Source organism: Sphingomonas citricola (genome assembly GCF_019429535.1).
GTDB classification, from domain to species: Bacteria; Pseudomonadota; Alphaproteobacteria; order Sphingomonadales; family Sphingomonadaceae; genus Sphingomonas; species Sphingomonas citricola.
Window position 1 is genome coordinate 285,878 of the sequence record NZ_JAHXZM010000002.1, and the last position, 53,324, is coordinate 339,201.

Genomic DNA, 53,324 nt, shown 5'->3' on the forward strand with positions numbered 1-53,324 from the left:
CGATCACCAGCCGGTCCATCGGTTTGCCCGACGCAAGATCGGCGCGCACAGCCTCGATCGCGCGCGCCTGGTCTGCGGTTTCGGTGAAGGGAAAACCCGCGGCAAAGCGTTCATAGGCGGCGCTGTCGGGGTCGAGCACCGGTGCGTCTCGCGCGCCGCGTTCTTTTGCCAGCTCGGTCAGCGCCGCCGCGTCCTTGGCGATCGTCTGTTCGATCTCGCCACGGCGTTTCTGCCAGCTCGACCCGTCGAGCTTGTCGAGCGTGACCGCATCGGCTTCCGCACCGTAGCGCCAAATGCGATCGGCCTCGGCGACCGGCACCAGCCGCGTCGCCTCCCCGGCATAGGTCAGCTTGATCGCGTCGCCCGCGACGCTTCCGGCGCCGCTGGCCTCGTCGCGGGTCATGCGCTCCAGCCCCGCGACGACACCGATGCCGTGTTCCTCGTGCACCACGACGTCGCCGACGCGGATCTCGCCGAAGTCGAACAGCGCATTGTCGGCCGGCCCGGTCGAGGTCGTGTCGCGCTCGGCGCGACTGCCAAGCAGGTCGGCGGCCGCGACCGCCAGCACGCCCGCGCGACGAAAGCCGCGATCGGTCGCCATCTCCAGCAGCACGAACGCGTCGTCCTTCGCCGCCGTCACCTCGGCCCAGGAGGCGACCTGTTCGGGTTCGCGCTTCACCGCCTTGGCGATGCGACGGCGAAGGAAGCGCAGGTCGCGCGTGCTGCCCATCAGAACGACGCGTGTGCCAGCATCCCATGCCGCGCGCGCGGCCTTGGCGAAGGCGCGCAGCGGCGCATTCTGCTCGACGAAGCGCGGCGGCAGGTCGCCCGCGCGCTCGATCGTCGCCTGATCGGCGGCGCCGCGTGCCTTTTCCCACGCCGCGGCGTCGATCACTTCCTTCAATGCGCGTCGGGGACGGCGTTTCTCCGCATCCGCCGACAGCGCGAGGAAGCGTTGCCGCCGCTCGTCGGCCGCCGCACCGATCACGACGCGCGCGCCGGGCAGGTGATCGAGCAGCGTGGTGCGCTCTTTCCCCAGCTTCGGCTCGGATACGCGGCCGAGTTCGCGACGCTCGATCTCGCCGACCGTCCGCTGGTCGGCGGGATCGTAGCAGCGCAGGCTGGCGATCTTGCCCTCGGCCACCTCGACCCGCAGCGGCAGGTCGGCGTCGGCGGGGAAGACGTCGAGCACCGCACCGCGCAGTGCGACCTCGCCGGGTTCGTCGACGCGTTCGTCGGCGAGATAGCCGAGTTCGAGCAGGCGTTCGGACAGTTCGCCCAGGTCGATCGTCGCACCCAAAGTGACGACCGGCGGCGCCGCCTCGAATTCGGCGGGTGGGGGATAGGCCCGCGCGAGCGCCTCACCGGTGGTGACGCACGCAATCCGGGCGCGCTTCTTCTTCGCGGTCATCAGCCGCAATTGCCGCAGCGCTGAGACGCGCTGCCCGACGTTGGCGGGCGAGGCGGGGGCATCGTCGCCCGGCAGGGCGTCGCTTCCGGGACAGAAGAGCACGCACGCATCGGGTGCGGCGGCGGCGAGCGCGTGCGCGATCGCGATCCCGCGCGCTTCGTCGACCGCGGCGATCAGCACGTCGCCGTCCGTCAGCAACTCCGCGGTTGCTGCCGCGATTTCGCCCGTCTCGAGCGTCGGCGCGGCCGGCGTGCTGCCGATCAAGGTGGCGGGAGCGGACGCGTCGTCGGACATAGGTTGTTGTATTCCCGCTCGAAGTGAGCCGCGCGAACGGTTGGGAAAGAAGCGCGGTTCCGTCGGTCGGTGGGGATGACGGGTGCAAAACTACCGGTGCTCGGATGCGATCACCCGCGCGGTTGCGGGCGGTCGATGCGGGTCGATCAGCCGATCCGATCGAGCAGCGCGATGCGCGCCCGGTCCTTCGCTCGACCGAACCGTACGAACATCGCGCGTAGTTCAGCACGCTCGGGGACGAAGATGGTAGCCGGGCCGATCGTCACCGCTTCGCGCGTCTGCGGCGCCACCGGACGCCAGATCCCGTCCCCCTCACGCAACCAAAAATCCGCCATGAATTCGACGACGAGCGGAGGGCGTGTCCAGCGGGCGAACATCGCCGAGCGGAAGCGCGGATGGTCGCCGGGTGGCAGCGGCGCAATGCCCAGGCGGGGAAACAGCCGCCGCGCGTCATCGGCGCTCAGGATCACGTTGACGTCGGCGACGGTGATCGGCCGCGCGCCATGGATGGCCGCGGCGGCACTGGCGATCACCCACCACCGATCGCGCGCGTCATGCAGAACCGAGGCAGTCGCGACGAGCGTTTCATGGAGCGGCTCGCCGAGCGACAAGCCGGATTGGACGGTGTTCACGACGACCGCGACATTCGAACGACCGGTGCCGCCGACGCTCGGCTAGGCGCTTCAGCGTTGCGGCTGGCCGGTCGTCGCGCCGCCCGACAGCGTCGGGCTCTCGCCGGTGCTGTCCTCGTCGAACGCCTCGCCCGCATTGCCGCCGCCCGCGCCGCTGCCGCTACCGTAGACCGCGCCGGTCGCCGGGTCGAACGACGCGCGCTGACCATTGTCGGGGGGGACGGGCGCGTCGTCGGGGACGCGCTCACCCGGGCGCGCGGCGACCGTACCCGACGGGCGTTCGGCACCCATCGCGCGCTCGTCCGCCGCGCTATAGCCCTCGCCGGTATAGCCAGAGGCGCGGTTGAACGGCTTGGGCGCGTGCGAGCGTTCGGGGTCGACCTCGGCATGGTCGAACGGGGCGTTCGCGTCGCGTCCGTCGGTGTTGCGCAGCTTGTCAGTCATGCCGGTTGAACGCGCCGCCCGCCCAGCCGATCCGTCAGACGATCTCGAACAGCCCCGCCGCACCCATGCCGCCCGCGGTGCACATCGAGACGACGACGTAGCGGACGCCGCGCTTGCGCCCCTCGATCAGCGCGTGGCCGACCAGCCGGCTGCCCGTCATCCCGAACGGATGCCCGACCGCGATCGCGCCGCCGTTGACGTTATACTTGTCGGGATCGATGCCCAGGTGATCGCGGCAGTAGAGGCATTGCGACGCGAATGCCTCGTTCAACTCCCACAACCCGATGTCACCGACCGACAGCCCGGCGCGCTCCAGTAGTTTCGGGATCGCGAAGACGGGGCCGATCCCCATCTCGTCGGGCTCGCACCCCGCGGCCTGGAAGCCGCGGTAGATGCCAAGAATGTCCTTGCCCTCGGCCTCGGCGGTCGCGCGGTCCATCACGATCTGCGCGGCGGCGCCGTCGGACAATTGGCTCGCATTGCCCGCGGTCACGTTGCCGCCGGGCCCGGTGAACTCGCCGCCCGCCCACACGGTCTTCAGCGCGCCGAGCGCCTCGACGGTCGTGCCGGCGCGAATACCCTCGTCCTGCCCGATGGTCACGGTTTCGCTACCGGTCCTGTTGCCCGCCTTGTCCAGAATCGCCTTCTCGACCGTGATCGGCACGATCTCCTCGGCGAACGCACCCGTTTCGAGCCCGCGCGCGGCGCGCTGCTGGCTCATCGCGGCATATTCGTCCTGCGCGGCGCGCGTGATGCCGTAGCGTTCGGCGACGATCTCGGCGGTCTCGATCATTGGGATATAGGCGGCGGGCACCTTTTCGGTGACGCTCTGGTTGACGAAGCGCGGCGCGTCTTTGTTGACGGTGTAGCTGATCGACTCCATCCCGCCCGCCAGCGCGACGTCGATGTCGCCTGCGATGATCGAGCGCGCGGCGAGTGCGACCGCGGTCAACCCCGAGCCGCACTTGCGGTCGAGCGTGAACCCCGGCACCGAATGCGGCAATGCGCCCGCGAAGATAGCCATCCGCCCGGCGTTCCCGCCCTGCGTGCCCCATTGATTGCCGATGCCCCAGAACACGTCGTCGATCCGCTCAGGGTCGATCCCCGCGCGCTCCACCGCGGCGTTCATCACGTGGCCGGCGAGTACCGGCGCCTCGGTCGCGTTGAACGCGCCGCGATACGCCTTGCCGATCGCGGTTCGGGCGGTGGATACGATAGCGGCTTCGCGCATGGGGGCTCTCCTCGGGGTTTGCCCCTGCCTAGATCGCGGACCCGCCGCCCGCAATCGGTCGCGCTATCGCGTGGCGGCGGCGCGCTCGCGTTCGGCGGCGAGTGCCATCGCCTGCGCGGAGCCGGTCGCGGGTTTGACCCGCACCGCAGGCTCGCGTTGCGCGAGTGTCAGGTAAAGCACGCCCGCGATCAGGATCGCGAGCACGGCGAGCACGGGCCAGCCGGAAAAGGTGCGGGTACGGGGTTCGCGTCGGTTCATGGTGGTGGCCTCGGACTGGATCAGCCACTCAATCGCCGCCGTCGTTGCAGCGTTCCGGCCGCAACGGTTACATATTCTTGCTGATCAGGCGGCCAGCCCGGGCGCGCCCGCGGCGAGCGCGTCCTCGGCCTGCGCGAGGGCGCGCGGATCGTCGACGTCGAGCCACCACGCGTCGCCCACGTCGACGATGCGCGCCGCGCCGTCTCGCGCCAGCGCCTCGACGCCCGCGGAGATCGAACCCGACCCGCCCGCATCGATCGAACGGCGCAGCGCGTCATGGAAACGCCCGTCGACCGCGAACACGCCGGTATCGTAGCAATCGTAGTCGGGCAGGTGCTTGCCGATCGCGACGATCCGCGTGCCGTGCTCGTCGCGCGCGGTGCGCACCCGCGTGACGTCGTCGAGATCGACCAGCGGGTTGTCCAGCCGGCGGTCGATCCCCAGCACCAGCGGCGCGGCGGGCGACGCGATCACCCGCGCGACGAGTGCGGGATCGAACAGGTGATCCGCCATCATCAGCAGGTGCCGCTGAGCCCCGACGCGCGCGGCACCGCTCAGCACCGAATGGCCGTTCGGGCGCGACCAGTCGTCGGTGCGCACGCAGTCGATCGACAGCCCGCCGGCGAGCGCGGTCCGCGCCAGATGCGCCTCCAGCGCGTCGCCCTCGTGACCCGTCACAACGGTGAACGCACGGGCGCCGCCCTCACGCGCCGCCAGGATGACGCGCTCGATCAGCGGGATGCCCGCGACCGGCGTCAGCGGCTTCGACGGGGAAACCGCGCGCAGCCGGCTGCCGAAGCCGGCGGCGACGATCACGGCGTGCACGGGCGCGATCCTGGCGTGAAGGTTCGAGCTTACTCGGCCGCGATGCGGGCTTCGTGACCGGCGATGAACTCGTCGGTCATCTGCGCCGCGACGTCGTCGGTCACCTGCTCGGGCGGGTGCTTGCAGAAGAACGCCGACGGGCCGGCGAGCGCGCCGCCGACCTTGCGGTCGAGGCCGAGCTTCACGCAGCGGATCGCGTCGACGACCACCGCCGCGCTGTTGGGCGAATCCTCGACCGACAGGCGCAGTTCGAGGTTCATCGGCACGCCGCCGAACAGATCGCCCTCGAGGCGGAGGAAGCACAGCTTGTTGTCGCCGAGCCACGGAATATAGTCCGACGGCCCGACGTGGATATTCTCGTCCGCCAGACGCTCGGCGATCACCGCCTGCACCGCCTCGGTCTTCGACTCCTTCTTGCTCGCCAGCCGGTTGCGGTCGAGCATGTTCATGAAGTCGGTGTTGCCACCAGTGTTGAGCTGGTACGTGTGATCGATCGTCACGCCGCGCTGGCCGAACAGGTTGGAGAGCACGCGGTGGACGATCGTCGCACCGACCTGCGCCTTCACGTCGTCACCGATGATCGGGAGACCCGCGTCGGCGAACTTCTTTTCCCATTCCGGACGCGAGGCGATGAACACCGGCATGCAGTTGACGACGCCCAGGCCAGCCTCGAGCGCGCATTCCATGTAGAATTCGGTCGCTTCCTGGCTGCCGACCGGCAGGAAGTTGACCAGGATCTCCGCGCCCGAACGCTTCAGCTCGGCGACGATCTCCGCCTTTTCGGCGTCGCGCGTGTCGTTGATCTCGAACCCGCGGTCGTTCGCGGCGGTCAGCATGTGCGGGGCAACGCCGTCGAGCTTCGCGCCCATCTTCACGATCGTGCCGGTCTTGGGCACGTCGGCGTGGAACACCTTGGTGCAGTTCGGCTTGGCGAAGATCGCCTCGCCCAGGTCGAGACCGACCTTGCGGCTGTCGACGTCGAACGCCGCGACGAACTCCATGTCGCCGACCTTGTAGCCGCCGATATCCTCGTGGATCAGGCCGCTGGCGGTGTTGCTGCCGGTATAATGGTACTTGCCCTGCACCAGACTGCTGGCGCAATTGCCGACACCGATAACCGCGACCTTGATGGTATTCATTGATCCCCACTTGCCGGGCATGTCCGGCACAAGACAGAAAATTTGCCGCTTCGTGACAGAACCGTTGCGGCTGTCAAGCAAAGGGTGATCGTACACCATCGCGGCCGCGCCTGCACGAGGGAAAGCGTGGACGAATTTCGACCCACTGTGGCGGGAAAGCCGCGGGAACTGCAAGGTTTTCTGAACGCGGCGATCTACCATCCGATCGCGGGGGCGCTCGCGCGCGCGCTGGTCCCGACGCCCGTCACGCCCAACATGGTGTCGGTGTTCGGCGCGGTGATGGTAGTCGCCGCGGGCGTCTTCTACACGCTGATCGGCGGCGCGTGGGGGATCGCGATCGGTTTCCTGCTGCACCTGTCGTGGCACGTCGTCGACGGCGCGGACGGAATGCTCGCGCGGTTGTCGGGGCGCGCATCGCCGCGCGGCGAGGTGGTCGACGGCATGTGCGACTATTTCGGGCACGGCATCCTCTACGCGCTGCTCGCTGCGCAGCTCGACGGGTCGATCGGCTGGGTCGCGTGGGCGATCGCGGTCGGGGCGGGGGTGTCGCGCGCGGTGCAGTCGGTCTATGCCGAGAGTGCGCGGCGCAGCTATCAATGGTGGGTCTACGACGTGCCGTGGCTGCAGAACCAGCGCACGCCGCAGCCGGGGCTCGGCGGGGCGCTGTCGCGCGCGTATCTGTGGGCGTGGAACCGCATGTCGGGTGCGACCAGCCGCGTCGACGCACTGGTCGTCGGCGCCGCGCACGACGCGCCCGAGCGTCGTCGGATCGCCGACCTCGCCCGCGCCGCGGGGACGCGCACGCTGCCGGTGCTCGCAATTATCGGTGCCAATCCGCGCACGATCCTGCTCGGGCTGAGCATGATCGCGGGGTCGCCCTTGTGGTTCTTCTTGACCGAGCTGGTCTTGCTCAACCTCGTCCTCGCGTTAGCGATCGCGCAGGGCGCCGCCAGCGCGCGCCGGATCGTCGCGCTGGTCGCGCGGGGACGCTGAATCGACGCGTGAGAGCGCGTGTGGGAACGCCGGGGCCGGCGACCCGTTTCGCTCGCGATCCGGTTTCAACGCGATTCCGTTACAACAGGGAGAAGATGATGCGGCTGGCATTGATGATCGCGGCGGGCACGACGCTCGCGCTCGGCGCGTGCGCGCGCGAGGAGATGGCGACGGGCACGCCGATGGCGGGCGGCGCGAAGGCGGTGGCGAGCCTGCGCACCGCCGACGGCACCGACGTGGGTCGCGCGACCGCGACCGAGGTCGCGGGCGGGCTGCGCTTCACGGTCGACGGCATGTCGATGCCGGTCGGGACGCACGGCGTTCACGTCCACGCGGTCGGCCGTTGCGACGCGCCCGCCTTCACCACCGCGGGCGGTCACTGGAACCCGACGGGGCGCAAGCATGGCTCGATGAACCCGCAGGGCCCACATGAGGGCGACCTGCCCAATCTCGTGGTCGACTCGGGCGGGCGCGGCACGATCGGCGCGACGATCCCCGGCGCGACGATGGCGAGCCTGCTCGACGCCGATGGTGCGGCGTTCATCGTCCATGCCAAGGCGGACGACCTGATGACCGATCCGTCGGGCAATTCGGGCGATCGTATCGCCTGCGGCGTGTTCCAGCCCGCCTGAGGCGGCGCGTCGGTCGCGGGGGGACGGGGCGGCAGTGGCCCGTCCCCTGCCACATCCTGCGACTAGACGATTTCCCCCGCCGCGCGTGCGCGCTCCTCGCGGGTCCGCTCGGCGGCGGGGACCAGGCGATAGGCGGCGATCGCGGCGGTGAGCGTGATCGGCACCGTCAACAACAGCGACAGCATGCCGGTCGAGAGGCTCCCCGTCAGCGTCGACACCCGCCCGGCGAGATACGGCCCGAGCGCGAGGCCAAGGAGCGTCGTGCCGATGAAGAAGGTCGCGGTCGCCGCTCCGCGCATCCGCGGCAGCACGAGATCCTGCGTCGTCGCCGCCGCCGATCCGAGCGCGAGGCTGGCAAAGAACTGCGCCGCGAACAGGCAGGGGTAAAGGACCGCGGGCGAGCCGGTGGTGAAGCCGAGCGCCAGGAACGGCACCGGCAGCGCCGCGCCCGCGATCACCATCACCAGCCGCCCCGCGGGATTGCGCTGCCGCAACCGGTCGCCCACCACGCCACCGACGGTCACGCCCAGGAACCCCGACAAGGCGCCGACGCCGCCGAGGATCAGCCCCGCCACCGCCGGCTCGACCCCCAGCACGCGCATCGCATAGGGCGCGGCCCAGAAACTCGCGGCGTAGCTGAGGAATGCGTTCAGGCCGTAGGCGACGACGGTGCAGACGAACGCGGGCGTGCCGACGATCAGCGCGAAGGTCGCCGGATCGCGCCGCTTGAGCGCGCAGGCCCACGAAAAGACGGCATAGCATCCGGTCCCGACCGCGATCCACTGCGGCGCGGGCTCGCCCGCCGCGAGCAGGACGGTGACGGCTACCACGACGACGCCGAGCCCGAGCAAATTGACCAGCAGCGCGCGCGGCCCCCCGCGCAGCGCGCCGATCAGCGTCAGCGGCGGCAGGATCGTCACCAGTTCGTCAAAAAAGGCGCGGAAGGGCGCGGGATGTGCCTCGGGCTCGGGCAATCCTTCCACCGCGCCACGGATCGGCTCGCGCAGCGTCGCGATCCAGATCGCGAGCACCAGCCCCGGCAGACCGACCGCGAGGAACGCCGCCTGCCACCCGACGAGCCCGAGCGGCCCGCCCGCGGGATAGGCCGCATTCCAGCGCTGCACGATCGCGCCGCCGATGAACAGCGAGCAGCCCCCGCCGACGTAGATTCCCGCCGAGTAGATTGACAGCGCGGTCGCGCGCAGTTTCTTGGGAAAATAATCCGAGATCAGCGAATAGGCCGAGGGGGAGGCGGTCGCCTCGCCGACACCGACGCCGATCCGTGCCGCGGTCAGTTGCGCGCCCGACGCGGAGAAACCCGACAGCGCGGTCATCGTCGACCACAGCCCGAGCCCGATCGTCATCAACCGCACACGCGACCAGCTGTCGGCCAATCGCCCGAGCGGGATACCGAACAGCGAATAGAACACGCCGAACGCGGTGCCGTAGAGGAAGCCCAGATCCTCGTCCTGCAGGTGAAGGTCGCGCTTGATGTCCTCCGCCAGGATCGAAATCACCTGCCGGTCGACGAAATTCAGGATGTAGACGACGAACAGCAGCGCGAGCACGTACCAGGCGTAGCCGGTCGCACGCGCGTCGCTCGGGCGCAGATCGTCCGCGACCGCCGGCCCGCCTGCCGTCTGCGTGGCTCGTGTCGCTGCCATCCCCGTCCCCTTCACCTATCCCTGGACGGCGAGCCTAGCGGGCGTCGTCGCCAGGCGCCAGCGGCCAGCGCACGACCGGTTCGTAGCGCGCGCCATCGTGACCGAGGTGGCTTTCGTACAGGATCAGGTGCGGCAGCGTGAACGTCGCCGTCTTCAGCGCAGCGTGGTCGGCGACCCAGCGCGCGATCGCGCCCGCGTCGCTGCTCGATCGTCCAAAGCGTGCCAGCGTCAGATGCGGCAGGTAGCGCCGCTCGTCGCGCGCCACCCCGGCGCGCGCCAGCGCCTGATCGACCTTGCGGTGGAGCGCCGCGAGCGGCTCGGCGGGCACGATCCGCGCCCAAAGCGTGTCGACGCGCCCGCGGCGATCGAACGTGCCGACCCCGTCGACGCGTGCCTCGATCACCGGGGCTGATACCGCCGCCAGCGCGGCGGCGATGTCCTCCGCCTGCGGCCGCTCGACCTCGCCGATGAAGCGCAGCGTGACGTGCAACTGCTCCTCGTCCTGCCACCGCGCGCCGGGCAGTTCGTCCATCACGTCGACGAGCGCGTCGCGGATGTCGGGGGGCGGGCGCAGCGCGACGAACAGGCGGTGCATCGACCCTCCCAGAATTCCATGACCGCCGACCGCGACCCGATGCCGCGACGAACACGTGTAACGAACAATTGCTCCGCCGCGCGCTAACCATCCGGCTCGCTTGAAAAGGGATCGCCCGCGCGCAATATCGGTTGGTGATCCGGCGCTTCATGCCGGACGAAGGAGCGAATTGACAATGGCAAACTGGTCGGACCCCCGGTCCTCTACCGCCCGCTTCGGGGCGGGGCAGGCCGGTACGCGGGATGCCGCCCACGACGCGGGTCTCCGGTCGTACATGCTGTCTGTTTACAACTACATGACCTCGGGCGTGCTGCTGACGGGTATCGTCGCGCTGGCGTTCGCGCTGTCGGGCTACGCCGCCGCGGTGTTTCAGACGCCGCTCAAGTGGGTGATCGTGCTCGCGCCGCTCGCCTTCGTATTCGCGATGAGCTTCGGGCAAAACCGCTTCAGCTCGGGCCAGCTGCGCGCGATGTTCTGGGGTTTCGCAGTCGCGATGGGGCTGTCGCTGTCGACGATCTTCCTCGTCTACTCGCCGGTCGCGATCGCGCAGGCGTTCTTCGCGACCGCCGCGGGCTTCGCGGCGCTCAGCCTCTACGGCTACACCACCAAGCGTGACTTGTCAGCGTTCGGCACGTTCCTGATCATCGGTCTGGTCGGCCTGATCGTCGCCAGCCTGATCAACATGTTCGTGAACTCTGGCCCGCTCGGCCTGGTCATCTCGCTGGTCGGCGTGCTGCTCTTCGCCGGGCTCACCGCCTATGACACGCAGCGGACGAAGAGCATGTATTTCCAGGTCGCCGGTCACGGTGAACTGGTGTCGAAGGCAGTGGTGCTCGCCGCGCTGACGCTGTATCTCGACTTCATCAACATGTTCCTGTTTATCCTGCGTCTGTTCGGCTCCGGCCGCGACTGATCGCGATCGAGCGACGGAACAAGCGACACGGGCTCGGCGGTTTCGCCGGGCCCGTTTCCGTTCAGCGAAAGACCCTCCGCGCGTGCGCCTCTCGATCGACGCCTTTCTCGATTACGGCTTTCCCGAGCGCGCCGACGTGCTGCTCCAGATCGAGGCGGCGGCGCTGCCCGACCAGCGGCTCGAAGAACAATCGCTTATCATCGAGAGCGACAATCCGATCCGCGCGGTGGCGGGCGAGGAGGGGATCGGCCAGCGCACCTGGGCGACCGCCGAGCACCGCCTGGTCGCGCATTATCGCGCGGTGGTGCGGATCGACCGCGCCACGCCGTCGCTCGCCGCGATGCCGCACACCCCCGCGGCGCTGCTGCCGCCGCAGACGATCCCCTATCTGCTGCCGAGCCGTTACTGCGAGTCGCACCGTTTCGACCATTTCCTGCGCCGCACGTTCGCGGGGCTGCGCGGCGGCGATCTGGCGGTCGCGCTGACCGAGTGGGTGCGCACCAACCTCGACTATGACGGCGCGGGCAGCGACGGGCGTACCGGCGCGCTCGATACCTTCGCCGAGCGGCGCGGTGTCTGCCGTGATTTCGCGCACCTGCTCGTCGCGCTCGCGCGCGCGGGCGAGATCCCGGCGCGCTGCGTCGCGGCCTATGCGCCGGGCGTCGAGCCGCCCGATTTCCATGCGGTGGTCGAATTGTGGCTGGGCGGCGCGTGGCGGCTGGTTGACCCGACCGGCATGGCGCATCCCGACGAGATCGCGCGCGTCTGCGTCGGGCGCGACGCGACCGACATTGCGTTCATGACAATCTTCGGCAGCGCCTGGCTCCAGCAGCAGCGCGTGACGGTGACCCGCCTCTGAGCGCGTGGCGCAGGAACAGGCACGCCCGCTCGTCGTTGATGTGCCGAAACAGTCAATGGAGGTTCAGGTGTCCGATAACCCGATCGACGATCGCGCGCTCGACAGCATGTCGGTGGCCCCCGACGAGGGCACGCAGGCGGGCAATGCCGGCGGCAGCAAGGACGCGCGCCAGGATGCCGGCCAGGACAAGATGATCACCAAGCGGCTGCAGAAGGACCCGTCGAACGAGGACGCCAAGCTCGACGAGGGGCTGGACGAATCGATGGACGCGTCGGACCCAATTTCCTCGACGATCCCCGGCCGCAAGGACGAGCCGCCGGCGTCGTCGGGCTTCGACGCGGCGGAAGAGGCCGAGCGTCAGCGCGACGCCTGATCATCTCCGTACGATGCGAAGAAGAGGGGGCCGGCGCTACGTCGGCCCTTTCTCGTTGGGGCGTGCGACCATAGACACGCTGTTGCCGGCAAGACGCACCTATCGTAACAAAAGATAAGTTGTGCCTCGTCCTGCCGCATTCATGTTGCGCTGCGGCATCGTCCGTGATGAATTTATGACGCGGCGCACCCACCGTTAAGGCTGGCGTTAACCATCCTAGCGCATGATGCTCCGCATGGCATGGTGATCGGGCGGGGTTGGGCGATGAGCGCGAGGATGAAGCCGGCGGAAGGTGCGATGACGCTGGCGGAGATGAAGGAGTTCGCGAGCTTTCCGGCGGCGACGCAGCGCTACATCCGCCGCAGCCTCGATGTCGGGCTCGAGCGGCAGGACGCGATGCTGCGCTGGTCGCGCGACGTGGTCGAGGCGGCATCGATCCGTACGCAGGCGCGCCATTATCGCCGGCTCGCCGACTTGCGCGCAGCCGTGCCCGACGACAGCGGGCTCGACGCGGTGGAGCCGTTCCTCGGTCCGCTCGTCGTCACCTCGGCGTTCGATCTGGGGCAGGGGCGGTTGCTCAGCTTCTCGGCCTATCGCTTCCTCTACGAGCGGCTGATCGGCGCGCGCGTGCGGCCGTGGCTGCCCGCGGCGTTCTGCTCGGCAGCCGCCCTGCCGCACCTCCACCCCGAACTGCGCCGCAAGCTGTTGCAGTCGATCAGCGAGGCGGCGGCGACCGCGTCGGGCTGGTCGTCGCGTCAGCCCGCTTTCTACCCGCACTGGGTCGAGAAGGTCGACGCGGGCGTGCCGCTCCACTGATTGCTCACGCGATCACCAGTCGCGCGTCGATGCCGTATTGCGCGCGCGCGTCGTCGAAGACGGTGACGAGCCGCGGCAGATAGGCGCGCACCGCCTCGCTCGCCGATGCGGTGTCGCGGATCGTCACGACGAGCGGCAGCGCGACGCGGTAATGCCCCGCGACCAGGGCATCGTAGACCGCGTCGAGGTTCGGCCCGTGCCAGTCGGGGGCGCCGAGCGCGGGCAGCAGCGCGGCGTAGATGTCGCGAAACTCCCGCCAGCCGCGCGCGTCGAGCGTGATCGCGTTCACCGGCACGCGCGCCATCCCGCCGCGCCGCGGTTCGCCTGGTCGAGGTGGAAGTGATCGCGGTGCGCGGCGTTATAGTCGGGCGACAGCACCGTCGCGAACAACCGGCACGCGCCGTCGCGCACCTCGCGCAGGAACGCCGCATCCTGCCGCGCTGCCTCGCTGTCCCCACCGGTCCAGTCGCGCACCACCGTCACGCGTCGCCCGTCCGCCATGCGGAACCCCGCGATGTCGACGGCGTCGGCGGTCGAATGATCGCTCCAATTGCCCGCGTCGCGCCCGTAGATGCGTCGGCACGAATAGCTGCCGAAATGGTCGATCGACGCGACGCGTGTCCCGAAATGTCGCTCTGCGGCGGGTTGCACCACGTCCCATTCCCATTTGGCGAGCGCCGCCGCGACCGGGCAGGCGATGCCGAGCCCCGCCGGCGCGTAGGCGATGTCACGCGCGCCGCCGCGCGTGAAGCGGACCGCGTCGTCGTATCCGCAGCGCGCGCCATCGTCGCGCGGCGGCAGCGCGGTGTAACGGACCCCGGCGCGATCGAGCAGCGCGCGGCAGGCGCCGGAATCCGTTGTGAGCGCGGTCAGCTTTCGCCCGGTGAACGCGCCGATCGGTTGCGACAGGTCGAGCGGCGTCCACGGCAGATCCTGCGGCCGCCCGCGCAGCACGCCCCAGGCGATCAGTGCGAGCAGCGCGATCACGCCAACGATCACCAAGGCACGCAGCGCGTGGCGCGCGCGGCGGATCGCGCGCACACCCGCACCCGCGCTCACCCCCGCAGCGCCTGGTCGATCGCCTCCGACGTCACCGGATAGCCGAGGTCCTCGGGTATGCAGAGCCGTTCCTCTCCCTCGCGCTGCTCGGCCCAGGGCGTCACGACGCGCACGGGCGTCGCGCGGGCGTGCGCGACCGCCTCGTCGAAGGATGCAAACTGCGCCAGCCGCTCGAGGTTGCGGCGGGTCGGAAAGATGATCGACAGCCGGCCCGCATCGGCCTGCGCCAGCACCTCGTCGGCGCTCGCCCACGCCAGCCGGACGTTCTCGGTCCGGTCGACGCTCGCGCCCGGCGCGTCGGCGGGCAATCGCGCGAGATAGAAGCGCGTGTCGAAGATCCGCATGTGGCGGTGCGCCGGGCGCCAGCGCGCGAACGGCACCAATTGGTCGAGGTCGAGCGCGACGCCGGCGTCGCGCAGCACCTCGGCGAACGACGCGCCGGCGTGGAGCGCGCGCCGCATCCCGTCTAGTGCCGCCGCCGACGGCATCGGCGAGAGCCCGATCGGCAGCCCCGCCTCCTCGATCGTCTCGCGCACCGCTGCGATCCGCGCGGCGACCTCGCCGTCGTCACCGGGCGCGAGCGTTTGCGCGAGCGTTTCGTCGCCCGGATCGACGCGGCCGCCGGGAAACACCATCGCGCCGGCGGCGAACGCCATCTTCTGCGCGCGTTCGACCATCAGCAGGTCTGGCGCGCCGCTCTCGCGCTCGCGAAAGATCACCAGCGTCGCCGCCGGGATCGCGGGCGGCAGATCGGCATCCTCGACTGCCGCGCGGGTAGGATGATCGCTCATGCGCACACCCGATCATGACTGTCGGGCCCCCGATCAATGCTGCCTGTCGGTGCCGGCGCGTTTGCGACCATCATGCGCTCTCCTCTTGATTACGTTCATCGGGTGATGCCTGCCCGCGCGCAAGTGGGCGACGCCGTTCGACCTGCCGTCAGACCGGCACGCGCGGATATCTTGATGTGGATCAAGCGAGCTTCGGTTGCGACGAGCGCCCGTTACGTGGCCGAAACGGCAGGAACGAAGGATCGGCCCGGGGCTTTTTCCCTCCCGCACGACGCAGACAATCGGCGCGTTGCTGTCCAGCAAGGAGGACCTAATGGGCTACGAACGTTACCCGCGCGGCACCAATCCGCAGGGCGATTATTACAATCGCGAAGAGACGCAGGACTATGGCCGCGACTACGGCTCGGGTCGTCAATACAGCTATTCGAGCGCGCGCGACTATCAGTCGGCGGGCATGATGGGCCGCGACGACGACCGCGACGATCGCGGTGGACGCGACCGCGACGGATCGGGCTCCTACGGGCAGCGTGAGTATGGCAACGCCGGCTACGCGCGCGACTACAACCGCGATCGCGACGACCGCGGCTACAGTCGCTCGGACGACGGCCGGTCGAGCTACGGCTCGAACTACGGCGGGTCGGATTATGGCCGCTCGAACTACGGCCAATCCAACTATGGGCAGTCCAACGATGGCCGCTCTAGCTACGGTCAGTCCGACTACGGGCAGTCGCGCCAATATGGTCAGTCGGGCCAGTACGGCGCGTCGGGCAGCAACGAGTATCACGGCAGCTACGGCTCGGACGGGCGTCGCTTCGTCGACGTCGGCAACCGCAAGCATTGGGACGACGACAACGATCGCAACCGCAGCTACGGCCGCGGCGAGCAGACCCGCTACGGCGGCAACGACCGTGGCGATTCGCAGCGCGGCGGCAATTACGGACGCGCGCCGCAGGGCTACGACTATCAGGACCGCGGTTTCTTCGCGCGCGCGGGCGACGAGGTCCGTTCATGGTTCGGTGACGAGGATGCCGAGCGTCGCCGCGAGATGGACAACCGCTACGACGAGCGCGAGTATAACCAGCGCGACCGTCACGATCGCGACTCCGATTACCACCACTGGCGCTCGGGCCAGATCGCGGCGCTCGACCGCGACTATGACGAATATCGTAGCGAGAACCGCACCAAGTTCCAGAACGAGTTCAGCTCGTGGCGCACCAACCGCCAGACGCAGCGCGACGCGCTCGACAAGGTGAAGGAGCATGCCGAGGTCGTCGGATCGGACGGCAGCCACGTCGGCACCGTCGACAAGGTGCGCGGCGACCGCATCCTGCTGACCAAGAACGACGTCGACGCGGGCGGCCAGCACCACTCGATCCCGTCGAGCTGGATCCAGTCGGTCGAGGACAAGAAGGTGACGCTGTCGAAGACCGCCGACGAGGCGAAGAAGCAGTGGCGCGACGAGGAAAACAAGCAGGCGATGTTCGGTTACGGTGATCGCACCAGCGAGAACACGGCCGGCCAGCGCTCGCAGTCGACCGCGACCGGCTACGGCAGCGGTGAGAGCACGTCGGGTATGTCGACCGGCACCACAGGTGCGAGCAGCTCGGCGACGGGCACGGGCAGCACAGATACCAACCTCAACAGCAGCTTTTCCGGTACCTACCAGAACAAGTAAGCGTTGAACGACAGGTAAGCGAAGGGCCCGGGCGGAAACGTCCGGGCCTTTCTGCGTCTGCGCCGTCCCGCCGGCCCTCAACGAGCCCGCGCATGTTCCGATCACGTGGGCCGCACGCGTCCAGTCGTTAACCCTCGCCGCCTATACCCCCGCCGCATGCGCGTGCTCACGCTCTCCACGCTGTTTCCCGACGCGACCCGGCCCAATTTCGGCATCTTCGTCGAGCGGCAGACGCTTGGGCTCGCCGCGCACCCGGACGTCGACCTGCGCGTCGTCGCCCCGGTCGGCCTGCCGCCGTGGCCGCTCGCGCGACACCCGCACTACCGCGCGCTCGGCCGACTGCCGCTGCGCGAGACATGGCACGGCCTCGACGTGCGACGTCCGCGCTTCACCGCGCTGCCCGGGACTGCCGGGCGTTTCCATGCCGCGGCGCTCGCGCGCGCGCTGCGCCCCGTGCTCGACCGGGTGCGAGACGATTTCGCCTTCGACGTGATCGACGCAAGCTTCTTCTTCCCCGACGGGCCGGCCGCGGTGGCGCTCGGCGCGCGTTACGGCGTGCCCGTCTCGATCAAAGCGCGCGGCGCGGACATCCACCATTGGGGCCGCGCCCGCGCGACCGCATGCCAGGTCGCGGCAGCGGGGCAGCGTGCCGACGGGCTGCTCGCGGTCAGCGCCGCGATGCGCGACGACATGCTCGCGCTCGGGCTGCCCGCCGCGCGCATCCGCGTCCATCATACCGGCGTCGATCTCGATCGCTTCGCCCCCGCCGCGCGCTCTCGTGCGAAGCGTGAGCTCGGCGTCACCGGACCGCTCATCGTCTCGGTCGGCGCGCTGATCCCGCGCAAGGGCCACGACATCGTGATCGCGGCGGTCGCCGACCTTCCGGGCGTGACACTCGCGATCGCGGGGGAGGGGCCGGAGCGAGCGCGGTTGACACAATTGATCGCCGCACGCGGGCTCGCCGATCGTGTCCGCCTGCTCGGCAGCGTCGCGCACGCCGATCTGCCGCGCTGGCTCGCCGCGGCTGACGCGACCGCGCTCGCGTCGTCATCGGAAGGGCTCGCCAATGCCTGGATCGAATCGCTCGCGTGCGGGACGCCGATCGTTATCGCGCACGCGGGCGGCGCGCGCGAGGTGGTGACCGATCCTGCCGCGGGTCGCGTCGTCGCGCGCACGCCGACCGCCTTCGCCGCGGCGCTTCAATCATTGCTCGCCGATCCACCCGCGCGCGGCGACACGCGCCGCCATGCCGAGCGGTTCACCTGGGCGGCGAATACCGCCGCCTTGTACGATCACCTGTCTGGCTTGATCGCGCGGCGCTGACGTGGCGCGCAGTCGATCGCGCCGGAGCTATGCGTCGATCGGGTAGAGCGCCGCCACCACCTGACGGTCCTCGGCGCGCAGTACGCCCCAGGCGCGCGCGGCGGCGCGGCTGTCCATCGCCTCGATCCCGATCCCGCGCGCCTCCAGCGCCGCAATCAGCGCGCGCGGCGGCCGCGCGAGGTTCGCGCCCGTCCCCAGCAGCACGAACTCCGGACTATCGGTCAGGATCGCCGCCAGCGCCGCCTCGTCCAGCTCGGCGAGCGGCGGGGGTGACCAGCCGTCAGCGCGCGTCGGCGTCAGCGTGAGCGCGGTGTAGACGTTCTCGTCGACGCGAAACCCGCTCGGCCCCATTGCGCGGATCAGCGGACCCGCGGCGCCCGCACGGTCCATCCGCATCGATCCGCCGCCCCGCGTTACCATCCGCGCGTCACCATCATCGTCAGTTCCGCGGTCCGACGCGCTCGGCATTCTCGATGCCGCCGCGTCCCGGCCGCGCCGCGCCGCCCTCGGGCTCGGCGCGCAGGCCGAGCGAGATCAGCAGCGACGACGACACGTAGATCGACGAATAGGTGCCGACGAAGATGCCCAGGATCATCGCCGCGGTGAACCCGCGCAGCACGTGCCCGCCGAGGAACAGCAGGGCGCCGAGCGCGAGCAGGATCGTCACCGAGGTCATGACGGTACGCGGCAGCGTCTCGTTGACCGACAGGTTGATGATCTCGCGCATCTCCATCTTGCGGTACCGCCGCATGTTCTCGCGGATGCGGTCGTCGATCACGATCTTGTCGTTGATCGAGTAACCGATGATCGTCAGCACCGCGGCGACGATGTTCAGGTCGAACTCGAACTGCGTCAGCGCGAAGAAGCCGAGCGTCATCAGCAGGTCGTGGACGATCGCGACGATCGTCGATACGCCGAACTGCCATTCGAAGCGGAAGATAGCGAACAGGCCGATGCCGAGGATCGCGAGCACGATCGCGATCGCGCCGTTGCGCACCAGCTCGCCCGATACCTTGCCCGACACGGTCGAGTAACGCAGGAACGTCGCACCGGGGAATTTGGCGGCGAGCGCTGCCTCGACCTTCTTCACCGCAGCATTGGTCGCGCCCTCATCGCCGCCCGACTGAACGGGCAGCCGGATCGACAGCGTGGTGCCGTCGCCGATCGGCTGGATGTTGGCGTCGCCGACGTTCTGCTGCTCGATCACGGTGCGGACCTGGTCGATCGGCGGCTGCGCGGCGAACCGCTCCTCGATCATCAGGCCGCCTTCGAAATCGACGCCGAAGTTCAGGCCCTTGTACACGGTCAACCCGACCGCGATCACGCTGAGCAGCAAGGTCAGCCCGAACGCGATGCCGCGCAGCCGCACGAAATCGATGTTGGTGTTGTCGGGGACGAGCTTGAGGAGTTTCATGAGTGCGCCCGGCTCAGATGTTGATCGTCTTGGGCTTGGTGCGGCGCACCCAACCGGCGACAAGCATGCGGGTAAAGGTGACGGCGGTGAAGACGCTGGTCGCGATGCCGATCAGCAGCACCACCGCGAACCCCTTCACCGGGCCCGAGCCCAGCAGGAACATGATGATGCCCGAGATCGCGTGCGTCACGTTCGCCTCGAAGATCGTCCGGCTCGCTTCCTTGTAGCCGAGCTCGATCGACTGCACGACGCTGCGCCCGCGATGGAATTCCTCGCGGATACGCTCGTTGATCAGCACGTTCGCGTCGACCGCGGTGCCGATCGTCAGCACAAAGCCCGCGATGCCCGGCAGCGTCAGCGTACCCCCGATCAGCGCCAGCACGCCCAGGATGACGAACACGTTGATGACGACCGCGAGGTTCGCGTACGCGCCGAAGCGGCCGTAGGTCACCAGCATGAACGCGACCACCAGCGCGACCGCGACCGCGGAGGCGATGATGCCCGCGCGGATCGAATCCTTGCCCAGATCGGGGCCGACGGTCGATTCCTCGACCACCTTCAGCGCCACTGGCAGCTTGCCCGAGCGAAGCGCGATCGCGAGCGCGTTGGCGCTTTCCGTGGTGAACCCGCCGTTGATCGCGGCGCGCCCGCCCAGGATCGGCTCGTTGATGTTGGGCGCGGAGATCACCGAATTGTCGAGGATGATCGCGAACGGCTTGTTGACGTTTTCCTGCGTCACGCGCGCGAAGCGGCGCCCGCCCTGCGCGTCGAAGGTGATCGACACCTGCGGCGCGTTGGTCTGCGGTTCGAACTCCTGCCGCGCGTCCGACAGCATGTCGCCGGTGATGATCGCGGAACGCTTCACCGCGATGAAGCCGAACTGGCTGCCGGGATACGGCAGCACTTGGCTGCCCGCGGGTGCCTGCCCCTTGGCGAGCTGCGCGGGATCGGCGTTCTGGTCGACCAGCTTGAACTCGAGCTTGGCGGTCTTGCCCAGCAGATCCTTCAACGCCTGCGGGTTGCCCAGGCCCGGGACCTGCACGACGATGCGGTTCGACCCCTGCCGGATGATCGTCGGCTCGCGCGTGCCCAGTTCGTCGATGCGGCGGCGCACGACCTCGGTCGCGTCCTGCATCGCGCGGTCAACCGCCTGCGCGAGACCCGCCTGCGTCGGCGTCAGCACGAAGCGGCTGGTGTCGACGACCTGGATGTCCCATTCGCGCTGCCCGGTCATGCCCGCGCCGCCGCCGGTGATCGCGAGCAACCGTTCGCGCGCGGCATCGACTTGGCTCGGATCGCGCAGCAGGAACGACAATTGCCCGCCGCGGCTGGAGATGTCGCCGATCTCGATCCGCGGGTTCTGGCGCCGCATCTCGGTCTGGACCTGCTCGCGCATCGCCTCGACCCGCGTCGCCGCGACGTCGTTGGTGTCGGCCTCGAGCAGCAGGTAGCTGCCGCCCGCCAGATCGAGCCCCAGGTTGATCGTCGGTATCTTGACCGGCAGTCGCGCGTTCAACCCCGGCACCACGCTCGGGATCGCGAGCGCGACCAGCACGGCCAGGAACGCCCAGATCGAAACGACCTTCCAGCGCGGGAAATCAAGCATCGTGGCGATCCGGCTCAGTCGTTGGCGGGCTTGGAGCCGAGCGGCGTGATCTCCGCCAGCGTCGCCTTCACCACGCGGACGCGGGTGTTGGGTGCGATCTCGACCTCGACGAAGGCGTCCTCGACGCGCGTGATCTTGCCGACCAGCCCGCCCGCGGTGACAACCGAATCGCCCTTCTTCGCCGCCGCGACCGCGTCCTGCAGCTTGCGCACGCGCGCCTGCTGCGGGCGGATCATCAGGAAATAGAAGACGATGAAGATGAGGAACAGCGGCGCGAGGCCGAGAAAGCCGCCGAGTGCGCCGTTCGCGGATGCGGCGCCGCCGGCTGCCTGCGCATAAGCTGGGGAGATGAGCATCGTTTCCATGCAAAACCGGGGGTGCGCGTGAGGGATGCCCACGCGCAGGAAGTCTCGGCCGCTACCATCAGGCGGGGGTTGGCGCAACCGGCGCGCACCGATATGCCCTTGGGCGATGCGCGGCGGACACGCGCGGGAGCGAGAGGACAAGCCGATGACGATCCTGGTGATGGGCACGATCAAGCTGGGCGAGGGCGAAGGCGCGAAGGCGGCAAAGATGCTCGCCGATCACGTCGCGACCGTGCTGACCGAGGAGGGATGCGAGGAATACAGCTTCGCCTTCGACGCGGCCGACCCCGATCTCGTCCGCGTCGCCGAACGCTGGTCGTCGCCCGAGGCGCTCGCCGCGCACGGGCAGGCCGACCACCAGAAAGCCTTCGGTCGCGCGCTGCGCGCACACGCACCTGCGTCGATGAAGATCGATGCCTGGGACGGCCAGCATTCGCGCAACCTGATCGGGGGCTGACTGCAGGGGGCGTGCGGCGGGCGTGAGCAGCGGTGCGTGCTGCTGCCATCGTCCGTTCGGGCACCCGCCACACATTCGCTTGCATCCGCGCGCCGCGGCGCGTAATGGCCGCCGCTCGGTCGGGGCGTAGCGCAGCCTGGTAGCGCATCACACTGGGGGTGTGGGGGTCGCAGGTTCGAATCCTGTCGCCCCGACCAATTCAATCATTGTCGGTCACGGAACGGCGCTCGGGCGATTTGCCGTCGCGCGCTGTCCTACACGCGTGTGTTCACGCAATGTTCTTCCCTTCATCACGGGGAAGCATTCACATGATCGACCAATTGATCGACGCCGTCATCGACCGCGAAGGCGGCTATTCGCATCATCCCGCCGACCGCGGCGGCGCGACCCGCTTCGGTATCACCGAGGCGGTTGCGCGGGCGAACGGTTTCGCCGGCGAGATGCGACATTTCTCGCGCGCCGCGGCGGTCGCAATCTATCGCCGCGTCTATTGGGTACGCCCGCAGTTCGACCGTGTCGCGACGCGCGCGCCCGCGCTCGCCGCTGAATTGTTCGACACCGGGGTCAACATGGGGCCAGCGGTCGCGACGAGCTTTCTCCAGCGCGCGCTGAACGCGCTCAACCGCGGCGCGAGCGATTACCCGGACGTGACGCTCGACGGTCGCATCGGCGAGCAGACGCTCGCCGCGCTCGACCGGTATCTCGCCACGCGCCGCGCGAGCGGGGAGGTGGTGCTCGTCAAGGCGGTCGAGGCGTTGCAGGGCGAACGCTACCTGGCGCTGGCCGAACAACGTCCCGCGAATGAGGCGTTCCTCTACGGCTGGCTCGCCAACCGGCTCGGCTGACCGCAGCGGGGCCTGGAACGTGCCATTGCCCGCGGTGTCGTCACCGTCGCGCGCCCTCCCGCACCCCCACGCGCACGCGCACGCACGCATAGGGGTGCGACTTTTGTGACCTTCCGGCCGCCCGCCGGCCGCGTCATCGACCCATTCAGGAGCCTCATCATGGCCATTCCCGCCACCGACGTCGTCGCCCCCATCGCGGGCGTGCTCGACCGGATCATCCCCGACCAGCAGGCGCGCGACGCCGCCAAGCTCGAACTGCTTCGGCTTGATCGCCATGAACTGACCAATCTGTACGCGGCGATGACCGGCGCACGTACGCCCACCCCCGCAGCCGATCGCTGGTCGACCCGCGCGCGGCCGTCGTTCCTCTACGTCATGTACGCGTTACTGCTTTGGAGCGTGCCGCTGGGGTTGATCGCCGCGGTCCGCCCCTCAGCGGCGCAGGCGATCGCACGCGGGATGACCGCATATCTGAACGCGCTGCCCGAACCGCTCTACGCGCTCTTCGCGACGGGCTACCTCGGCTACACCGTCGCGCGCGAGTGGGGGAAGCGCCCGCGCTGACGCGTCACGCGCCCGCGGCACCCCCGCTCGCCGCGCCGTCCCCCGCACCATCGTCGTCGGAATAGGCGCGTTCGAGGTAGAGTTCGGCCATCTGATAATGCGCGCGACACGCCGCGGGATTCTCCGTCGCGCTGGCGGCCTCGATCTCGGCCTCCGCGCGGCGGTTGTAATATTCGCGATCGTCGTCGTCGTCGGTACGCACGCACCATCTCCTTGGAGGGAAAGATCGCATGCGCGTGTTTCCCTTGTTTTGCTACAACATAGGAAATGGTGCGCCGGTTTTCTGCATCATCGCACGCACTAGTTTCGTGCCCGTCGGCGGGGGGCGGCGCGGGGCGGCGGGGTTGGCACAATCCCGCGCCGCTACCTACATGGCGCGCCATGAGCGGGAACGATCCACATTCCATGCCGGTCTGGCACGGCACCACCATTCTCTCGGTCCGGCGCGGCGGCAAGGTCGTCGTCGCGGGCGACGGCCAGGTCTCGATGGGACAGACCGTGATGAAGCCCAATGCGCGCAAGGTCCGCACATTGGGTAAGGAAGGAAAGGTCATCGGCGGCTTCGCCGGCGCGACCGCCGACGCCTTCACGCTGTTCGAGCGGCTGGAGGCGAAGCTGGAGCGCCACAACGGCCAGTTGATGCGCGCCGCGGTCGAGCTCGCCAAGGACTGGCGCACCGACAAGTATCTGCGCAATCTGGAGGCGATGATGATCGTCGCCGACCGCGACGTGACGCTGATCCTGACCGGCAACGGCGACGTGCTGGAGCCGGAGGCCGGGATCGCCGCAATCGGATCGGGCGGCAATTTCGCGCTCGCCGCCGCGCGTGCGCTGGTCGACTATGAACAGGATGCCGAGACGATCGCGCGCCGCGCGATGAAGATCGCCGCCGACGTCTGCGTCTACACCAACGACCGCCTCGTCGTCGAAACCCTCGACTCGGTCAATTGAGTTTTCCCATGCAAGACAATCTGACGCCCAAGGCGATCGTCGCCGCGCTCGACGCGCACATCATCGGACAGCGCGACGCGAAACGCGCGGTCGCGGTCGCGCTGCGCAACCGCTGGCGCCGCCAGCGGCTCGGCGCCGATCTGCGCGACGAGGTGACGCCCAAGAACATCCTGATGATCGGGCCTACGGGGTGCGGCAAGACTGAGATCAGCCGCCGTCTGGCGAAGCTCGCCGACGCGCCCTTCGTGAAGGTCGAGGCGACCAAGTTCACCGAGGTCGGCTACGTCGGCCGCGACGTCGAGCAGATCGCGCGCGATCTCGTCGAGGAAGCGGTGCGACTGGAAAAGGAACGCCGGCGTCTCGCGGTCAAGGACAAGGCCGAGGAGGCGGCGATGAACCGCCTGCTTGACGCACTCGTCGGCAAGGATTCGAGCCAGGCGACGCGCGAGAGCTTCCGCCAGCGTTTCCGCGACGGTCACCTCGACCAGACCGAGATCGAGCTCGAACTCAGCCAGACTCCGCAGATGCCGTTCGACATTCCCGGTGGCGGCTCGGTCGGGATGATCAATCTCGGCGAGATGATGGGCAAGGCGTTCGGCAACAACGCGCCCAAGCAGCGCCGCAAGCTGCTCGTCCCCGCCGCGTGGGAGAAGCTGGTCGAGGAGGAAGCCGACAAGCGGCTCGACCAGGACGAGGTCAGCCGCGTCGCGCTCGCCGACGCGGAAGCGAACGGCATCGTCTTCCTCGACGAGATCGACAAGATCGCGGTGTCTGACGTGCGCGGTGGCTCGGTCAGCCGCGAGGGCGTCCAGCGTGACCTGCTGCCGTTGATCGAGGGGACGACCGTCTCGACCAAATACGGGCCGATGAAGACCGATCACATCCTCTTCATCGCGAGCGGAGCCTTCCACGTTGCGAAGCCGAGCGACCTCTTGCCCGAACTCCAGGGCCGCCTGCCGATCCGCGTCGAATTGAAGGGGCTGAGCGAGGACGATTTCGTCGCGATCCTGTCCGACACCAAGGCGTCGCTGCCCGCGCAATACAAGGCGCTGATCGCCACCGAAGGGGTCGAGGTCAGCTTCACCGACGACGGCATCCGCGCGGTCGCGCGCATCGCGGCGGAAGTGAACGGCGAGATCGAGAACATCGGCGCGCGCCGGTTGCAGACGGTGATGGAAAAGCTGCTCGAGGAAGTCAGCTTCGACGCCGAGGATCGCCGCGGCGAGAGCCTCGTCGTCGACGCGGCTTACGTCGAGCAGCAGCTCGCCAGCGTGGCGCGCAACGCCGACCTCAGCCGCTTTGTCTTGTAAGGCTGCTCGCCGGGCTGGCCTATCGTCAGCCCGGCAGGCCGATGATTGCGATCTGCCGCCCGTAATCGGGCTCGCCGCGGTGCGTCGCGCGGCGATAGCTGAAGAAACGCTGTTCGTCGGTGTAGGTGTCGAGCCCCAGCGCCTCGATCCGCCGTACTCCCGCGGCGGCCAGACGGTGCGCGACATAACCTTCGAGATCGAATTGCGCGTGGTCCGCCCGGCCGTCGGCGAAGAAGCGCTCGTTCGCCGCGTCCGCTTCCTCGAAACGACGCCGGAAGCCCGCGTCGACCTCGTAGCTGCTGCGCGCAATGCACGGTCCGATCGCGGCGACGATCCGCGCCCGCTCCGCGCCGAGCGCTTCCATCGCATCGATCGTCGAATCGGTCACGCCGCCCAACGCCCCCTTCCACCCGGCATGTGCCGCGCCGACCACCCCGGCCGCCGTGTCCGCCAGCAGCACCGGCGCGCAATCCGCGGTGACGATACCAAGCGCGAGCGCGGGGTTGTCGCTGACCAGCGCGTCGGCGTGCGGTCGAACACCGTTCGAAAATGACGCGCGCACCGTGACGCAATCGGCGGAATGGATCTGGTACGGCGTCAGCAGCGTCGCGCCCGGCCTGACTGCTTCCAGCGCCCAGGCGCGGTTGGCGGCGACCACGCCGCCGTCGTCGCTCGACCCTGCCCCCACGTTCAGCCCGGCAAAGACGCCCTCCGACGCGCCGCCGCGCCGCCCGAGAAAGCCGTGCGGCACGCCAGCGAGCACGCCCGCACGGATCACCTCGACGTCACTCACAACGCCAGCCGCATGATCAGGTCGCGATCGATCTGCGTCCCCGTCTGGAACGCGTAGTCACCGACGTGGACGAAGCCGTGCTTCTCGTAAAAGCGCCGAGCGCGGGCATTCTCCTCCCACACCGTCAACAGCAGGTTCGACGCGCCGCGCGACTGCGCGATCCGGCGCGACCAGTCGAGCAACGCCTGTGCGACGCCGTGGCCGTGGAAGTCCGCGTCGACGTAGAGCTGGCGCAACTGATGTGCGCCGCGCGCATCCACCTCGTCGGTGAAGATCGGCGCGCTCATCTTGGCATAACCGATCACGCGGCCATCGCTCATCGCCACGCGGTAGTCGAACGCGGGGTCGGGCAGGTCGCGGATCAGCGCGCCGTCCTCACCGAACGCCTCGGCCAGATAACGCTCGATGTCCGCCGGTGGCGCGGAATGGCCGAACGTGGTGAGCCAGACGCGTCGCGCCATCGCGTCGATCGCGGGGCCATCGTCGGGCAGGGCGTCGCGGTAGACGATCATCGGAAACCCGCCGGCTCGGGCCAGTCGCGGTGCGTCACCGCCATCACGCGGAACGACTCACCCATCTCCTCGACCAGCCGGCGGCGATCCTCCGCCACGCGCGGCCCGAGCGCCGCGGCGCGTGCGTCGATGCCGAGCGCGGACAGGAATGCGCCTTGCCCGACCGGGCCCGAGCGGGCGCAGCCGGATGCCTCCGCCGCGAGCCCCAGCGTCGCGAAATCAACGTGCGCGGTCAGGTCCTGCTCGCCCGGCGCCTCGAACGGATGGGCGTAGGCGTGGCCGCGCACCGCCTGCAACGTGTCGCCGACCGCTGGCCCTTCGTAGCCGTAATCGATCACCAGCATCGCGCCGCCCCGCGCCTCGATCAGCGCCGCGAGCCCCGCCATGATCGCGACGCTGGCGGGCGAGGTCTCGACCACCGATCCGGGTGCGGCACCGTCGAGCGCGTCGGGCATGATCCCCGGCGGCATCGCGGCTCCCGCGATCGGCAGGAACAACGTGTCCTGACAAGCGACCAGCCGCTCGCGCCAGCCATCGGGGCCGCGCACCAGCTGCCGGATCGGCAGCGCGTCGAAGAATTCGTTCGCGACGACGATGAGTGCGCGATCGACCGGCAGCGTGGACACGTCATCGTGCCACGTCGCGTCGGGCACGGCGCGCGCCTGGATGTCGCGCAACGCCGGGCTGTTCTCGACGAAATGAACGGGCGGCGTCAGCCCCGCCGCGCGCATCGCTCGCAGCGCATCGGCGGTCAGCGTACCGCGTCCGGGTCCGAGCTCGACCCAGGCGACCTCGGGGCGTCCGGCGCGATCCCACAGGTCGGCCGCCCACAGCCCGATCAATTCACCGAACATCTGGCTGATCTCGGGCGCGGTGGTGAAATCGCCCGCGGCGCCGAGCGGATCGCGTGTCGCGTAATAATGCGCGTTGGTGGCCGCCATGAACTGGCTGACCGGGATCGGCCCGCCCAGCGTGATCGCGCGCGCCAACCGCTCGGCGAGAAGCGGTTCGCCCGTTGGCGCGCCCGGCGGCGGGACGAGGGGATGATTGCTCAGGCGACGCTCTCCAATCCACCGGTCGGCTCGATCCGCTGCCGCCGGCCGGGCGCGGTCGCGATCAGGAACGCGCCGCCCAGGATCATCGGGATGCAGAGGACCTGACCCATGTGGATCGTGTTGGCGAAGAATGTGCCCGCGAATTGCGCGTCGGGTTCGCGGAAGAACTCGACGATGAAGCGCGCCACGCCGTAGCCGAGCAGGAACAGCCCGACGAGCTTGCCCGGCTGGTAGCGCGCCTTGGTGCGCCAGAATGCGTAGGCGAGCAACAGAAACAGGCAGATGCCCTCCAGCCCGGCCTCGTACAATTGGCTCGGGTGGCGGGCGGGTTCGAGGAAGCCGGTCGGCACCGTACGTTCGAACACGATCGCCCACGGCACGTCGGCGGGCTTGCCCCACAATTCGCCGTTCACGAAGTTCGCCAGCCGGCCGAAGAACAGACCGAACGGTACCACGCAGGCGACGTAATCGTGGATGCGCAGCCAGTTGAGCCCGTGCTTGCGCGCGAACCAGATGATGCCGAGCGAGGTGCCGATCACACCGCCGTGGAACGACATGCCGCCGTCCCACAACCTCAGGATACGCAGCGGCGACGACAGCATCTCGGGCGCGTAGAACAGGACGTAACCGATCCGTCCGCCGAGGATGATGCCGAGCGTCGCGTAGAAGACGAGGTCGTCGGCATGGCGCCGCGCCATCGGTGCGCCGGGCTGCGCCAAGAGCTTGAGCAGATACCACCAGCCGACGACGATGCCCGCGATATAGGCGAGGCTGTACCAGCGCAGCGTGAAGAAGCCGAGCGTGAACACGTCGGGGTGCAGGCCCAGATCGGCGAAGCGGATATGGCCGGTGCCCGAGTAGGCGGCGTCGGCGAGCATGGACAGGATCAAGGCTTTCCCCTCAGCATTCCCGCCTCCATAAGGAGCCGCAAGCACAAGACCAAGCCCAAGGCCTGGATCAAAGCGGAGAGAAAAATGCGGACCGAGCTCGACCAGCGGATGGATGCGGTGATGGGTGCGATGACCGGCGAGGGCGGGCAGCTGCCGCTCGGGCAGGTCGAGCGCTTCGGCCGATCGCTGCCGTTCATCGCCGCCGCGCCGCCGACGCTCACCGCCTATTTCGCGCATTTCTGCACCCAGCATGCCGACGCCGAATTCTTGATCGCGGGCGACGAACGGCTGACCTTCGGGCAGGTCCATGCCGCCGCGCGGCAGGTCGCCGACGCGCTGGTCGGGCATTACGGCGTCGCGAAGGGCGACCGTATCGGTATCGCCGCGCGCAATTCGCCGTCGTGGATCGTGCTCTACATGGGCATCCTGATGGCGGGCGGCACCGCGACGCTGCTCAACGGCTGGTGGCAGGCGGAGGAGTTCGAGGCCGCGATCAACGACGTCGGCGTCAGCCTGATCTTCGCCGACCTGCCGCGGGCGAAGAGGCTCGCCGCGATCGACGGCGTCGCGGCGCGGGTCGAGACGTTTGATGACCTGCGCCCCCTGGGCGAGGCGATCGGTGACATCGTCGCGCACGCGACCGGCGCGACCTTGCCGACGCTCACCGGCGATGATCGCGCGACGATCCTGTTCACGTCGGGGTCGACGGGCAAGTCGAAGGGCGCGTTGTCGACCCATTTCCAGGTGACGCAGGGCATTTTCAATTATCTTGCCTCCGCGCTGATGATGCTGGGGCTGGCGACGCAGGACGGCACCGCCAGCACGTTGCAACCCGCGACCTTGCTCAACGTGCCGCTGTTTCACGTTACCGCCGAAGTGCCGGTGTTCCTGCAAAGCATGGCGATCGGGCGCAAGCTGGTGCTGATGCCCAAATGGGACGCCGAGGAAGCGATGCGGCTGATCGCGCAGGAGAAAGTGACCTATTTCGTCGGCGTGCCATTGATGAGCTTCGAGATGCTGACGCATCCCAACCGCGGCAAATACGACCTGTCGACGCTCGCCGATATCGCCGCGGGCGGGGCACCGCGCCCGGTGGAGCATGTCCGCCGCATCGATGCCGAGATGGAGGGCGCGCCGTTGATCGGTTACGGGCTGACGGAGACCAACGGCGTCGGCACCGGCAACTGGCGCGGCAATTATCTCGCCAAGCCCAATTCCGCCGGTCGCGCCTCGATGCCGCTGGTCGACCTCGCGATCCTCGACGATGCGGGAGCGCCGGTCGCGCAGGGGCAGCGCGGCGAGGTGTGCATCCGCTCGGTCGCGTGTTTCGAGGAATATTGGGGCAATCCACAGGCAACCGCCGACGCCTTCACCGCCGACGGTTATTTTCGCACCGGCGACATCGGCTACCTCGACGAGGACGGTTATCTGTTCATCGTCGACCGCAAGAAGGACATCATCATCCGTGGCGGCGAGAACATCAGTTGCCAGGAGGTCGAGGCGGCGCTCTACGAGCACGCGGAGGTGGCCGAGGCCGCCGTCTTCGGCCTCGCCGATGAACGCTACGGCGAGGTGCCGGGCGCGGTGGTCCATCTGGCGCATCCGGGCGTGGTTGAATCGGAGGATCTGGTCGCGTTCCTGACGCAGCATATCGCCGCATTCAAGGTGCCGCAGAAGATCTGGATCGCGGACGATCCGCTGCCGCGGTTGGGCACCGAGAAGATCGACAAGGTATCGCTGCGGGCGAAATATCGCGCGCTCGCGCTGACGGAGAGCGTCTAGCATCGCGCGCCGCACATCAGCTTGCCCCACCGCGTCCGGTGGGTAAGGAGCGCGCCATGCCAACGCTGTCGCGCCGCAATCTCCTCGTCGCCGGTGGTGCCGGTGTCGGACTGTTGGTCGCGTGGAGCGCGTGGCCACGGCGATACGCGCCCAATCTGCCGGTCGCGACGGACGAGACGCTGTTCGGCGGGTATCTGAAGATCGCGCGCGACGGCCGCGTGATCGTCGCAGTGCCGCAGGTCGAGCACGGGCAGGGGGTGTTCACCACGCTGCCGCAGATCGTCGCCGACGAATTGGGCGCGGACTGGCGTACCGTCGCGGTCGAGCCCGCGCCAATCAATCCGCTCTACGCCAACCCGCTCGCCGCCGAGGCGCTGTTCGCCGGCGGGTTCGAGCATGTCCCGCCAGGGTTACGCGACGAACATTGGACGCGCGACGCGGTCATGCTGACCGGCGGGTCGACCTCGCTGCGGCGGTTCGAGCAGGTCCTGCGCGAGGCGGGCGCGGCGGCGCGCGTGCTGCTGTGCAAGGCCGCGGCGGCACGCTGGGACGCCGACTGGCAGGCGTGCGACACCGCCGACGGTTTCGTCGTGCTCGAAGGACGCAAGCTGCGCTTCGGCGAGCTGGCGGAGGCGGCGGCCACGTACAGCGTTCCCGACGAACTGCCGCTGCGCTTCGGCGACGACGGGCGATTGAGCGGGCAATCTCTGCCGCGGCTCGATGCGCCGGCGAAGGTCGACGGATCTGCCAATTACGCGGGTGACGTGCGGTTGCCCGACATGGTGTTCGCCAGCCTCCGCCAGGGGCCGATCGGCGACACGCGACTGCGCTCCTTCAATCGCGCCGCGGCGGAAGCGGTGCAGGGTGTGGCGGGCATCGTCGCGCGCGACACGTGGGTGGCGGTGGCGGCGAACAATTGGTGGGCGGCCAACCGCGCGCTCGACGCGCTCGCGCCGCGGTTCGAGACGCGAGGCCCGGTGATCGACGACGCGTCGATCGATCGCGCGCTCGATGCGGCGCTGGCGGATGATGGCCACCGCGTCGCCGCGGCGGGGGACATATCCGCGGTCCTCAGCGGTGCGCAGCTCCATACCGCGGATTATCACGCCGGCCTCGCGCTGCATCCCGCGCTGGAGACGCCGGGCGCGACCGCACACTGGCGCGACGGCACGCTCGAACTATGGATCGCGACCCAGGCGCCGACCAGTGCGCGCGATGCGGCCGCCGCCGCGCTCGGCATCGCGGCGGCCAAGGTGACGGTGCACGCGATGCTGGTCGGCGGATCGTTCGGTCAGGCGCTCGAAACCGAGGTCGCGCAGCAGGCGGCGATCCTCGCACGCGAACTGAAACGGCCGGTCCAGCTCACCTGGTCGCGCGGCGAGAGCGCGCTGCGCGACCGGTTTCGCGCGCCGGCGCGCGCGCGGATGAGCGCGCGGATCGGGGCGGGCGGCGCGATCCTGGGATGGCAGGCGAAGATCGCGGCACCCGCGACCGGGGCCGAACTAGCCGCGCGATTGCTGCCGAACGATCCGCTTCGTCGTGCCGCGGCGGTGCTTCGCGGGGGCGTGGACGGATATGCGATGTCGGGCGCGGTGCCGCCCTACGCGATCCCGGCGATCGCGATCGACCATCATCCTGCCGCGATCGGCGTGCCCGTCGGGCATCTGCGTGGGCTGGCCGACGGATATAATGCGTTCTTCACCGAATGCTTTATCGACGAACTCGCGCAAGCGAGCGGCAACGAGCCGATGAGCTACCGGATCGGCATGCTGGGCGGCAATGCCCGGCTCGCGCGCTGTCTGACCACCGCGTCGGCGCTCGGCGGGTGGCAGGGCGGGGTTGTGGGAAGCGGACAGGGGATCGCCTGCCACGCGGTCGCGGGCAGCTTCATCGCGGTGATGGCGGAGGCGCGGATCGACGACGCCGGGCGCGTCCGTGTCGAGCGGCTGGTGGCGGCGGTCGATTGCGGGCGCACGGTCAATCCCGACGTGGTGCGCCAGCAGATCGAGGGCGGTCTGATCCTGGGGGTCGCGCTCGCGACCGGTTGCTCGACTGGCATCGGGCGCAATCTCGCCGACACGCGGATGTTCGGCGATTTCGGGCTGCCGACGCTCGCCACCGCGCCCGAGGTCACGGTCGAGTTGATCCAGAGCACGGCCGATCCGGGTGGCGTGTCCGACCTGGGGATACCGGCGGTGGCGCCGGCCGTTGCCAATGCACTGCGTACCGCGTCCGGTTCGCGGTACCGATCGCTTCCCCTGCAACCCCGCGTCTGAGACCCCGCTCATGATCCCTGCCGGCCATCCCTCGATCCCGCGCCCACGCGTCGGCGTGCTGCTTATCAACCTGGGGACGCCCGACGCCGCCGAGCCGAAGGCGGTGAAACGCTATCTCGCCGAATTTCTGTCCGATCGCCGCGTCGTAGAGCTGCCGCAGATCGCGTGGCAGCCGATCCTGCGCGGCATCATCTTGACGACGCGACCGAAGAAATCGGCGCACGCCTACAGCCAGGTGTGGCGCGAGGACGGCTCGCCGCTGGCCGCGATCACGCGTGCGCAGGCGCTCGCGCTCGAGGGCGCGTTCGGCGACGGCGTGATGGTCGACTGGGCGATGCGTTACGGTCGGCCGGCAATCGCCGATCGGTTGCAGGCGATGAAGGACGCGGGGTGTGAGCGTATCCTGCTTAGCCCGCTCTATCCGCAATATTGCGCCGCGACGACCGCGACCGCCAACGACAAGGCATTCGCGAAGCTCGCGACGATGCGCTGGCAGCCGGCAATCCGCACGCTGCCGCCTTATTACGACGACCCCGATTATATCGACGCGCTTGCGCAAAGTGTGCGCGAGGGGCTCGCCGCGCTCGATTTCACCCCCGACGCGGTGATGGCGAGCTTTCACGGGATGCCGCAGCGCACGTTGGAACGGGGCGACCCTTATCACTGCCACTGCCAGAAGACCGGGCGGCTGCTGGGCGAGGCGCTGGGCATGAAGCTCACCATCACGTTCCAATCCCGCTTCGGCCGCGCGAAATGGCTCGAACCCGCGACCGATACCGTGCTTGCCGCAATGCCGGGCAACGGCGTGAAAAAGGTCGCGATCGTCGCGCCCGGCTTCTCGGCCGACTGCGTCGAGACGCTGGAGGAACTGTCGATCCGCGGGCGCGAAACGTTCGAGGAGGCGGGCGGTACGCACTTCGCCTACCTGCCGTGCCTCAACGACAGCGTGCGCGGCATCGAAATGTTACGCGCGGTGATCGCGCGCGAGCTTGAAGGCTGGGCGCCGCGTCCGTAGCCTGCGCGGCGGACAAGGAGAGGACGTCTGATGGCACGCGTAGCAATCGTGACAGGGGGAACACGCGGCATCGGCGAGGCGATCAGCGTCGCGCTCCGCGACATGGGGCTGACGGTCGCGGCCAATTACGCCGGCAACGACGAGCGCGCGCGCGATTTCACCGAGCGTACCGGGATCGCCGCGTTCAGATGGGACGTGGCGGAGTACGACGCATGCCAGTCCGGGGTGGCGCGCGTCACGGACGAGATCGGCCCCGTCGACGTGCTGGTCAACAATGCCGGCATCACGCGCGACGGCACGATCATGAAGCTCAGCTACGAAATGTGGCGCGAGGTGATCGATACCAACCTCGGCGGCTGCTTCAACATGGCGAAAGCGGTGTTCCCGGGCATGCGCGACCGCAAATGGGGGCGGATCGTCAATATCGGCTCGATCAACGGCCAGGCCGGGCAATATGGCCAGGTCAACTACGCTGCGGCGAAAAGCGGTATCCACGGTTTCACGAAGGCATTGTCGCAGGAAGGCGCGCGCGCCGGCATCACGGTGAACGCGATCGCTCCCGGCTACATCGATACCGACATGGTGGCCGCGGTGCCGGGCGAGGTGTTGGAGAAGATCGTTGCCAAGATCCCGGTCGGACGCCTCGGTCAGGCACAGGAAATCGCGCGGGGCGTCGCATTCCTATGTTCGGACGATGCGGGGTTCGTGACGGGATCGACGCTGAGCATCAACGGCGGGCAGCACATGTACTGACGGGCCGCGCGCCGCACCTCGCGGTGCGGTGCGCCCGCGGCGCGCAGCCCGGCACGGCCGGCGGGTCGCATCAGCGAACCCGTCCGACGTCACGGGGGCGGCTTTGCCGTCGCCGCGACTGGATCATACGAGAGTCGGCGGGGCCACAAGGCCCCAAGCTGACAGAGCACGGCTATGGGCTCGGTTTCGCACGTTCTTTTGTCGAACCGCGGCGACGGCGGAGCCGCCGCCGTGACGTCGGACGGGCACATCTCTCGCAGGCCCGCCGGCCGGTTCGCGCGCTGCGCGCGTCAGTCCGCGGGGCGGACCTGCGCGCGAAGAACAACGGGCCGGCCGCCTTTCGGCCACCGGCCCGCGCCCCCGGTACGCTACACGGGGGAACTCGATACGCTACGCGAGTAGAGGAGGGCGGTGCGGGAGGGCATCGGGCCCGTCACCGCACCGGCCAAGGAGGTTAGCGGCAGTAACGCGGATTGTTCGACTTCTCGATCGCGTTGCCCGCCACCGCGCCGCCGACGCCGCCGAGCACCGTGCCGAGTGTGCGGTCACCGCGGGTGTCGATCGTACGACCCAACAGGCCACCCGCGATCGCGCCGACGATCGTGCCGGTCGTGCCACCCGAACAGCGGCGGTTGTAGTTGTACCGGCGGCTGTCGTAACGGCGATCATAGTTGCGGTAGCCGTCACGATAGTTGCGCTCGTAGCGGTGACCGTAGCGCTGCGCCTCGGCAGCCATCGGGGTCAGCGCGGCGCTGCCCATCGCGAGGGCGGAGACGGCGAGGGTCAGGTTCTTGAACATGGTACGAACTCCCGTTTTTCTTCAAACTTGCCGGCGGGATCACCCCGTCGTTGGGATGCTTATGGGTGATTCGCATTGAGCCGAGCCTGAATGCGCTCGTTATCGTTCGTTCATGCTTCGGGTTACGCGCGGGTAGGCGGGGCGAGCATCCGCGCCTAAGGGCGGGCGTGTGAAATGGCCGCTGTCGATCGCGCTGGTGCTGGCATTCGTTCCGGGATGGACGGGGCTCGATCGATTGCCGCTGATCGCGCCGGGCGCGGTGGTTCACGCCGCAGCCTATGTGCCCGAGGAAGGGTGGCCGCGCCGGATCGGGGAATTGACGCCGGTCGGCGCGCTGCGCCTGTGGTCGCGAGACCCCGCGTTCGGCGGCTTCTCCGCGCTGTCGATCGACGACGGCGAGATCACGATGCTGAGCGACGGCGGCAATTACGTCCGCTTCGCGATTACAGGCAGGCGGCTCGCCACGCGCGCGGCGGGGTCATTGCCCGCGGGGCCGGATACCGGCTGGGCGAAGGAAAGCCGGGACACCGAATCGCTGGCGGTCGATCGTCGGGCAGGACGGGTGTGGATCGGATATGAGCGCGCGAACGCGATCTGGCGCTATTCCGCCGACCTGCGCCGCGTCCAGGCGCATGTCGCGCCGCCGCCGATGCGCGGATGGGCGATCAATGGTGGCGCCGAATCGATGGTCCGCCTGCGTGACGGGCGGTTCGTCGTCATCAGCGAACAGGCTCGTGCGGACGGACGGCGGGGCGTGCGTGAGGCGCTGATCTTCGACGGTGATCCGACCCGTCCCGAAGCCAAGATCCAGCGGTTCCGCTACCGGCCGCCGTCCGGCTTCAACCCCAGCGACGCGGCGGTGCTACCCGGGGGCGATGTGGTGGTGCTCAATCGACGGTTCAGCCGGCTGCGCTTCGACGCGGTGCTGGTCCGGGTGCCACTCACCGCGATCAGGAAGGGCGCGACGGTCGCGGGGCGCGAGATCGCGCGTTGGGGGCCGCCCCTGCTGGGAGAGAATCCCGAGGGATTGGCGGTGACGCAGGAGCACGGCCAGACGATGCTATGGGTCGTGACCGACAACGACCTCGCCTGGTATCGCCCGACGCTGCTGCTCAAATTCCGTTTGGATTAACGTGCGAACGCGAAGCGGCCCGCCATTCGATGAATGGCAGGCCGTTCGGACCCCGTAAAAACGGAGGCGTTACGCGGCGACGGGTTCCGCCGCGCGCTTCTTGACGATCTCGCGCTTCAGGCGACGCGCCTTGAGCGACAGCTTCTCGTCGTTGGTCTTGACCAGCCAATTGTCGAGACCGCCGTTGTGCTCGACCGAGCGCAGGCCGTTGGTCGACACGCGCAGGCGTACCGAGCGATCGAGCGAATCGGAGATCAGCGTGACGTTCTGCAGGTTCGGCAGGAACGTGCGCTTGGTCTTGTTGTTGGCGTGGGAAACGTTGTTACCCACCTGCCGGCCCTTGCCGGTCAGCTCGCAGATGCGCGACATGGTTGAAATCCTGAAATACGGTTGCCCGGAAAGCCGGTCCCGATAGTGATGAAGTCGCGTGCGGTCAAGTCGTCACCGGTCCCAGCGGCGCGGCGCGGCACGATCTGCAACCCGCACGCACCTGTCGCGTTGTTGCGGCAGCGAATCGATGGGGAGAATGGATCATGCGCTCGTTTCTGGTGATGTTGGGTATCGTTGCGCTCCTGGTCCTTGCCGCGATGCTGACCGGCTTTCTTCGCTTCGATCAGACACAGCCGGCACAATTGCCGCGGCTCGAAGGTGGTCAGGCGCCGAAGTTCAACGCCGATGTCGGGCGCATCTCGATCGGTACGGAAAACAAGACGGTCGCCGTGCCCGACGTGAAGGTACAGAAGCCCGCCGAAGCGGCACCGCAGCAGTAAGCGCGGCCTTCCCCCGCACCGACGATTGAGGCACGGCGGTGCCGATGTTCCCGCTGCCCTCTGCGATGCGCGCAGCGCTCGACGCCGCGGCGGATGCCGCCCGCGCGGGCGAAGTTCCGGTCGGCGCAGCCGTCGTCCATGCCGGCGCGGTAGTCGCTATCGCGGCCAATGCGCCGCGCGCGCTGCTCGACCCGACCGCGCACGCCGAAATGCTGGCGATTCGCCGCGCCGCGCAGGTGCTAGGGCGCGACCGGCTGGGTGACTGCGACCTCTGGGTGACGCTGGAGCCATGCACGATGTGCGCGGGCGCGATCTCGCACGCGCGGATCGCCCGGCTGTTCTACGGCGCGGATGACGAGAAGGGCGGCGCGGTCGCGCACGGCGCACGCTTTTTCGCACAGACGACGTGCCATCATCGCCCCGAGGTATTCGCGGGGATCGGCGAACGGGAGGCGTCGACGCTGCTGCGCGACTTCTTCGCCGCGCGGCGATGAGTCTGTTGGGGACAGCGTGATCCCCCTTACCACGTCCGATTGTGACGTTCGCAGCAGCAACCGCGTGAACGCAGACGCCCCTGTACCTTAATGGCTTACTGGAAAAGAAGAAGAGCGGCGTAGCACCTGCGCCACGCCGCCCTCCTACGTCGTCAGATCATGCGGCGGCGCGTCAGCGCGGCGGCAGATCGTTCTCCGAAATCGGCACCACCTTGATCTCGACGCGGCGGTTGGCGGCGCGGCCCTGCTCGGTCTCGTTCGATTCGATCGGCTGCGTCTCGCCGTAGCCCTTGGTCGCGATGCGCGCCGACTGGACGCCGTGGCTCGACAGATAGTCCGCGACCGAAATCGCGCGGCGCTCCGACAGATCCTGGTTGTACGCGTCGCTGCCGGTCGAGTCGGTGTGGCCGTACACGTCGATATAGGTGTTGGGATAATCGGCGAGCACCGACGACACCTTGTCGAGCGTCGAGCGGAACTGCGGTTGCACATTCGCGGAATTGTAGGCGAAGTTGATGCCCGACGGGATGTTGAGCAGCAGGTCGTCACCCTGGCGCACGACCTCGACGTCGGTCCCCGCGGTGCGCGCGCGCATTTCTCGCTCCTGCTTGTCCATGTACGCGCCGATGCCCGCGCCCGCGATGCCGCCGATCCCGGCGCCCAAGATCTTCTCCGTGCGGTCGCGGCGACCGCCGACGAGATCGCCGAGCAGATAGCCGCCGAGCGCACCGCCGATGCCGCCGATCGCGGTCTTGCTGATACGGCGCTCACCCGTCTCCGGGTCGGTGGTGCAGGCGGCGGTGGTGACGAGCGACAGCGTCGCCGCGGCGGCGAGGAACTTGGACGGCAGCTTCATTCTTCTCCCTTTCACTAGGATCATTCGCCCGAAACGGGACGATGCTGGTGATTGTTCCGGTTGTGCACTGATGCTGACGGGCTTAACGCTGGCTGACGCAGCCGGCGCGCGCACCTCGTCGATCGCGCGGTAAGAGAAAGCGGATTGTTCGCGCGGTCGTTTGCCGCCAAGGGTAGCCGCAGCCATGTTACCGCCGTTCCCCTGGTTCGACGTCCTGATCATCCTCGCGCTGGTCGCGTTGAATGGCATCTTCGCGATGAGCGAGCTCGCGATCGTATCCGTGCGCAAGGCGCGGCTGGAGGCGATGGCGCGCACGGGGCGGCGCGGCGCCGCCGCCGCGCTGAAGCTCGCGTCTGATCCCGGCAAGTTCCTGTCGACCGTTCAGATCGGCATCACGCTGATCGGCATTTTGGCGGGCGCGTACTCGGGGTCGAGCCTTGGCACGCCGACCGCGGCGCGGCTCGAGGCGCTCGGTCTGTCGCACCACACTGCGGAGACGGTGGGCTTCGCGCTCGTGATCGGGCTGACCACCTATGCGTCGCTGATCATCGGCGAACTGGTGCCCAAGCAGATCGCGCTGCGCGCGCCCGAGGCGATCGCGAGCGTCGTCGCGCTGCCGATGACCTATATCGCGACCGCGACGAAGCCGCTCGGCTGGCTGCTCGATTCGTCAAGCGCGCTGATCTTCAAGCTCCTGCGGCTCAACCGCGAGAACGAGGATCACGTCACCGCGGAGGAATTGCACCTGATCGTCGCCGAGGCGAGCAAGTCGGGAGTGATCGAGGAGCACGAACGCTCGATCATTTCGGGCGTGGTGCGGCTCGCCGATCGCCCGGTGCGCGAGGTGATGACGCCGCGCACCGACGTCGACTGGATCGACATGACGCTGGGTGAGGCGGAATTGCGTGCCAAGCTGCTCACCTCGCCGCACAGCCGCCTGCCGGTGGGCGACGGATCGATCGACGCGGTCGTCGGCGTGGTGCAGGCGCGCGATGTCGCCGCGGCACTGTTCCGCGGCGAGCCGCTCGACCTCGCGAAACTGGTGCGCAAGGCGCCGGTGGTGGTCGATCAGATCGACGCGATGGACGCGCTTGACGCGCTGCGCCGTGCCGACGTGCCGATGGCGCTGATCCACGACGAATACGGGCATTTCGAAGGCGTGGTGACGCCCGCCAACCTGCTGGCGGCGATCGCGGGTGAATTCGCCTCCGACGCCGATCCCGACGAGGCGCCCAACGTCGTCGAGCGCGAGGACGGGTCGCTCCTGGTCGCGGGCACGATGGCGGCCGACGCGCTTGCCGAACGGCTGGGCATCGATTTGCCTGACGACCGCGACTACGCGACGGTCGCGGGCCTCGCGCTCGCGGTCTTCCGCAAGCTGCCGGGTGAGGGCGAGCATTTCGAGGAACAGGGTTGGCGGTTCGAGGTGGTCGACCTCGACGGACGCCGGATCGACAAATTGCTGGTCAGCGCGGCCTGAGGCCCCGATCGGAAAAGAGAGGAACACGCATGAAAACCCGCGCCGCCGTCGCGTTCGAGGCGAAGAAGCCGCTGGAGATCGTCGAGCTCGACCTCGAAGGGCCGAAGCCGGGCGAGGTGCTGGTCGAGATCATGGCGACGGGCATCTGCCACACCGACGCCTACACGCTTGATGGGCTCGACAGCGAGGGACTGTTCCCGAGCGTGCTGGGGCACGAGGGCGCCGGGGTGGTGCGCGAGATCGGCGCGGGGGTGACGAGCGTCGCGGTCGGCGACCATGTGATCCCGCTCTACACGCCCGAATGCCGTCAGTGTAAGTCGTGTCTGAGCCAGAAGACGAACCTGTGCACCGCGATCCGCGCGACGCAGGGGAAAGGGCTGATGCCCGATGGGACGACGCGGTTCAGCTACCGTGGCCAGCCAATCTTCCATTACATGGGCTGCTCGACCTTCTCGAACTTCATCGTGCTGCCCGAGATCGCGGTGGCGAAGATCCGCCCCGACGCGCCGTTCGACACGAGCTGCTACGTCGGTTGCGGCGTCACCACCGGCGTCGGTGCGGTGGTCAACACCGCCAAGGTCGAGCCGGGGTCGACCGTGATCGTGTTCGGGCTCGGCGGGATCGGGCTAAACGTGATTCAAGGCGCGAAGCTCGCCGGCGCGCTCCATATCATCGGCGTCGACATCAACCCCGATCGTGAGGAATGGGGGCGCCGATTCGGCATGACCGCGTTCGTTAATCCGAAGAACGTCGGCGACGTCGTGCAGCACCTGATCGCGATGACCGATGGCGGCGGCGACTATACCTTCGACTGCACCGGCAACACGGTGGTGATGCGGCAGGCGCTGGAAAGCGCGCACCGCGGCTGGGGCGAATCGGTTGTCATCGGCGTGGCGGAAGCGGGCAAGGAGATCGCGACGCGGCCGTTCCAGCTCGTCACCGGGCGTGTCTGGCGAGGCACCGCGTTCGGCGGCGCGCGCGGGCGCACCGACACGCCCAAGATCGTCGACTGGTACATGAACGGGCTGATCGAGATCGACCCCATGATCACGCACCGCCTGACGCTGGAGGAGATCAACAAGGGTTTCGACCTGATGCACGCGGGCGAATCAATCCGCAGCGTGGTGATCTACTAACGCCGCCGATCCGAGCGGCCATATAGGGGAGAGAGACGATGTTCAGCCACATGATGGTCGGATCGAACGACCTCGATCGATCGAAGAGGTTCTACGATCACTTGTTTGCCTCGATCGGTGGCAAGCCCGGGTTCCAGGATCCCAAGGGCCGCCTGATCTACAGCCACAACGGCAGCATGTTCCTCGTCACCAAGCCGATCGACGGCCAGCCCGCGACGCACGCCAACGGCGGGACGATCGGCTTCGCGGTGGACGGCCCTGAACAGGCCGACGCGTGGCACAAGGCGGGGGTCGAGGCGGGCGGCACCGCGATCGAGGACGCGCCGGGGGTGCGCAGCGGCGGCGGCATGCACCTGTACCTCGCGTACCTGCGCGATCCCGACGGCAACAAGCTGTGCGCGCTTCACCGGATGCCCGCCGAGAAGCCGACACAACAGACGCCAGCCGCGGCGTGAGCAACGCGCAGGCAGCCGTGGGCGAGCTGGAGACGGTTTCGACCACGAAGGCGCGCGGCGGGGTGCAGGGCGTGTACCGCCACGCCTCCGCCGCGACGGGCACCGATATGACCTTCTCGGTCTTCGTGCCCGACCACGCGCCGGGCGAGCGGCTGCCGGTCGTCTGGTATCTGTCCGGTCTAACCTGCACCCACGCCAACGTGACCGACAAGGGCGAGTTTCGTGGCGCCTGCGCGGAGCACCGCGTGATCTTCGTCGCACCCGACACGAGCCCACGCGGTGACGGCGTGCCCGACGAGGAGGCGTGGGATTTCGCGCAAGGCGCGGGCTTCTACGTCGATGCGACGCAGGCCCCCTGGTCCGCCAATTACCGCATGTGGACCTACGTCACCGACGAGCTGCCCGCGCTTGTCGCGTCGTCGTTCCCGGTCGACGTGGCGCGGCAGGGGATCACGGGTCACTCGATAGGTGGACACGGTGCGTTGACGGTGGGGCTCACCTATCCCGACCGCTTCCGCTCGGTGTCCGCCTTCGCGCCGATCGTCGCGCCGACGCAGGTACCGTGGGGCAGCGCGCTCGATCGTTACCTAGGTGACGACGTCGCGGCGAAGCGGCGTCACGACGCGGTGGCGTTGATCGAGGATGGCGCGCGTTTGCCAGAACTGCTGGTCGATCAGGGTGACGCCGACGCGTTTCTCACCGAACAACTGCGCCCCGACCTGCTCGCACGCGCCTGCACCGACGCGGGCATCGCGCTCGAACTCAGGATGCAGCCGGGTTACGATCACAGCTATCTGTTCGTCTCGACCTTCATGGCCGACCACATCGCGTGGCATGCCGCGCGGCTCCGCCGGGATACCTGAGCGGGGCGTGTCCGCCGCGCCACGCCGACGGCGAACCGTCGTGCGACGCGCGCGCGTGACTTGACGCCGCGGCGTCCCGCGGGCCAGAGGCGCGCATGGACGGCACCCCCCACCCCGACACCCACAATTTCAAGCGGCGCGGCGTGCTGTTCGTGCTGTCCTCGCCATCGGGCGCTGGAAAGTCGACGATCGCGCGCAAATTGCTGGCGATCGAGCCCGAATTGTCGCTGTCGGTATCGGCGACGACTCGCGCGATCCGCCCCGGCGAAGAGGACGGCCGCGATTATCATTTCGTCTCGCTCGAACGTTTCCGCGAGATGGTGTCGGCGCACGAGTTCCTCGAATGGGCGCACGTGTTCGACCAGCGCTATGGCACACCGCGCGCACCGGTCGAGGAGATGCTTGCCGCGGGCAAGGACGTGCTGTTCGACATCGACTGGCAGGGTGCGCAGCAGTTGCATCAGATCGCGGGCGGCGACGTGGTGCGCGTCTTCATCCTGCCGCCGTCGATGGAGGAACTGCACAAGCGGCTGCTCAACCGCAACACCGACGCGATCGAGGTGATCGACCGCCGCATGGCGCGCGCATCGAACGAGATCAGCCACTGGGACGGTTACGACTATGTCCTGGTCAACGACGATGTCGAGCAATGCTATGCACACGTTCGAACCATCCTGGCGGCGGAACGATTGAAGCGTTCGCGTCAGACCGGACTGATCGGGTTCATTCGAAAGCTGCGCTCGCCGGCCTGAGGCGAATTACTTAAAGCAGCGACAGGAACCGCGCGGCGGCGTCAAACTCGCCGCGGCGATATGCGCGCGCCTGCGTCGCCAGACTGTCCTCTCCCCAATGCTCCGCCTGCCAGTCCTCGTCGACGTGGGCGACGTTCCATAACGCATCCGCGTCGATCGCGCCTTCCGCGAGCGCCAATGTGCCGACCAGCGTCCCGGTGATCGTCACCAGCGGCGACAGCGGCACCAGCGCGAAGGCGTCGCGCGCCGCAACCGCGTCGCCCAGCCGCTGCACCGTCGGGGCGGGCTGAGCGTGATGGACGATCCCCGCGACCGGTTCGAAATGCACGTCGTATCGCTCGCATGCCCATTCGAGCAGCGGGTTCCACGCTGCCGCCTGCCGTGCCGCCAGTTCGGGCGGTTGATCGGCGCGGTAGTAGAGCAGATCACTGTCGGCATAGACCGCGATCCCGCGTGCGAAGGCGGGAAGGTCGGGGGCGACGCGGTCGATCGCGGCATTGGCGAGCCCGGTCAGCGGCATTGCGCGGGGGTCGATCGTATCGCCGACCGCACGCCATTCGTCCGCCACCGCTTCGGCGAGCTTCATGCTCGGTAGCGCGAGCGGTACGCGGCCGGGCGTGCGTACCGGGCGATCGTCGAGCCGGACGACCCAGTCGGCGTCGATCGCAACGTCGCGCCAGAACCGCTTCATCGCGGGCTCCGCCAGCGCGCGGCGAGCGCACGCGGCACGCTGGCAAGCATCCAGAGCGAGGCCAGCACGATCGCCACGCCCAGTACCTTCGGGCCGGTATCGTCGGCCCGCCCGACCAGGATCACCCCCAGCACCGCGCCGAAGCTGCCGATGATGCGTACTGCGGACAGTGCCGCCCAGCGCGGCAGCGCAGGATCGCTCACGCCACGGCCTCCGTCGCCATCGCGCCGGCAAGATCGGCGTACCGATCGATCACCGCATGCGCTCCGCTGCCGCGCAGCACGGCGGCGTCGTGATAGCCCCAGGTGACCCCGATCGCGCGAACGCCTGCGTTCCGTGCCATCTGCATGTCGTAACTCGTGTCGCCGATCATGACCGTGAGATGGGGATCGGCGCCGGCCTCTGCCACCGCGGCGTGGATCATCGAGGGATGCGGTTTCGATGGGTGTCGGTCGGCGGTCTGCAACGTGACGAACCGGTCGGTCAATCCGTGGTGCGCTAGCACGTGCGACAGTCCGCGGTCGGACTTGCCCGTCGCGATGCCAAGGATCCAGCCCTGCCGGCCGAGCTCGTCGAGTGCGTCCACCACGCCGTCGTACAGCGGTTCGGCTTCGAACGATCCGTCGGCGCGCATCCGCTGGAACGCGGTCTTGTAATCCGCGGCGACCGCGGTGTGGAACGCGGGCTCCGCATCGGGGGCGAGCGCGGCCACGGCCTCGACAAGGCTCAATCCAACGATGCCCCGGATCGCCTCGCGCGACGGCGGTGTGACGCGCACGCCCGCGAAGGCGCTTTCCATCGCGCGGCAAATGTTCGCGTGGCTGTCGACGAGCGTGCCGTCGCAGTCGAAGATCGCGAGGCGGACGGGGATATGCGGCATGACCGCGCCACTAGCAGCCACGTGCCCGCTTTGCCATGACGGCAAACGGCGCCAACAATCGTCGAATAGCACGAACGATCCGTCAGTGGGCGGCAAGGCGTTGTTTTCGTACGATGAATGCGGCGGGCTCGGCTAGGTTCGTTAACCTGGATATGTTTAACCCAGCCGCGGCCGCGGGGAAGGGCGGTCTGAGCGGGTGATAGTCGATGTTCGGTGCGGTTGCCTTTACCTATGGTCTGTTGATGACCTTCGTCATGTCGGGCGCGTCGCGTAATAAGAAGCAACGCCGACCCAATCCCGCGATGCTGACCGCGATCGGCTACGTGCTCGTGGGTATCACCAGTGCGGCGTCACTGCTGCTGTTTGGCTATGCCGGCTGGACGTATCTGGACATCGCCGCCGTTTGATCGCGTAGCACGGCGGCGGGCCGCCAATCCCGCCGCGCCGGTACCCGGCGTCCGCGCTCAGTCGTCGCGGCTGCCGCGTCCGCGCCGCTCGCCGCGGCGCGCCTTGCGGACTCCCTTGGCATGCGCGCGTGCTTTCGCCTTCTTCTCCTCGCGCGTCGGCGCGACGAAGTCGTTGATCGGCATCGAATTGCCCGCCATCTCCTCGAACCCCAGGCTCGCCAGGCTCTCGGCGAAATGCTGCGGCAACTCGGCGGTCACGTCGATTTCGCCGCCATCGGGATGGTCGACGCGGATGCGGCGCGCATGGAGGTGCATCTTGCGGCTGATCCCGCCGGTCAGGAACGCCGCGGGTCCGCCGTATTTGCCGTCGCCGACGATCGGGTGGCCGATTGCCGCCATGTGGACGCGCAACTGATGCGTCCGCCCGGTCAGCGGTTGCAGCTCGACCCAGCAAGTGCGGTTGCCCGCGCGCTCGATGACGCGGTAGCGGCTGCGCGCGGTCTGACCCTCGGCTTCGTCGACGTGCATCTTCTCGCCGCCGGTGCCGGGCTGCTTCGCGATCGGCAGCTCGATCATCCCGTCGTCGATCGAGGGGACGCCGACGACGAGCGCCCAGTAGATCTTCTTGGCGGTCCGGCCCGAAAAGGTCTTGGCAAAGAACGCCGCCGCGCGCGAGGTGCGCGCGACCAGCAGCGCGCCCGACGTATCCTTGTCGAGCCGGTGGACGAGCTTTGGCCGTCCCTCCAGATCGTCCTGCAACGCGTCGAGCAGGCCGTCGACGTGCGCGGTCGTCTTGGTGCCGCCCTGTGTCGCGAGCCCCGGCGGCTTGTTCAGCACCAGCGCCTGCGGGTCGCGGTGGATCACCATTTCCTGCGCGAACGCCTGTTCGTCGGGGGTGAGCGGCGTGCGCTCGCGCTGCGGCCGTGCGGTGGTGCGCACCGCCTCGACCGGCGGAATGCGCAGCGTCTGCCCCGCCTGCACGCGGTCGCCCGGGCCGACGCGCGCGCCGTCGAGCCTGAGTTGCCCGGTACGCGCCCATTTTGCGACCGTGGTGAAGCTCGTCGCGTCGAGGTGACGCTTGAACCAGCGATCGACGCGGATGCCATCGTCGTCGGGCGCGATGACGAACTGGCGGACGTTCTCGACCACCTTGTTCATGCCGCCACCCGCACGATCGACAAGCCCGCGAACAATGCCACGATCGAGCCGATCACCGAGACGAGCACGTAGCCGAGCGCGAGCAACACCGCACCGCGCTCGACCATGGCGACGGTGTCGAGCGAGAAGGACGAGAAGGTGGTGAAACCGCCGAGCACCCCGATCGCGAGAAACAACCGCCAGCCCTCGGGCGCGGAAACGCGCGCGAGTGCGCCGGTCAGCAGCCCCATCAGCAAGCCGCCGAGCAGATTGACGGTCATCGTGCCCCACGGCCAGTCGGGACCGAAGAATGACAGGGTAAAGCGTCCGGTCAGGTAACGCCCGGCCGAGCCGAGCGCGCCGCCTGCCATGACGGGAATAAGCGGGTTCATCACCGCGCCCTATCGCGAAAACGCACCGAAAGGAATGCGCGCCGGGATGACGAGCGCGTCGGCGTCGCCGCGCGAGGGGTGATCGATCATACCCGCCCGCTTGGGCATGATCAGCCGCCGTCGGCCATCAGGTCGATGTCGGTGCCACCATCGGTACGCGCGCGCATCGTCGCCATAAAGCTGCCGCCACCGCGACGGTTGCCCGCCAGCACGTGCTCGGCGCCGTCGGCGTGATGCTCGGACGCGTAGCCCGCCTCAGACGACCGCGTGTAATACCAATCGAGCAACCGCTGCATCGGTGCGGCGCTCGAGAAACTGACGACGCGCAGCGCGCAGCCCTGGCCATCGGCCCCCGCGGCCTCGGTCACGCGCGCGTCGGGGTAGAGCGGCACGCCGCGCGGGAGGCGGTTGGCCCAGCCGGCCGAATAGTCGATGTTCGCCGCGCATTGCCCGGCACGACCGCCCTGCGCCTCGGCAAGCGCGCCGAGCGTCAGCGACTGACGCGCGATCGCGCATTGGCGGCAATTCCCCGTCGCGGCGGGGGCGCGGCGCAGCGTCTCGCCGGACGTCGCATTCATCGCGGCGGCCTGCGCGTGTGCGGCGGCCGCGATGTCGACCGGGGGCAACGCGCCGCTCTGCGGCTGCGTCGGTGGGCGGATCGTGTCGGCGTTTGCCTGTTGCACGAGCGCAGGGTCGACCATGATCTGGTCACGCAGCGCCGCGGTCAGCGCCGGATCGGCGGCGGGCGAGGAGGCCGCAGTGCCGGTCATCGCCGCGGCGGGTGCGGAGGGCGCGGCCTCGTCGGGTGCGCTGCTGCCACAACCGGCGAGCGCCAGCGCGGCGAGGCAGGGGAATAGAAGTCGAGCCATTGGGTCCATTGCGACGCGAACGTTGCACGATGTCATGCCGCCATGGGCGTTAAGGAAGCGTGTGACGAAATGTGTGTCACTCTTGCAAGACACCACGCAGGCGACCACATTGATGCCATGTTCAACATCATCTCGATCCTGATCGGCCTCGTCGCACTGGTGCTCGGCATCGTGCCGTTCCTGCCATTTCTAGCCTGGGGTTACTGGTTCGTCATTCCGATCGCCATCGTCGGCGCTGCGATCGGCGCATTGTCGTCGTCCAATTCGGGACGGAACCTGAACCTCATCCTGATCGTGATCTTCGCCGCGCGGTTGATGCTGGGCGGCGGCCTCATCTGACGCGCGAAAGGGCCCGGCAATGCGCCGGGCCCTTTGCGTAGTGATCAGGTTGATCAGCGGCAGCGCACGTTGCCGCGGTCGATCGACTGACCCAGCAGCGCACCGCCGCCGGCACCGATAACCGTCCCGAGCAGCCGCGAACCGCCGCCCGCGATCACGTTGCCCAGCGCACCGCCCGCCAGTCCGCCGACGACCAGACCGGTCGTGCCGTCGTTCCGGCGGCAATAGTAACGGTTGTCGCGCCCGCGATAGATGCGGTCGTTGCGACCCAGCGAACGCTCCTGATAATACCGGCCGTCGCGGTAGTAGCGGTCGGCATAATAGGCGCGCTGACCCGGCTCGAGCCGGTTGTAGTCGTAGCGGTTGCTCTGGCGCCAGTCGCGAACGTCGTTGCGATAGTCGCGGCGGGCATCGCTGATGTTGTCGCGATATTCGCGTCGCGCGTTGCGCACGTCACGGCGGCTGTCGGCGTCGCGCAGATCCTCGCGATATTCCTGACGCGCATCGCGCACGTCGCGATTATATTCGCGTCCGGCTTGGTAGGGGTTCTGGGCGAGGGCGGGCGCGGTGCCGAGCGCCGTGGCGGCGATTGCGGCGGCAAGCATGATACGCATATGACAACTCCATCGTCAGTGATGAAACAAGACCCCCCGCTCTTATCCCCGGTTGCGTGAACCAAAAACTACACGTCGTTCATTCAGTCTTCAGCGTATGATCGAGCGTGATCTCGGCGTTCAACAGCTTCGACACCGGGCAATTGGCCTTTGCCTCGTTCGCAATCTTGGCGAACTCCTCGGCCGAAATGCCAGGAACATCGGCGGTCAGTGACAAGGCGGACTTACTGATCTTGAAGCCGTCGCCGTCCTTATCGAGCGTGACCTTGGCTTTCGTCTCGAGTGTGCCGTCGCTGTGGCCGGCCTGTGCGAGCGCGAAGCTCAGCGCCATCGTAAAGCAGCTTGCATGCGCGGCGGCGATCAACTCCTCGGGATTGGTGCCCGGCTCGTTTTCAAACCGCGTGTTGAAGCCATAGGCGTTGTCGGACAGCACGCCCGACTGCGTCGATACGTGACCCTTGCCGTCTTTGCCGAGGCCCTCGTACCGGGCGGATGCGCTTCTGACCGACATGTCTGCTCCTTGATCGATGTTAAAACGGGTGCGGTTCGCCGGAGAGAACCGCACCCGTCCAATTCGGTTGCATTCAGCCGAAGATCAGTTGCCGATCAGCGGCAGCGACGATCCCCGCTGCGCTCGATCTCGCGACCCGCGAGCGCGCCACCCGCACCGCCCAGCAGCGTGCCGAGCGTGCGGTCGCCGCGTGTGTCAATCGTGCGGCCAACTAGCGCGCCTGCGACGCCGCCGACGACCAGACCGGTCGTGCCGTTCGGCTTGCGGCAACGCAGCCGTCCGTCGTTGCCGCGCCACTCGCGGTAGGAATGACGCTTGCGCGCGTCGGCGTCATGCGTCGTCGCGATCAGGGTCGGCAGCACCATGGTGGTCGCGCCAAGGGCAAGCATGAAGTTACGCATCTACAGTCTCCCGGTGTGATTGCTGTTGGGGGTGTAACGACATGAAAATGGCACGGGTTGCATGAACCAGAAACAACGTGCCGTTCATCGTCATGTCCGATCTCCACGTCGGCGCTGGCAACCGCGGATCACGCGCATTAGGCTTGCCCAATGCCTGACATCCGCAACATCGTGGTGCTGACCGGCGCCGGTATCTCGGCCGAAAGCGGCATCGCGACCTTCCGCGGGCCCGGCGGCTTGTGGGAGGGCCACCGCGTCGAGGACGTTTGCACGCCCGAGGCGCTGGCGGCCGACGCGGCGCTCGTCCACCGCTTCTAAAATGCGCGCCGCGCCGCGCTCGACGATGTGTCGCCGAATGCCGCGCATCACGCGCTAGCCCGGCTCGATGCAGCGTGGACGGGTGATCTGCTTATCCTGACGCAGAACGTCGACGACCTGCACGAACGTGCCGGGACGACGCGAATGCTTCATATGCACGGCGAGTTACGCTCGGCGCTCTGTGCGCTTTGCGGTATCCGCCACGAGTGGGCGGGCCCGCTGCCCCCCGGCGCATCGTGTCCGGATTGCGGTGAGGATGCCTTGCGACCCGACATCGTCTTCTTTGGCGAGATGCCGTATCAGATGGACCGGATCGAGCGAGCCTTGGCCGAAGCCGACCTGTTCGTTTCGATCGGGACGTCGGGCGCGGTCTATCCCGCCGCCGGTTTCGTCCAGACGGCGGCGCACTATGGCGCGCGCACGCTGGAACTCAATCTTGAACCCTCGGCGGGAAGCCGCTGGTTCGAGGAAACGCGTTCGGGGCCGGCGGGTGTGCTGGTGCCCGCGTGGGTTGATGAGATGATCGGGGAGCGCGCGCGATGAGCGGAAACGTCGGTGAGCTCGGCCGAACCCTCGGGCTGATCCGGGTGGTCGAGATGGACCCCGCCGGGCGCGCGCGGATAGAATATCTGGCGGGCACACATATGTGCCACTCGGGCGGCGTGGTGCAGGGCGGATTTGTCACCGGCTGGATCGACGCTGCGATGGCGCACGCCGCGATTGCGATGGCAGGCGAGGGGGTTACGCCGATGTCGCTAGAGTTGAAGGTCAGCTTCTTCGCGCCGGCCCGGCCGGGTAAGGTCGTCGCCGAAGGCTGGGTCGAGCGGCGCGGGCGCTCGACCTGTTTCTTCGAGGGGCGGTTGACCGACGTACAGGGAAAGGTGCTCGCCAAGGCGTCGTCGACCGTGATGCTCGCCGACCGCGCGCGCGTGGAGGCGAGCGCGGCGGCGGCACGCTAGCTCAATCGACCCAGTCGAGCCCCAGGTCGCGGTAGACGCTGCGATCCTCATCCCAGTCGGGCTTGACCTTGACGTGCAGGTACAGATGCACCGGGCGGTCGAGCAGCACCGCCAGTTCGGCCCGCGCGCGCGCGCCGATCTCGCGGATGCGCGCGCCGCCTTTGCCGAGCACGATCGCGCGCTGCGTCACGCGCTCGACAAGGATCTGCTGGTGGATCTCGGCCGACCCGTCGGCGCGTTCCTCGAACTTCTCGGTCTCGACCACGCTGGCGTAGGGAAGCTCGGCGTGAAGCTGGAGATAGAGCTGCTCGCGCGTCACCTCGGCGGCGAGCGCGCGCTCGCTCGCGTCTGATACCTGGTCCTCGGGATAGTGCCACGGTCCGACGGGCATCGCGGCGGCGAAGGCGTCTTTCAACTCCTTCACCCCGTCGCCCGTCTGCGCCGATATGAAGAAGGTCTCGGCGAACGGCAGCAGCGCGTTCAGCCGCTCGGCGTGGAGCAACAGCTTGGGCTTGTCCGCCAGATCGACCTTGTTGAGCACAAGATAGATCGGTTCGCTGCGGCCTTTCAGCGCCTCGGCGATCTCGGTCACCTTGGGGCCGAGCCCGCCCTTCGCATCGACTACCAGTGCAATGACGTCCGCACCCTCGGCGCCGCCCCACGCCGCGGCGACCATCGCGCGGTCGAAGCGGCGTTTGGGCTCGAAGATGCCGGGGGTATCGACCAGCAGCAACTGCGTCTCGTCGCGCAGCGCGACCCCCATCAGCTTGGTGCGCGTCGTCTGCGCCTTGGGGCTGACGATCGCGACCTTCTGCCCGACGAGCGCGTTGACGAGGGTCGATTTGCCCGCGTTGGGGGCGCCGACGATCGCGACGAGGCCGCAGCGCTGCGCGGGTGTAATCATTTCCGAAATCTCGCTCACTCCCCGGCGAACGCGCTCTTGAGCCGCGAAAAGAACCCCTGGCTCTGCGGGCACTCCTCGCCCGTCTCGGTCTCGCGGAACAGTTCGAGCAACTCGCGCTGGCGCGTCGACAGCTTGGTCGGCGTCTCGACGTCGATCTGGATTACCAGGTCGCCGTGACCACGGCCCTGCAACACCGGCATGCCGGCGCCGCGCTGGCGCAATTGCTTGCCCGACTGGATGCCCGCGGGGATGCGGATTTCATGCGTGCGGCCGTCGAGCCCGGGGATCGACATCGTGCCGCCGAGTGACGCGGTCGTGAAGCTGATCGGGGCGTGCGCGAAGAGCGTCGTGCCCTCACGCTCGAACAGATTGTGCCGTTTGACGTGGAGAAAGATGTAGAGGTCGCCCGGCGGCGCGCCGCGCGCGCCCGCCTCGCCTTCGCCGGTCAGGCGCACGCGCGTACCCTCGTCGACCCCCGGCGGCACGTTGACGCTCAACGTCTTGGTCTGCTCAACCCGGCCCTCGCCGCGGCAGTCGCTGCATGGCGTATCGATCACCTCGCCCGAGCCGTGGCAGGCGGGGCAGGCGCGCTCGACCACGAAGAAGCCTTGTTGTGCGCGCACCTTGCCGTGACCCGCGCAGGTCTTGCACTGGTGCGCATGGGTGCCGGGCTTCGCGCCCGAGCCATGGCACGTGTCGCACGCAACCGAGATGTCGACGGTGATGTCGGTCTGCTTGCCGTGATACGCTTCCTCGAGGGTGATCTCCATGTCGTAGCGCAGATCGGCACCGCGACGCTGCTGGCGCCCGCCTTGCTGACGCCCGCCCATGAATTCGCCGAAGACGCTCTCGAAGATGTCGGAGAAGCCGCCGAAATCCTGCGGTCCCGCGCCACCGCCGCCCTGCTGGAACGCAGCGTGGCCGAAGCGGTCGTAGGCCGCGCGCTTCTGCGGGTCCTTCAGGCAATCGTACGCTTCGCTGACGGCCTTGAACTTGGCCTCGGAATCCTTGCAGCCGGCATTCTTGTCGGGATGATACTTCATCGCGAGCTTGCGGTACGACGACTTGATCGTCGCCGCGTCCGCGGTGCGCTCGCATTCGAGCAGTTCGTAATAATCGATCGTGGTGCTCATGCCGGCCTCTCGAGGCTCTTTCCCGCAACGGAGGAAAGAAATGGGGGGAGGGCGATGGCCGTGATCGGCGCCCGCCGCTCCCCCAGCCCGCCCCGGTGAGGGGGCGGGCGAACGCGCTTACTTGTTGTCGTCGACTTCCGAGAATTCGGCGTCGACCACGTCGTCACCGTCCTTCTTGGCACCGCCCGCTTCGGCGTCGCCGCCCGGGCTCGCCTCGGACTGCGCCTGCTTCTCGTAGATCGCCTGGCCGAGCTTCATCGCAACCTGCGCCAGCGCCTGCGCCTTCTCGTTCATCGTATCCGGATCGCCACCCTCGACCGCGGTCTTGGCCTCGGCGATCGCCGCCTCGATCTCGCCCTTCAGCGACGCGTCGACCTTGTCGCCGTTGTCGGCGAGCTGACGCTCGGTCGTGTGAATCAGGCTCTCGGCGTTGTTCTTCGCCTCGGCTGCGGCACGGCGCTTCTTGTCCTCTTCGGCGAAGCTTTCGGCGTCGCGCACCATCTGGTCGATGTCGGCG

Annotated in this window: 64 protein-coding genes, 1 tRNA gene and 1 pseudogene (2 of these 66 running past the window's edge); 30 read left to right on the forward strand and 36 right to left on the reverse strand. The window is 68.4% G+C overall.

The features are described from left to right. The 7 genes from KZ810_RS05220 to KZ810_RS05250 form a co-directional block, all read right to left on the reverse strand. Positions 1-1,705 carry the 5' portion of a TRCF domain-containing protein gene (locus KZ810_RS05220; protein ID WP_219767946.1) on the reverse strand. The gene continues 1,496 nt to the left of window position 1, outside the view, so 1,705 of the gene's 3,201 nt are visible here — the first part of the coding sequence; the start codon lies at positions 1,703-1,705; its stop codon lies off the left edge, out of view. Between the two features lie 146 nt (positions 1,706-1,851). Continuing rightward, entirely contained in the window at positions 1,852-2,316 is a 465-nt protein-coding gene (locus KZ810_RS05225; protein ID WP_219767947.1) for a hypothetical protein, read from the reverse strand. A gap of 72 nt (positions 2,317-2,388) precedes the next feature. After that, positions 2,389-2,781: a PepSY domain-containing protein gene (locus tag KZ810_RS05230; protein WP_219767948.1), complete on the reverse strand. Its 393-nt coding sequence runs from the start codon at positions 2,779-2,781 to the stop codon at positions 2,389-2,391. Between the two features lie 34 nt (positions 2,782-2,815). Continuing rightward, positions 2,816-4,012, reverse strand: coding sequence for an acetyl-CoA C-acyltransferase (locus KZ810_RS05235; protein WP_219767949.1), 1,197 nt, complete (start codon positions 4,010-4,012; stop codon positions 2,816-2,818). Between the two features lie 63 nt (positions 4,013-4,075). Beyond that, positions 4,076-4,270, reverse strand: a complete 195-nt coding sequence (locus KZ810_RS05240; protein WP_219767950.1) for a hypothetical protein — start codon at positions 4,268-4,270, stop codon at positions 4,076-4,078. An 84-nt stretch (positions 4,271-4,354) separates the two neighbouring features. Then, positions 4,355-5,095 carry a phosphocholine cytidylyltransferase family protein gene (locus tag KZ810_RS05245; protein WP_219767951.1) on the reverse strand — a complete coding sequence of 247 codons (741 nt, stop codon included), beginning with the start codon at positions 5,093-5,095 and terminating at the stop codon, positions 4,355-4,357. Between the two features lie 29 nt (positions 5,096-5,124). Beyond that, on the reverse strand, positions 5,125-6,234 hold the full coding sequence (locus KZ810_RS05250; protein WP_219767952.1) for an inositol-3-phosphate synthase: 1,110 nt from the start codon (positions 6,232-6,234) through the stop codon (positions 5,125-5,127). Positions 6,235-6,360: 126 nt separating this feature from the next. Here KZ810_RS05250 and KZ810_RS05255 point away from each other — a divergent pair, with 126 nt between their 5' ends. After that, positions 6,361-7,227 (forward strand): CDP-alcohol phosphatidyltransferase family protein, encoded by an 867-nt coding sequence (locus tag KZ810_RS05255; protein WP_219767953.1) that lies wholly within the window; start codon positions 6,361-6,363, stop codon positions 7,225-7,227. A gap of 98 nt (positions 7,228-7,325) precedes the next feature. After that, complete coding sequence (locus KZ810_RS05260; RefSeq protein WP_219767954.1) at positions 7,326-7,859, forward strand: superoxide dismutase family protein; 534 nt, start codon at positions 7,326-7,328, stop codon at positions 7,857-7,859. Between the two features lie 62 nt (positions 7,860-7,921). On the opposite strand, the gene KZ810_RS05265 is transcribed toward KZ810_RS05260, so the two are convergent. Together KZ810_RS05265 and thpR are read right to left on the reverse strand one after the other, a co-directional pair. Then, complete coding sequence (locus tag KZ810_RS05265; protein WP_258044466.1) at positions 7,922-9,523, reverse strand: spinster family MFS transporter; 1,602 nt, start codon at positions 9,521-9,523, stop codon at positions 7,922-7,924. A gap of 34 nt (positions 9,524-9,557) precedes the next feature. Then, on the reverse strand, positions 9,558-10,118 hold the full coding sequence (gene thpR / locus KZ810_RS05270; RefSeq protein ID WP_219767955.1) for an RNA 2',3'-cyclic phosphodiesterase: 561 nt from the start codon (positions 10,116-10,118) through the stop codon (positions 9,558-9,560). A gap of 175 nt (positions 10,119-10,293) precedes the next feature. Here thpR and KZ810_RS05275 point away from each other — a divergent pair, with 175 nt between their 5' ends. The 4 genes from KZ810_RS05275 (at position 10,294) to KZ810_RS05290 (ending at position 13,079) form a co-directional block, all read left to right on the forward strand. Continuing rightward, positions 10,294-11,031 (forward strand): Bax inhibitor-1/YccA family protein, encoded by a 738-nt coding sequence (locus KZ810_RS05275; RefSeq protein ID WP_219767956.1) that lies wholly within the window; start codon positions 10,294-10,296, stop codon positions 11,029-11,031. Between the two features lie 82 nt (positions 11,032-11,113). Continuing rightward, positions 11,114-11,890: a transglutaminase-like domain-containing protein gene (locus KZ810_RS05280; protein WP_219767957.1), complete on the forward strand. Its 777-nt coding sequence runs from the start codon at positions 11,114-11,116 to the stop codon at positions 11,888-11,890. A gap of 67 nt (positions 11,891-11,957) precedes the next feature. Further along, positions 11,958-12,263: a hypothetical protein gene (locus KZ810_RS05285; protein ID WP_219767958.1), complete on the forward strand. Its 306-nt coding sequence runs from the start codon at positions 11,958-11,960 to the stop codon at positions 12,261-12,263. A gap of 264 nt (positions 12,264-12,527) precedes the next feature. Continuing rightward, positions 12,528-13,079, forward strand: coding sequence for a hypothetical protein (locus KZ810_RS05290; protein WP_219767959.1), 552 nt, complete (start codon positions 12,528-12,530; stop codon positions 13,077-13,079). Positions 13,080-13,083: 4 nt separating this feature from the next. Here the strand turns inward: KZ810_RS05290 and KZ810_RS05295 are convergent, their stop codons facing one another. From KZ810_RS05295 to KZ810_RS05305, 3 genes are read right to left on the reverse strand one after another with little or no spacing between them, the layout of a single operon-like run. Next, positions 13,084-13,368: a barstar family protein gene (locus KZ810_RS05295; protein ID WP_219767960.1), complete on the reverse strand. Its 285-nt coding sequence runs from the start codon at positions 13,366-13,368 to the stop codon at positions 13,084-13,086. Beyond that, a complete protein-coding gene (locus KZ810_RS05300; RefSeq protein ID WP_373369144.1) occupies positions 13,365-14,111 on the reverse strand; it encodes an extensin-like domain-containing protein in 747 nt (248 codons plus the stop codon). The genes KZ810_RS05295 and KZ810_RS05300 overlap by 4 nt, the downstream gene beginning before the upstream one ends. Positions 14,112-14,134: 23 nt before the next feature. Beyond that, entirely contained in the window at positions 14,135-14,929 is a 795-nt protein-coding gene (locus KZ810_RS05305; protein ID WP_219767962.1) for an NUDIX hydrolase, read from the reverse strand. 313 nt (positions 14,930-15,242) lie between these two features. Between KZ810_RS05305 and KZ810_RS05310 the strand changes: the two genes are divergently transcribed. Together KZ810_RS05310 and KZ810_RS05315 are read left to right on the forward strand one after the other, a co-directional pair. Continuing rightward, positions 15,243-16,604, forward strand: coding sequence for a DUF2171 domain-containing protein (locus KZ810_RS05310; protein WP_219767963.1), 1,362 nt, complete (start codon positions 15,243-15,245; stop codon positions 16,602-16,604). 156 nt (positions 16,605-16,760) lie between these two features. Next, positions 16,761-17,927 (forward strand): glycosyltransferase, encoded by a 1,167-nt coding sequence (locus tag KZ810_RS05315; RefSeq protein ID WP_219767964.1) that lies wholly within the window; start codon positions 16,761-16,763, stop codon positions 17,925-17,927. Positions 17,928-17,954: 27 nt separating this feature from the next. On the opposite strand, the gene KZ810_RS05320 is transcribed toward KZ810_RS05315, so the two are convergent. Genes KZ810_RS05320 through yajC form a run of 4 tightly spaced genes read right to left on the reverse strand, consistent with a single transcriptional unit; the run spans position 17,955 to position 21,303 of the window. Further along, positions 17,955-18,323 carry an MTH938/NDUFAF3 family protein gene (locus KZ810_RS05320; RefSeq protein ID WP_258044469.1) on the reverse strand — a complete coding sequence of 123 codons (369 nt, stop codon included), beginning with the start codon at positions 18,321-18,323 and terminating at the stop codon, positions 17,955-17,957. A gap of 43 nt (positions 18,324-18,366) precedes the next feature. Beyond that, on the reverse strand, positions 18,367-19,341 hold the full coding sequence (gene secF / locus KZ810_RS05325) for a protein translocase subunit SecF (RefSeq protein ID WP_219767966.1): 975 nt from the start codon (positions 19,339-19,341) through the stop codon (positions 18,367-18,369). A 13-nt stretch (positions 19,342-19,354) separates the two neighbouring features. Further along, on the reverse strand, positions 19,355-20,947 hold the full coding sequence (gene secD / locus KZ810_RS05330) for a protein translocase subunit SecD (RefSeq protein ID WP_219767967.1): 1,593 nt from the start codon (positions 20,945-20,947) through the stop codon (positions 19,355-19,357). A gap of 14 nt (positions 20,948-20,961) precedes the next feature. Beyond that, positions 20,962-21,303, reverse strand: a complete 342-nt coding sequence (yajC, locus tag KZ810_RS05335) for a preprotein translocase subunit YajC (RefSeq protein WP_219767968.1) — start codon at positions 21,301-21,303, stop codon at positions 20,962-20,964. 154 nt (positions 21,304-21,457) lie between these two features. Here yajC and KZ810_RS05340 point away from each other — a divergent pair, with 154 nt between their 5' ends. From KZ810_RS05340 to KZ810_RS05355, 4 genes are all read left to right on the forward strand, one after another. After that, positions 21,458-21,769 (forward strand): putative quinol monooxygenase, encoded by a 312-nt coding sequence (locus tag KZ810_RS05340; protein WP_219767969.1) that lies wholly within the window; start codon positions 21,458-21,460, stop codon positions 21,767-21,769. 120 nt (positions 21,770-21,889) lie between these two features. Continuing rightward, positions 21,890-21,966: transfer RNA gene (locus tag KZ810_RS05345), tRNA-Pro, on the forward strand. Positions 21,967-22,077: 111 nt separating this feature from the next. After that, positions 22,078-22,614 (forward strand): glycoside hydrolase family 108 protein, encoded by a 537-nt coding sequence (locus KZ810_RS05350; protein ID WP_219767970.1) that lies wholly within the window; start codon positions 22,078-22,080, stop codon positions 22,612-22,614. 159 nt (positions 22,615-22,773) lie between these two features. Next, positions 22,774-23,178, forward strand: coding sequence for a 3TM-type holin (locus tag KZ810_RS05355; RefSeq protein ID WP_219767971.1), 405 nt, complete (start codon positions 22,774-22,776; stop codon positions 23,176-23,178). A gap of 4 nt (positions 23,179-23,182) precedes the next feature. Here the strand turns inward: KZ810_RS05355 and KZ810_RS05360 are convergent, their stop codons facing one another. Beyond that, positions 23,183-23,380: a hypothetical protein gene (locus tag KZ810_RS05360; protein WP_258044470.1), complete on the reverse strand. Its 198-nt coding sequence runs from the start codon at positions 23,378-23,380 to the stop codon at positions 23,183-23,185. A 203-nt stretch (positions 23,381-23,583) separates the two neighbouring features. Here KZ810_RS05360 and hslV point away from each other — a divergent pair, with 203 nt between their 5' ends. Both hslV and hslU read left to right on the forward strand, forming a co-directional pair. Beyond that, positions 23,584-24,129: an ATP-dependent protease subunit HslV gene (hslV, locus tag KZ810_RS05365; protein WP_219767973.1), complete on the forward strand. Its 546-nt coding sequence runs from the start codon at positions 23,584-23,586 to the stop codon at positions 24,127-24,129. Between the two features lie 8 nt (positions 24,130-24,137). Beyond that, positions 24,138-25,439 carry an ATP-dependent protease ATPase subunit HslU gene (gene hslU / locus KZ810_RS05370; protein WP_219767974.1) on the forward strand — a complete coding sequence of 434 codons (1,302 nt, stop codon included), beginning with the start codon at positions 24,138-24,140 and terminating at the stop codon, positions 25,437-25,439. Positions 25,440-25,464: 25 nt separating this feature from the next. Here the strand turns inward: hslU and pgeF are convergent, their stop codons facing one another. From pgeF to lgt, 4 genes are all read right to left on the reverse strand, one after another. Further along, entirely contained in the window at positions 25,465-26,232 is a 768-nt protein-coding gene (gene pgeF / locus KZ810_RS05375; protein WP_219767975.1) for a peptidoglycan editing factor PgeF, read from the reverse strand. Further along, complete coding sequence (locus KZ810_RS05380; RefSeq protein WP_219767976.1) at positions 26,229-26,744, reverse strand: GNAT family N-acetyltransferase; 516 nt, start codon at positions 26,742-26,744, stop codon at positions 26,229-26,231. The genes pgeF and KZ810_RS05380 overlap by 4 nt, the downstream gene beginning before the upstream one ends. Further along, positions 26,741-27,733 (reverse strand): class I SAM-dependent methyltransferase, encoded by a 993-nt coding sequence (locus KZ810_RS05385; protein ID WP_444547600.1) that lies wholly within the window; start codon positions 27,731-27,733, stop codon positions 26,741-26,743. The genes KZ810_RS05380 and KZ810_RS05385 overlap by 4 nt, the downstream gene beginning before the upstream one ends. Before the next feature lie 62 nt (positions 27,734-27,795). Further along, positions 27,796-28,689 carry a prolipoprotein diacylglyceryl transferase gene (lgt, locus tag KZ810_RS05390; protein WP_373369141.1) on the reverse strand — a complete coding sequence of 298 codons (894 nt, stop codon included), beginning with the start codon at positions 28,687-28,689 and terminating at the stop codon, positions 27,796-27,798. Positions 28,690-28,773: 84 nt separating this feature from the next. Here lgt and KZ810_RS05395 point away from each other — a divergent pair, with 84 nt between their 5' ends. From KZ810_RS05395 to phbB, 4 genes are read left to right on the forward strand one after another with little or no spacing between them, the layout of a single operon-like run. Continuing rightward, a complete protein-coding gene (locus KZ810_RS05395; RefSeq protein ID WP_219767977.1) occupies positions 28,774-30,471 on the forward strand; it encodes a class I adenylate-forming enzyme family protein in 1,698 nt (565 codons plus the stop codon). Positions 30,472-30,527: 56 nt separating this feature from the next. Further along, positions 30,528-32,747 carry a molybdopterin cofactor-binding domain-containing protein gene (locus tag KZ810_RS05400; RefSeq protein ID WP_219767978.1) on the forward strand — a complete coding sequence of 740 codons (2,220 nt, stop codon included), beginning with the start codon at positions 30,528-30,530 and terminating at the stop codon, positions 32,745-32,747. Positions 32,748-32,757: 10 nt separating this feature from the next. Next, positions 32,758-33,762, forward strand: coding sequence for a ferrochelatase (hemH, locus tag KZ810_RS05405; protein WP_219767979.1), 1,005 nt, complete (start codon positions 32,758-32,760; stop codon positions 33,760-33,762). Positions 33,763-33,792: 30 nt separating this feature from the next. Continuing rightward, a complete protein-coding gene (phbB, locus tag KZ810_RS05410) occupies positions 33,793-34,515 on the forward strand; it encodes an acetoacetyl-CoA reductase (RefSeq protein WP_219767980.1) in 723 nt (240 codons plus the stop codon). Between the two features lie 454 nt (positions 34,516-34,969). Here the strand turns inward: phbB and KZ810_RS05415 are convergent, their stop codons facing one another. Next, positions 34,970-35,314 carry a glycine zipper 2TM domain-containing protein gene (locus tag KZ810_RS05415; RefSeq protein ID WP_219767981.1) on the reverse strand — a complete coding sequence of 115 codons (345 nt, stop codon included), beginning with the start codon at positions 35,312-35,314 and terminating at the stop codon, positions 34,970-34,972. Between the two features lie 169 nt (positions 35,315-35,483). Here KZ810_RS05415 and KZ810_RS05420 point away from each other — a divergent pair, with 169 nt between their 5' ends. Next, a complete protein-coding gene (locus KZ810_RS05420; RefSeq protein ID WP_219767982.1) occupies positions 35,484-36,446 on the forward strand; it encodes an esterase-like activity of phytase family protein in 963 nt (320 codons plus the stop codon). A 69-nt stretch (positions 36,447-36,515) separates the two neighbouring features. Here KZ810_RS05420 and rpmB read toward each other — a convergent pair whose 3' ends face one another. After that, positions 36,516-36,815, reverse strand: coding sequence for a 50S ribosomal protein L28 (gene rpmB, locus KZ810_RS05425; RefSeq protein WP_019515770.1), 300 nt, complete (start codon positions 36,813-36,815; stop codon positions 36,516-36,518). 164 nt (positions 36,816-36,979) lie between these two features. Between rpmB and KZ810_RS05430 the strand changes: the two genes are divergently transcribed. Together KZ810_RS05430 and KZ810_RS05435 are read left to right on the forward strand one after the other, a co-directional pair. After that, positions 36,980-37,216 carry a hypothetical protein gene (locus tag KZ810_RS05430; RefSeq protein ID WP_219767983.1) on the forward strand — a complete coding sequence of 79 codons (237 nt, stop codon included), beginning with the start codon at positions 36,980-36,982 and terminating at the stop codon, positions 37,214-37,216. Positions 37,217-37,260: 44 nt separating this feature from the next. Continuing rightward, positions 37,261-37,710 (forward strand): nucleoside deaminase, encoded by a 450-nt coding sequence (locus tag KZ810_RS05435; protein WP_258044475.1) that lies wholly within the window; start codon positions 37,261-37,263, stop codon positions 37,708-37,710. 172 nt (positions 37,711-37,882) lie between these two features. On the opposite strand, the gene KZ810_RS05440 is transcribed toward KZ810_RS05435, so the two are convergent. Next, complete coding sequence (locus tag KZ810_RS05440) at positions 37,883-38,566, reverse strand: YiaD family glycine zipper/OmpA-like lipoprotein (protein ID WP_219767984.1); 684 nt, start codon at positions 38,564-38,566, stop codon at positions 37,883-37,885. 184 nt (positions 38,567-38,750) lie between these two features. Between KZ810_RS05440 and KZ810_RS05445 the strand changes: the two genes are divergently transcribed. The 5 genes from KZ810_RS05445 to gmk all read left to right on the forward strand — a co-directional run bounded on the left by KZ810_RS05445 (position 38,751) and on the right by gmk (position 43,252). Continuing rightward, complete coding sequence (locus KZ810_RS05445) at positions 38,751-40,046, forward strand: hemolysin family protein (RefSeq protein ID WP_219767985.1); 1,296 nt, start codon at positions 38,751-38,753, stop codon at positions 40,044-40,046. Between the two features lie 29 nt (positions 40,047-40,075). Continuing rightward, positions 40,076-41,182: an S-(hydroxymethyl)glutathione dehydrogenase/class III alcohol dehydrogenase gene (locus KZ810_RS05450; protein ID WP_219767986.1), complete on the forward strand. Its 1,107-nt coding sequence runs from the start codon at positions 40,076-40,078 to the stop codon at positions 41,180-41,182. A 38-nt stretch (positions 41,183-41,220) separates the two neighbouring features. Further along, positions 41,221-41,637 (forward strand): VOC family protein, encoded by a 417-nt coding sequence (locus KZ810_RS05455; protein WP_219767987.1) that lies wholly within the window; start codon positions 41,221-41,223, stop codon positions 41,635-41,637. Beyond that, a complete protein-coding gene (fghA, locus tag KZ810_RS05460) occupies positions 41,634-42,500 on the forward strand; it encodes an S-formylglutathione hydrolase (protein ID WP_308461497.1) in 867 nt (288 codons plus the stop codon). The genes KZ810_RS05455 and fghA overlap by 4 nt, the downstream gene beginning before the upstream one ends. A 95-nt stretch (positions 42,501-42,595) precedes the next feature. Continuing rightward, on the forward strand, positions 42,596-43,252 hold the full coding sequence (gene gmk, locus KZ810_RS05465) for a guanylate kinase (RefSeq protein WP_219767988.1): 657 nt from the start codon (positions 42,596-42,598) through the stop codon (positions 43,250-43,252). Between the two features lie 10 nt (positions 43,253-43,262). Here gmk and KZ810_RS05470 read toward each other — a convergent pair whose 3' ends face one another. Genes KZ810_RS05470 through KZ810_RS05480 form a run of 3 tightly spaced genes read right to left on the reverse strand, consistent with a single transcriptional unit; the run spans position 43,263 to position 44,823 of the window. After that, positions 43,263-43,943, reverse strand: coding sequence for an ATP12 family chaperone protein (locus KZ810_RS05470; RefSeq protein ID WP_219767989.1), 681 nt, complete (start codon positions 43,941-43,943; stop codon positions 43,263-43,265). Further along, entirely contained in the window at positions 43,940-44,146 is a 207-nt protein-coding gene (locus KZ810_RS05475) for a hypothetical protein (RefSeq protein WP_219767990.1), read from the reverse strand. Before KZ810_RS05475 ends, KZ810_RS05470 begins: the two co-directional genes overlap by 4 nt. Then, positions 44,143-44,823, reverse strand: coding sequence for an HAD-IA family hydrolase (locus tag KZ810_RS05480; protein ID WP_219767991.1), 681 nt, complete (start codon positions 44,821-44,823; stop codon positions 44,143-44,145). Before KZ810_RS05480 ends, KZ810_RS05475 begins: the two co-directional genes overlap by 4 nt. Positions 44,824-45,029: 206 nt before the next feature. Here KZ810_RS05480 and KZ810_RS05485 point away from each other — a divergent pair, with 206 nt between their 5' ends. Beyond that, positions 45,030-45,230 (forward strand): hypothetical protein, encoded by a 201-nt coding sequence (locus KZ810_RS05485; RefSeq protein ID WP_219767992.1) that lies wholly within the window; start codon positions 45,030-45,032, stop codon positions 45,228-45,230. A gap of 57 nt (positions 45,231-45,287) precedes the next feature. Here the strand turns inward: KZ810_RS05485 and KZ810_RS05490 are convergent, their stop codons facing one another. The 3 genes from KZ810_RS05490 to KZ810_RS05500 form a co-directional block, all read right to left on the reverse strand. Beyond that, positions 45,288-46,388 carry an RluA family pseudouridine synthase gene (locus tag KZ810_RS05490; RefSeq protein WP_219767993.1) on the reverse strand — a complete coding sequence of 367 codons (1,101 nt, stop codon included), beginning with the start codon at positions 46,386-46,388 and terminating at the stop codon, positions 45,288-45,290. Beyond that, the gene (crcB, locus tag KZ810_RS05495) at positions 46,385-46,759 is read right to left on the reverse strand and encodes a fluoride efflux transporter CrcB (protein WP_219767994.1); all 375 of its coding nucleotides are present in this window, start codon (positions 46,757-46,759) and stop codon (positions 46,385-46,387) included. Before crcB ends, KZ810_RS05490 begins: the two co-directional genes overlap by 4 nt. A gap of 110 nt (positions 46,760-46,869) precedes the next feature. Next, positions 46,870-47,628, reverse strand: a complete 759-nt coding sequence (locus KZ810_RS05500) for a hypothetical protein (protein WP_219767995.1) — start codon at positions 47,626-47,628, stop codon at positions 46,870-46,872. A 117-nt stretch (positions 47,629-47,745) separates the two neighbouring features. On the opposite strand from KZ810_RS05500, the gene KZ810_RS05505 reads away from it, so the two are divergent. After that, positions 47,746-47,967 (forward strand): hypothetical protein, encoded by a 222-nt coding sequence (locus KZ810_RS05505; protein ID WP_219767996.1) that lies wholly within the window; start codon positions 47,746-47,748, stop codon positions 47,965-47,967. Positions 47,968-48,020: 53 nt separating this feature from the next. Here the strand turns inward: KZ810_RS05505 and KZ810_RS05510 are convergent, their stop codons facing one another. The 3 genes from KZ810_RS05510 to KZ810_RS05520 form a co-directional block, all read right to left on the reverse strand. Then, on the reverse strand, positions 48,021-48,581 hold the full coding sequence (locus KZ810_RS05510) for a glycine zipper 2TM domain-containing protein (protein WP_219767997.1): 561 nt from the start codon (positions 48,579-48,581) through the stop codon (positions 48,021-48,023). A gap of 79 nt (positions 48,582-48,660) precedes the next feature. Then, positions 48,661-49,092: an OsmC family protein gene (locus tag KZ810_RS05515; RefSeq protein ID WP_219768377.1), complete on the reverse strand. Its 432-nt coding sequence runs from the start codon at positions 49,090-49,092 to the stop codon at positions 48,661-48,663. Positions 49,093-49,187: 95 nt separating this feature from the next. After that, entirely contained in the window at positions 49,188-49,493 is a 306-nt protein-coding gene (locus KZ810_RS05520) for a glycine zipper 2TM domain-containing protein (RefSeq protein WP_219767998.1), read from the reverse strand. Between the two features lie 150 nt (positions 49,494-49,643). On the opposite strand from KZ810_RS05520, the pseudogene KZ810_RS05525 reads away from it, so the two are divergent. Together KZ810_RS05525 and KZ810_RS05530 are read left to right on the forward strand one after the other, a co-directional pair. Continuing rightward, a pseudogene (locus tag KZ810_RS05525) lies at positions 49,644-50,354 on the forward strand (NAD-dependent deacylase). Further along, on the forward strand, positions 50,351-50,770 hold the full coding sequence (locus KZ810_RS05530; RefSeq protein WP_219767999.1) for a PaaI family thioesterase: 420 nt from the start codon (positions 50,351-50,353) through the stop codon (positions 50,768-50,770). Before KZ810_RS05525 ends, KZ810_RS05530 begins: the two are co-directional and overlap by 4 nt. 1 nt (position 50,771) lies before the next feature. Here the strand turns inward: KZ810_RS05530 and era are convergent, their stop codons facing one another. From era to dnaK, 3 genes are all read right to left on the reverse strand, one after another. After that, the gene (gene era, locus KZ810_RS05535; RefSeq protein WP_219768000.1) at positions 50,772-51,674 is read right to left on the reverse strand and encodes a GTPase Era; all 903 of its coding nucleotides are present in this window, start codon (positions 51,672-51,674) and stop codon (positions 50,772-50,774) included. A gap of 14 nt (positions 51,675-51,688) precedes the next feature. Next, entirely contained in the window at positions 51,689-52,807 is a 1,119-nt protein-coding gene (dnaJ, locus tag KZ810_RS05540) for a molecular chaperone DnaJ (RefSeq protein ID WP_219768001.1), read from the reverse strand. A gap of 117 nt (positions 52,808-52,924) precedes the next feature. Beyond that, a protein-coding gene (dnaK, locus tag KZ810_RS05545) for a molecular chaperone DnaK (RefSeq protein ID WP_219768002.1) crosses the window boundary here: on the reverse strand, positions 52,925-53,324 show its final stretch. The gene runs 1,511 nt beyond the window's last position; 400 of the gene's 1,911 nt are visible here — the last part of the coding sequence; its start codon lies beyond the right edge, outside the window; it ends in the stop codon at positions 52,925-52,927.

What these genes read in the sequence shown, in the direction of transcription:
- secF (WP_219767966.1), bottom strand. Translation starts at nt 19,341, where the DNA reads ATGAAACTCCTCAAGCTCGTCCCCGACAACACCAACATCGATTTCGTG.
- KZ810_RS05310 (WP_219767963.1), top strand. Translation starts at nt 15,243, where the DNA reads ATGGGCTACGAACGTTACCCGCGCGGCACCAATCCGCAGGGCGATTAT.
- KZ810_RS05235 (WP_219767949.1), bottom strand. Translation starts at nt 4,012, where the DNA reads ATGCGCGAAGCCGCTATCGTATCCACCGCCCGAACCGCGATCGGCAAG.
- KZ810_RS05240 (WP_219767950.1), bottom strand. Translation starts at nt 4,270, where the DNA reads ATGAACCGACGCGAACCCCGTACCCGCACCTTTTCCGGCTGGCCCGTG.
- KZ810_RS05500 (WP_219767995.1), bottom strand. Translation starts at nt 47,628, where the DNA reads ATGGCTCGACTTCTATTCCCCTGCCTCGCCGCGCTGGCGCTCGCCGGT.
- KZ810_RS05430 (WP_219767983.1), top strand. Translation starts at nt 36,980, where the DNA reads ATGCGCTCGTTTCTGGTGATGTTGGGTATCGTTGCGCTCCTGGTCCTT.
- KZ810_RS05505 (WP_219767996.1), top strand. Translation starts at nt 47,746, where the DNA reads ATGTTCAACATCATCTCGATCCTGATCGGCCTCGTCGCACTGGTGCTC.
- KZ810_RS05455 (WP_219767987.1), top strand. Translation starts at nt 41,221, where the DNA reads ATGTTCAGCCACATGATGGTCGGATCGAACGACCTCGATCGATCGAAG.
- KZ810_RS05530 (WP_219767999.1), top strand. Translation starts at nt 50,351, where the DNA reads ATGAGCGGAAACGTCGGTGAGCTCGGCCGAACCCTCGGGCTGATCCGG.
- KZ810_RS05340 (WP_219767969.1), top strand. Translation starts at nt 21,458, where the DNA reads ATGACGATCCTGGTGATGGGCACGATCAAGCTGGGCGAGGGCGAAGGC.
- KZ810_RS05355 (WP_219767971.1), top strand. Translation starts at nt 22,774, where the DNA reads ATGGCCATTCCCGCCACCGACGTCGTCGCCCCCATCGCGGGCGTGCTC.
- KZ810_RS05450 (WP_219767986.1), top strand. Translation starts at nt 40,076, where the DNA reads ATGAAAACCCGCGCCGCCGTCGCGTTCGAGGCGAAGAAGCCGCTGGAG.
- KZ810_RS05400 (WP_219767978.1), top strand. Translation starts at nt 30,528, where the DNA reads ATGCCAACGCTGTCGCGCCGCAATCTCCTCGTCGCCGGTGGTGCCGGT.
- KZ810_RS05320 (WP_258044469.1), bottom strand. Translation starts at nt 18,323, where the DNA reads ATGCGGATGGACCGTGCGGGCGCCGCGGGTCCGCTGATCCGCGCAATG.
- secD (WP_219767967.1), bottom strand. Translation starts at nt 20,947, where the DNA reads ATGCTTGATTTCCCGCGCTGGAAGGTCGTTTCGATCTGGGCGTTCCTG.
- KZ810_RS05290 (WP_219767959.1), top strand. Translation starts at nt 12,528, where the DNA reads ATGAGCGCGAGGATGAAGCCGGCGGAAGGTGCGATGACGCTGGCGGAG.
- yajC (WP_219767968.1), bottom strand. Translation starts at nt 21,303, where the DNA reads ATGCTCATCTCCCCAGCTTATGCGCAGGCAGCCGGCGGCGCCGCATCC.
- rpmB (WP_019515770.1), bottom strand. Translation starts at nt 36,815, where the DNA reads ATGTCGCGCATCTGCGAGCTGACCGGCAAGGGCCGGCAGGTGGGTAAC.
- KZ810_RS05515 (WP_219768377.1), bottom strand. Translation starts at nt 49,092, where the DNA reads ATGTCGGTCAGAAGCGCATCCGCCCGGTACGAGGGCCTCGGCAAAGAC.
- KZ810_RS05445 (WP_219767985.1), top strand. Translation starts at nt 38,751, where the DNA reads ATGTTACCGCCGTTCCCCTGGTTCGACGTCCTGATCATCCTCGCGCTG.
- crcB (WP_219767994.1), bottom strand. Translation starts at nt 46,759, where the DNA reads ATGAACCCGCTTATTCCCGTCATGGCAGGCGGCGCGCTCGGCTCGGCC.
- KZ810_RS05305 (WP_219767962.1), bottom strand. Translation starts at nt 14,929, where the DNA reads ATGAGCGATCATCCTACCCGCGCGGCAGTCGAGGATGCCGATCTGCCG.
- thpR (WP_219767955.1), bottom strand. Translation starts at nt 10,118, where the DNA reads ATGCACCGCCTGTTCGTCGCGCTGCGCCCGCCCCCCGACATCCGCGAC.
- KZ810_RS05435 (WP_258044475.1), top strand. Translation starts at nt 37,261, where the DNA reads ATGTTCCCGCTGCCCTCTGCGATGCGCGCAGCGCTCGACGCCGCGGCG.
- gmk (WP_219767988.1), top strand. Translation starts at nt 42,596, where the DNA reads ATGGACGGCACCCCCCACCCCGACACCCACAATTTCAAGCGGCGCGGC.
- KZ810_RS05250 (WP_219767952.1), bottom strand. Translation starts at nt 6,234, where the DNA reads ATGAATACCATCAAGGTCGCGGTTATCGGTGTCGGCAATTGCGCCAGC.
- KZ810_RS05510 (WP_219767997.1), bottom strand. Translation starts at nt 48,581, where the DNA reads ATGCGTATCATGCTTGCCGCCGCAATCGCCGCCACGGCGCTCGGCACC.
- KZ810_RS05480 (WP_219767991.1), bottom strand. Translation starts at nt 44,823, where the DNA reads ATGCCGCATATCCCCGTCCGCCTCGCGATCTTCGACTGCGACGGCACG.
- hslV (WP_219767973.1), top strand. Translation starts at nt 23,584, where the DNA reads ATGCCGGTCTGGCACGGCACCACCATTCTCTCGGTCCGGCGCGGCGGC.
- KZ810_RS05315 (WP_219767964.1), top strand. Translation starts at nt 16,761, where the DNA reads ATGCGCGTGCTCACGCTCTCCACGCTGTTTCCCGACGCGACCCGGCCC.
- KZ810_RS05265 (WP_258044466.1), bottom strand. Translation starts at nt 9,523, where the DNA reads ATGGCAGCGACACGAGCCACGCAGACGGCAGGCGGGCCGGCGGTCGCG.
- KZ810_RS05440 (WP_219767984.1), bottom strand. Translation starts at nt 38,566, where the DNA reads ATGAAGCTGCCGTCCAAGTTCCTCGCCGCCGCGGCGACGCTGTCGCTC.
- KZ810_RS05260 (WP_219767954.1), top strand. Translation starts at nt 7,326, where the DNA reads ATGCGGCTGGCATTGATGATCGCGGCGGGCACGACGCTCGCGCTCGGC.
- KZ810_RS05470 (WP_219767989.1), bottom strand. Translation starts at nt 43,943, where the DNA reads ATGAAGCGGTTCTGGCGCGACGTTGCGATCGACGCCGACTGGGTCGTC.
- dnaJ (WP_219768001.1), bottom strand. Translation starts at nt 52,807, where the DNA reads ATGAGCACCACGATCGATTATTACGAACTGCTCGAATGCGAGCGCACC.
- KZ810_RS05230 (WP_219767948.1), bottom strand. Translation starts at nt 2,781, where the DNA reads ATGACTGACAAGCTGCGCAACACCGACGGACGCGACGCGAACGCCCCG.
- KZ810_RS05275 (WP_219767956.1), top strand. Translation starts at nt 10,294, where the DNA reads ATGGCAAACTGGTCGGACCCCCGGTCCTCTACCGCCCGCTTCGGGGCG.
- KZ810_RS05520 (WP_219767998.1), bottom strand. Translation starts at nt 49,493, where the DNA reads ATGCGTAACTTCATGCTTGCCCTTGGCGCGACCACCATGGTGCTGCCG.
- hemH (WP_219767979.1), top strand. Translation starts at nt 32,758, where the DNA reads ATGATCCCTGCCGGCCATCCCTCGATCCCGCGCCCACGCGTCGGCGTG.
- era (WP_219768000.1), bottom strand. Translation starts at nt 51,674, where the DNA reads ATGATTACACCCGCGCAGCGCTGCGGCCTCGTCGCGATCGTCGGCGCC.
- hslU (WP_219767974.1), top strand. Translation starts at nt 24,138, where the DNA reads ATGCAAGACAATCTGACGCCCAAGGCGATCGTCGCCGCGCTCGACGCG.
- phbB (WP_219767980.1), top strand. Translation starts at nt 33,793, where the DNA reads ATGGCACGCGTAGCAATCGTGACAGGGGGAACACGCGGCATCGGCGAG.
- KZ810_RS05415 (WP_219767981.1), bottom strand. Translation starts at nt 35,314, where the DNA reads ATGTTCAAGAACCTGACCCTCGCCGTCTCCGCCCTCGCGATGGGCAGC.
- KZ810_RS05490 (WP_219767993.1), bottom strand. Translation starts at nt 46,388, where the DNA reads ATGAACAAGGTGGTCGAGAACGTCCGCCAGTTCGTCATCGCGCCCGAC.
- KZ810_RS05485 (WP_219767992.1), top strand. Translation starts at nt 45,030, where the DNA reads ATGTTCGGTGCGGTTGCCTTTACCTATGGTCTGTTGATGACCTTCGTC.
- KZ810_RS05350 (WP_219767970.1), top strand. Translation starts at nt 22,078, where the DNA reads ATGATCGACCAATTGATCGACGCCGTCATCGACCGCGAAGGCGGCTAT.
- KZ810_RS05380 (WP_219767976.1), bottom strand. Translation starts at nt 26,744, where the DNA reads ATGATCGTCTACCGCGACGCCCTGCCCGACGATGGCCCCGCGATCGAC.
- KZ810_RS05395 (WP_219767977.1), top strand. Translation starts at nt 28,774, where the DNA reads ATGCGGACCGAGCTCGACCAGCGGATGGATGCGGTGATGGGTGCGATG.